At 40.6% G+C, this 57217-nt stretch carries 63 protein-coding genes and 1 other annotated feature; of the genes, 40 read left to right on the forward strand and 23 right to left on the reverse strand.

Features of this window, described 5'->3' with window-relative positions; genetic code table 11:
* Nucleotides 1-28: 28 nt before the first annotated feature.
* Both ABHN01_RS09680 and ABHN01_RS09685 read right to left on the reverse strand, forming a co-directional pair.
* Nucleotides 29-1201 carry a M20 family metallopeptidase gene (locus tag ABHN01_RS09680; protein WP_429875367.1) on the reverse strand — a complete coding sequence of 391 codons (1173 nt, stop codon included), beginning with the start codon at nt 1199-1201 and terminating at the stop codon, nt 29-31.
* A gap of 78 nt (nt 1202-1279) precedes the next feature.
* On the reverse strand, nt 1280-1462 hold the full coding sequence (locus ABHN01_RS09685; protein WP_290399813.1) for a YjzD family protein: 183 nt from the start codon (nt 1460-1462) through the stop codon (nt 1280-1282).
* A 171-nt stretch (nt 1463-1633) separates the two neighbouring features.
* Between ABHN01_RS09685 and ABHN01_RS09690 the strand changes: the two genes are divergently transcribed.
* From ABHN01_RS09690 to ABHN01_RS09705, 4 genes are all read left to right on the forward strand, one after another.
* Nucleotides 1634-2374 carry an alpha/beta hydrolase gene (locus ABHN01_RS09690; RefSeq protein WP_429875368.1) on the forward strand — a complete coding sequence of 247 codons (741 nt, stop codon included), beginning with the start codon at nt 1634-1636 and terminating at the stop codon, nt 2372-2374.
* 115 nt (nt 2375-2489) lie between these two features.
* Nucleotides 2490-3392 carry an NAD-dependent epimerase/dehydratase family protein gene (locus ABHN01_RS09695; protein WP_429875369.1) on the forward strand — a complete coding sequence of 301 codons (903 nt, stop codon included), beginning with the start codon at nt 2490-2492 and terminating at the stop codon, nt 3390-3392.
* A gap of 92 nt (nt 3393-3484) precedes the next feature.
* The gene (locus ABHN01_RS09700; RefSeq protein ID WP_429875370.1) at nt 3485-4471 is read left to right on the forward strand and encodes a BMP family ABC transporter substrate-binding protein; all 987 of its coding nucleotides are present in this window, start codon (nt 3485-3487) and stop codon (nt 4469-4471) included.
* On the forward strand, nt 4468-4644 hold the full coding sequence (locus tag ABHN01_RS09705) for a ComZ family protein (protein ID WP_290399809.1): 177 nt from the start codon (nt 4468-4470) through the stop codon (nt 4642-4644). The genes ABHN01_RS09700 and ABHN01_RS09705 overlap by 4 nt, the downstream gene beginning before the upstream one ends.
* A gap of 30 nt (nt 4645-4674) precedes the next feature.
* On the opposite strand, the gene ABHN01_RS09710 is transcribed toward ABHN01_RS09705, so the two are convergent.
* Nucleotides 4675-4968, reverse strand: a complete 294-nt coding sequence (locus tag ABHN01_RS09710; RefSeq protein ID WP_290399808.1) for a YppG family protein — start codon at nt 4966-4968, stop codon at nt 4675-4677.
* 184 nt (nt 4969-5152) lie between these two features.
* Between ABHN01_RS09710 and ABHN01_RS09715 the strand changes: the two genes are divergently transcribed.
* The 3 genes from ABHN01_RS09715 (at nt 5153) to ABHN01_RS09725 (ending at nt 8376) form a co-directional block, all read left to right on the forward strand.
* Nucleotides 5153-6085, forward strand: coding sequence for a beta-ketoacyl-ACP synthase III (locus ABHN01_RS09715; RefSeq protein ID WP_429875371.1), 933 nt, complete (start codon nt 5153-5155; stop codon nt 6083-6085).
* Nucleotides 6086-6117: 32 nt separating this feature from the next.
* A complete protein-coding gene (gene fabF, locus ABHN01_RS09720) occupies nt 6118-7359 on the forward strand; it encodes a beta-ketoacyl-ACP synthase II (protein WP_429875431.1) in 1242 nt (413 codons plus the stop codon).
* Between the two features lie 270 nt (nt 7360-7629).
* On the forward strand, nt 7630-8376 hold the full coding sequence (locus ABHN01_RS09725; protein ID WP_290399806.1) for a YjbA family protein: 747 nt from the start codon (nt 7630-7632) through the stop codon (nt 8374-8376).
* A 252-nt stretch (nt 8377-8628) separates the two neighbouring features.
* Here the strand turns inward: ABHN01_RS09725 and trpS are convergent, their stop codons facing one another.
* Nucleotides 8629-9618 carry a tryptophan--tRNA ligase gene (trpS, locus tag ABHN01_RS09730; RefSeq protein WP_429875372.1) on the reverse strand — a complete coding sequence of 330 codons (990 nt, stop codon included), beginning with the start codon at nt 9616-9618 and terminating at the stop codon, nt 8629-8631.
* A 64-nt stretch (nt 9619-9682) separates the two neighbouring features.
* Nucleotides 9683-9914 (reverse strand) — a binding site (T-box leader).
* Between the two features lie 28 nt (nt 9915-9942).
* Nucleotides 9943-10311 carry a DUF3899 domain-containing protein gene (locus tag ABHN01_RS09735; RefSeq protein ID WP_429875373.1) on the reverse strand — a complete coding sequence of 123 codons (369 nt, stop codon included), beginning with the start codon at nt 10309-10311 and terminating at the stop codon, nt 9943-9945.
* Nucleotides 10312-10728: 417 nt separating this feature from the next.
* Here ABHN01_RS09735 and ABHN01_RS09740 point away from each other — a divergent pair, with 417 nt between their 5' ends.
* The 6 genes from ABHN01_RS09740 (at nt 10729) to ABHN01_RS09765 (ending at nt 17522) form a co-directional block, all read left to right on the forward strand.
* A complete protein-coding gene (locus tag ABHN01_RS09740) occupies nt 10729-12414 on the forward strand; it encodes a peptide ABC transporter substrate-binding protein (RefSeq protein ID WP_429875374.1) in 1686 nt (561 codons plus the stop codon).
* A 187-nt stretch (nt 12415-12601) separates the two neighbouring features.
* Nucleotides 12602-13531, forward strand: coding sequence for an oligopeptide ABC transporter permease (gene opp3b, locus ABHN01_RS09745; protein ID WP_429875375.1), 930 nt, complete (start codon nt 12602-12604; stop codon nt 13529-13531).
* Nucleotides 13532-13536: 5 nt separating this feature from the next.
* Nucleotides 13537-14550: an oligopeptide ABC transporter permease gene (opp3C, locus tag ABHN01_RS09750; RefSeq protein WP_429875432.1), complete on the forward strand. Its 1014-nt coding sequence runs from the start codon at nt 13537-13539 to the stop codon at nt 14548-14550.
* A gap of 11 nt (nt 14551-14561) precedes the next feature.
* A complete protein-coding gene (locus ABHN01_RS09755) occupies nt 14562-15581 on the forward strand; it encodes an ABC transporter ATP-binding protein (protein WP_429875376.1) in 1020 nt (339 codons plus the stop codon).
* A complete protein-coding gene (locus ABHN01_RS09760) occupies nt 15581-16582 on the forward strand; it encodes an ABC transporter ATP-binding protein (RefSeq protein WP_429875377.1) in 1002 nt (333 codons plus the stop codon). Before ABHN01_RS09755 ends, ABHN01_RS09760 begins: the two co-directional genes overlap by 1 nt.
* 88 nt (nt 16583-16670) lie before the next feature.
* The gene (locus ABHN01_RS09765; RefSeq protein ID WP_429875378.1) at nt 16671-17522 is read left to right on the forward strand and encodes a DegV family protein; all 852 of its coding nucleotides are present in this window, start codon (nt 16671-16673) and stop codon (nt 17520-17522) included.
* A gap of 34 nt (nt 17523-17556) precedes the next feature.
* Here ABHN01_RS09765 and ABHN01_RS09770 read toward each other — a convergent pair whose 3' ends face one another.
* The 3 genes from ABHN01_RS09770 to ABHN01_RS09780 all read right to left on the reverse strand — a co-directional run bounded on the left by ABHN01_RS09770 (nt 17557) and on the right by ABHN01_RS09780 (nt 20265).
* Complete coding sequence (locus tag ABHN01_RS09770; protein WP_429875379.1) at nt 17557-18093, reverse strand: HD domain-containing protein; 537 nt, start codon at nt 18091-18093, stop codon at nt 17557-17559.
* A gap of 156 nt (nt 18094-18249) precedes the next feature.
* Nucleotides 18250-20004 (reverse strand): UbiD family decarboxylase, encoded by a 1755-nt coding sequence (locus ABHN01_RS09775; protein WP_429875380.1) that lies wholly within the window; start codon nt 20002-20004, stop codon nt 18250-18252.
* Nucleotides 20005-20079: 75 nt separating this feature from the next.
* Complete coding sequence (locus ABHN01_RS09780; protein WP_429875381.1) at nt 20080-20265, reverse strand: hypothetical protein; 186 nt, start codon at nt 20263-20265, stop codon at nt 20080-20082.
* 141 nt (nt 20266-20406) lie between these two features.
* Between ABHN01_RS09780 and ABHN01_RS09785 the strand changes: the two genes are divergently transcribed.
* The 3 genes from ABHN01_RS09785 to spxA all read left to right on the forward strand — a co-directional run bounded on the left by ABHN01_RS09785 (nt 20407) and on the right by spxA (nt 21760).
* Nucleotides 20407-20970 (forward strand): GNAT family N-acetyltransferase, encoded by a 564-nt coding sequence (locus tag ABHN01_RS09785; RefSeq protein WP_429875382.1) that lies wholly within the window; start codon nt 20407-20409, stop codon nt 20968-20970.
* 24 nt (nt 20971-20994) lie between these two features.
* Complete coding sequence (locus tag ABHN01_RS09790; RefSeq protein ID WP_290399794.1) at nt 20995-21123, forward strand: hypothetical protein; 129 nt, start codon at nt 20995-20997, stop codon at nt 21121-21123.
* Between the two features lie 241 nt (nt 21124-21364).
* Complete coding sequence (spxA, locus tag ABHN01_RS09795; protein ID WP_429875383.1) at nt 21365-21760, forward strand: transcriptional regulator SpxA; 396 nt, start codon at nt 21365-21367, stop codon at nt 21758-21760.
* A 42-nt stretch (nt 21761-21802) separates the two neighbouring features.
* Here the strand turns inward: spxA and ABHN01_RS09800 are convergent, their stop codons facing one another.
* Entirely contained in the window at nt 21803-22474 is a 672-nt protein-coding gene (locus ABHN01_RS09800) for a TerC family protein (RefSeq protein WP_429875384.1), read from the reverse strand.
* Between the two features lie 272 nt (nt 22475-22746).
* Here ABHN01_RS09800 and mecA point away from each other — a divergent pair, with 272 nt between their 5' ends.
* The 4 genes from mecA (at nt 22747) to pepF (ending at nt 26594) form a co-directional block, all read left to right on the forward strand.
* A complete protein-coding gene (gene mecA, locus ABHN01_RS09805; RefSeq protein WP_429875385.1) occupies nt 22747-23421 on the forward strand; it encodes an adaptor protein MecA in 675 nt (224 codons plus the stop codon).
* A 98-nt stretch (nt 23422-23519) separates the two neighbouring features.
* Nucleotides 23520-24152, forward strand: a complete 633-nt coding sequence (locus tag ABHN01_RS09810) for a competence protein CoiA (protein ID WP_429875386.1) — start codon at nt 23520-23522, stop codon at nt 24150-24152.
* A gap of 200 nt (nt 24153-24352) precedes the next feature.
* Nucleotides 24353-24742 (forward strand): hypothetical protein, encoded by a 390-nt coding sequence (locus ABHN01_RS09815; RefSeq protein WP_429875387.1) that lies wholly within the window; start codon nt 24353-24355, stop codon nt 24740-24742.
* A 34-nt stretch (nt 24743-24776) separates the two neighbouring features.
* Complete coding sequence (pepF, locus tag ABHN01_RS09820) at nt 24777-26594, forward strand: oligoendopeptidase F (RefSeq protein WP_429875388.1); 1818 nt, start codon at nt 24777-24779, stop codon at nt 26592-26594.
* Nucleotides 26595-26899: 305 nt separating this feature from the next.
* Here pepF and ABHN01_RS09825 read toward each other — a convergent pair whose 3' ends face one another.
* The 4 genes from ABHN01_RS09825 to ABHN01_RS09840 form a co-directional block, all read right to left on the reverse strand.
* Complete coding sequence (locus ABHN01_RS09825; RefSeq protein WP_429875389.1) at nt 26900-27805, reverse strand: ClpXP adapter SpxH family protein; 906 nt, start codon at nt 27803-27805, stop codon at nt 26900-26902.
* A complete protein-coding gene (locus ABHN01_RS09830; RefSeq protein WP_425589566.1) occupies nt 27802-28212 on the reverse strand; it encodes a globin in 411 nt (136 codons plus the stop codon). The genes ABHN01_RS09825 and ABHN01_RS09830 overlap by 4 nt, the downstream gene beginning before the upstream one ends.
* A 197-nt stretch (nt 28213-28409) precedes the next feature.
* Complete coding sequence (locus ABHN01_RS09835; protein WP_429875390.1) at nt 28410-29036, reverse strand: lytic transglycosylase domain-containing protein; 627 nt, start codon at nt 29034-29036, stop codon at nt 28410-28412.
* A gap of 57 nt (nt 29037-29093) precedes the next feature.
* Nucleotides 29094-29675 (reverse strand): CYTH domain-containing protein, encoded by a 582-nt coding sequence (locus ABHN01_RS09840; RefSeq protein WP_429875391.1) that lies wholly within the window; start codon nt 29673-29675, stop codon nt 29094-29096.
* 132 nt (nt 29676-29807) lie between these two features.
* On the opposite strand from ABHN01_RS09840, the gene ABHN01_RS09845 reads away from it, so the two are divergent.
* The 4 genes from ABHN01_RS09845 to ABHN01_RS09860 are packed head-to-tail and all read left to right on the forward strand — an operon-like array spanning nt 29808 to nt 32595.
* Nucleotides 29808-30191: a hypothetical protein gene (locus ABHN01_RS09845; RefSeq protein ID WP_429875392.1), complete on the forward strand. Its 384-nt coding sequence runs from the start codon at nt 29808-29810 to the stop codon at nt 30189-30191.
* Nucleotides 30192-30218: 27 nt separating this feature from the next.
* Nucleotides 30219-30860: a GTP pyrophosphokinase gene (locus ABHN01_RS09850; protein WP_290399785.1), complete on the forward strand. Its 642-nt coding sequence runs from the start codon at nt 30219-30221 to the stop codon at nt 30858-30860.
* A gap of 26 nt (nt 30861-30886) precedes the next feature.
* Nucleotides 30887-31681 (forward strand): NAD kinase, encoded by a 795-nt coding sequence (locus tag ABHN01_RS09855; protein WP_290399784.1) that lies wholly within the window; start codon nt 30887-30889, stop codon nt 31679-31681.
* 11 nt (nt 31682-31692) lie between these two features.
* Complete coding sequence (locus ABHN01_RS09860; protein WP_429875393.1) at nt 31693-32595, forward strand: RluA family pseudouridine synthase; 903 nt, start codon at nt 31693-31695, stop codon at nt 32593-32595.
* Between the two features lie 32 nt (nt 32596-32627).
* On the opposite strand, the gene prpE is transcribed toward ABHN01_RS09860, so the two are convergent.
* Together prpE and rodA are read right to left on the reverse strand one after the other, a co-directional pair.
* Nucleotides 32628-33365 (reverse strand): bis(5'-nucleosyl)-tetraphosphatase PrpE, encoded by a 738-nt coding sequence (gene prpE, locus ABHN01_RS09865; protein WP_429875394.1) that lies wholly within the window; start codon nt 33363-33365, stop codon nt 32628-32630.
* Between the two features lie 71 nt (nt 33366-33436).
* Entirely contained in the window at nt 33437-34594 is a 1158-nt protein-coding gene (gene rodA, locus ABHN01_RS09870) for a rod shape-determining protein RodA (RefSeq protein ID WP_429875395.1), read from the reverse strand.
* A gap of 207 nt (nt 34595-34801) precedes the next feature.
* On the opposite strand from rodA, the gene ABHN01_RS09875 reads away from it, so the two are divergent.
* The 10 genes from ABHN01_RS09875 (at nt 34802) to ABHN01_RS09920 (ending at nt 44319) form a co-directional block, all read left to right on the forward strand.
* A complete protein-coding gene (locus tag ABHN01_RS09875) occupies nt 34802-36643 on the forward strand; it encodes a monovalent cation:proton antiporter family protein (protein ID WP_429875396.1) in 1842 nt (613 codons plus the stop codon).
* A 93-nt stretch (nt 36644-36736) separates the two neighbouring features.
* A complete protein-coding gene (locus tag ABHN01_RS09880; protein WP_429875397.1) occupies nt 36737-36883 on the forward strand; it encodes a hypothetical protein in 147 nt (48 codons plus the stop codon).
* Between the two features lie 136 nt (nt 36884-37019).
* Nucleotides 37020-37796, forward strand: coding sequence for an enoyl-ACP reductase FabI (fabI, locus tag ABHN01_RS09885; RefSeq protein WP_429875398.1), 777 nt, complete (start codon nt 37020-37022; stop codon nt 37794-37796).
* Nucleotides 37797-38032: 236 nt separating this feature from the next.
* The gene (locus tag ABHN01_RS09890) at nt 38033-39082 is read left to right on the forward strand and encodes a glycosyltransferase (protein WP_429875399.1); all 1050 of its coding nucleotides are present in this window, start codon (nt 38033-38035) and stop codon (nt 39080-39082) included.
* Between the two features lie 33 nt (nt 39083-39115).
* On the forward strand, nt 39116-40135 hold the full coding sequence (galE, locus tag ABHN01_RS09895; protein WP_429875400.1) for a UDP-glucose 4-epimerase GalE: 1020 nt from the start codon (nt 39116-39118) through the stop codon (nt 40133-40135).
* A 20-nt stretch (nt 40136-40155) separates the two neighbouring features.
* Nucleotides 40156-41142 (forward strand): glycosyltransferase family 2 protein, encoded by a 987-nt coding sequence (locus ABHN01_RS09900; RefSeq protein WP_429875401.1) that lies wholly within the window; start codon nt 40156-40158, stop codon nt 41140-41142.
* A gap of 91 nt (nt 41143-41233) precedes the next feature.
* Nucleotides 41234-41917: a PIG-L deacetylase family protein gene (locus ABHN01_RS09905; protein WP_429875402.1), complete on the forward strand. Its 684-nt coding sequence runs from the start codon at nt 41234-41236 to the stop codon at nt 41915-41917.
* A gap of 38 nt (nt 41918-41955) precedes the next feature.
* Complete coding sequence (locus ABHN01_RS09910; protein ID WP_429875403.1) at nt 41956-42576, forward strand: methyltransferase domain-containing protein; 621 nt, start codon at nt 41956-41958, stop codon at nt 42574-42576.
* Between the two features lie 143 nt (nt 42577-42719).
* Nucleotides 42720-43511 (forward strand): glycosyltransferase family 2 protein, encoded by a 792-nt coding sequence (locus ABHN01_RS09915; protein ID WP_429875404.1) that lies wholly within the window; start codon nt 42720-42722, stop codon nt 43509-43511.
* 16 nt (nt 43512-43527) lie between these two features.
* A complete protein-coding gene (locus ABHN01_RS09920) occupies nt 43528-44319 on the forward strand; it encodes a glycosyltransferase family 2 protein (RefSeq protein ID WP_429875405.1) in 792 nt (263 codons plus the stop codon).
* Between the two features lie 94 nt (nt 44320-44413).
* Here the strand turns inward: ABHN01_RS09920 and ABHN01_RS09925 are convergent, their stop codons facing one another.
* The 5 genes from ABHN01_RS09925 to ABHN01_RS09945 all read right to left on the reverse strand — a co-directional run bounded on the left by ABHN01_RS09925 (nt 44414) and on the right by ABHN01_RS09945 (nt 49846).
* Nucleotides 44414-45370, reverse strand: a complete 957-nt coding sequence (locus ABHN01_RS09925; RefSeq protein ID WP_429875406.1) for a GDP-mannose 4,6-dehydratase — start codon at nt 45368-45370, stop codon at nt 44414-44416.
* Between the two features lie 23 nt (nt 45371-45393).
* On the reverse strand, nt 45394-46683 hold the full coding sequence (locus ABHN01_RS09930; RefSeq protein WP_429875407.1) for a UDP-glucose dehydrogenase family protein: 1290 nt from the start codon (nt 46681-46683) through the stop codon (nt 45394-45396).
* Between the two features lie 107 nt (nt 46684-46790).
* Entirely contained in the window at nt 46791-47753 is a 963-nt protein-coding gene (locus tag ABHN01_RS09935) for a glycosyltransferase (protein ID WP_429875408.1), read from the reverse strand.
* Between the two features lie 50 nt (nt 47754-47803).
* A complete protein-coding gene (locus tag ABHN01_RS09940) occupies nt 47804-48808 on the reverse strand; it encodes a hypothetical protein (RefSeq protein WP_429875409.1) in 1005 nt (334 codons plus the stop codon).
* 12 nt (nt 48809-48820) lie between these two features.
* On the reverse strand, nt 48821-49846 hold the full coding sequence (locus ABHN01_RS09945) for a sugar phosphate nucleotidyltransferase (protein WP_429875410.1): 1026 nt from the start codon (nt 49844-49846) through the stop codon (nt 48821-48823).
* 280 nt (nt 49847-50126) lie between these two features.
* Here ABHN01_RS09945 and ABHN01_RS09950 point away from each other — a divergent pair, with 280 nt between their 5' ends.
* From ABHN01_RS09950 to ABHN01_RS09975, 6 genes are all read left to right on the forward strand, one after another.
* On the forward strand, nt 50127-50708 hold the full coding sequence (locus ABHN01_RS09950; protein WP_429875411.1) for a methyltransferase domain-containing protein: 582 nt from the start codon (nt 50127-50129) through the stop codon (nt 50706-50708).
* 23 nt (nt 50709-50731) lie between these two features.
* Nucleotides 50732-51538, forward strand: a complete 807-nt coding sequence (locus ABHN01_RS09955; protein ID WP_429875412.1) for a glycosyltransferase family 2 protein — start codon at nt 50732-50734, stop codon at nt 51536-51538.
* Between the two features lie 91 nt (nt 51539-51629).
* Entirely contained in the window at nt 51630-52769 is a 1140-nt protein-coding gene (gene glf / locus ABHN01_RS09960; RefSeq protein ID WP_429875413.1) for a UDP-galactopyranose mutase, read from the forward strand.
* A gap of 77 nt (nt 52770-52846) precedes the next feature.
* Complete coding sequence (gene galE, locus ABHN01_RS09965) at nt 52847-53836, forward strand: UDP-glucose 4-epimerase GalE (protein WP_429875414.1); 990 nt, start codon at nt 52847-52849, stop codon at nt 53834-53836.
* A 16-nt stretch (nt 53837-53852) separates the two neighbouring features.
* Complete coding sequence (locus ABHN01_RS09970; protein ID WP_429875415.1) at nt 53853-54563, forward strand: glycosyltransferase; 711 nt, start codon at nt 53853-53855, stop codon at nt 54561-54563.
* A 24-nt stretch (nt 54564-54587) separates the two neighbouring features.
* The gene (locus tag ABHN01_RS09975) at nt 54588-55331 is read left to right on the forward strand and encodes a glycosyltransferase (protein WP_429875416.1); all 744 of its coding nucleotides are present in this window, start codon (nt 54588-54590) and stop codon (nt 55329-55331) included.
* 121 nt (nt 55332-55452) lie between these two features.
* On the opposite strand, the gene ABHN01_RS09980 is transcribed toward ABHN01_RS09975, so the two are convergent.
* The 3 genes from ABHN01_RS09980 to ABHN01_RS09990 all read right to left on the reverse strand — a co-directional run bounded on the left by ABHN01_RS09980 (nt 55453) and on the right by ABHN01_RS09990 (nt 57126).
* The gene (locus ABHN01_RS09980; protein ID WP_429875417.1) at nt 55453-55929 is read right to left on the reverse strand and encodes a hypothetical protein; all 477 of its coding nucleotides are present in this window, start codon (nt 55927-55929) and stop codon (nt 55453-55455) included.
* Nucleotides 55930-56093: 164 nt separating this feature from the next.
* Nucleotides 56094-56237 carry a hypothetical protein gene (locus ABHN01_RS09985; RefSeq protein WP_429875418.1) on the reverse strand — a complete coding sequence of 48 codons (144 nt, stop codon included), beginning with the start codon at nt 56235-56237 and terminating at the stop codon, nt 56094-56096.
* A 34-nt stretch (nt 56238-56271) separates the two neighbouring features.
* Entirely contained in the window at nt 56272-57126 is an 855-nt protein-coding gene (locus ABHN01_RS09990) for a hypothetical protein (protein ID WP_429875419.1), read from the reverse strand.
* Between the last annotated feature and the right edge of the window lie 91 nt (nt 57127-57217).

Below are 57217 nucleotides of genomic sequence, written 5' to 3' on the forward strand. Positions count from 1 at the left end.
TTGTCTACAAGCTGAAAGGACCTGAATATCAGGTCCTTTTTTCGCGGTTTTCGAATTCTTCTTTGACCGCCTTTAGAAGTTTTGGATCTGTCAAAAGATCAAAGCCGGTCAAAGCCAGTGATTTTGCGCCGATCAGCATGCCTTCATAGCCCTGCTCTGAATTTGCCGCAGCACAGAATTCCTTCGTATGGAGATTGTGAAGGCCATCCGTAATCTTAATGTAGGGATGGATGGACGGTACAATCTGGCTCACATTTCCTAAATCAAGCGAGCCATGATCATTTCCTGTTTCAATGTCCTCAAGCGGAATGCCCAGTGATACAAGATTGTTAGTGAATGCATCAGACATGGCTGTGTTTGTCAGAAGATTAGCGTATCCGAGCTCATAATGAGAGAAGTCCCATTCACAGCCTGTTCCCAATGCCGCTCCAGCAGCACAATCCTTCACTCTTCTTACAAGGTCTGGCAACTGTTCAACCGTAGATGCACGAACATAAAATTTAGCCTGTGTCCGATCGGGTATCACATTCGGAACAGTTCCGCCCTGAGTGATCACCCCATGGATCCGGACATTAGGGGTTACTTGCTGTCTTAGTGCATTCACATTGTTAAACAATGAAATCACCGCATCTAAAGCGTTGATTCCCTCATGAGGAGATGCTGCAGCGTGAGCCGACTTTCCCTTAAAATCAAATTGCAAAGCTTCCATTGCCATGCTGGATCCACTTCTCTCATAAGATTTGTATGGATGGCACATGAGTGCAGCGTCTGTTCGGCTGAAATAACCCTTTTCAGCCAAGGCAACCTTAGCTCCGCCAGTCTCTTCTGCAGGGGTACCGTAAACAAGCACTTTGCCTCCGGTTGCGGTGACCACCCGGCTCAGCGCAATCCCGGCAGCCGTACTCATTGTTCCGATCAAATTATGGCCGCACGCATGGCCAATCTCGGGCAGGGCATCATATTCTGCTAAGAAGCTGATGGAAGGTCCGGGTCTTCCACTGTCATACACCGCAATAAATGCCGTTTCCATTCCATCAATGTTCTGCTCGACCACAAAACCGAAAGATGCTAATGTCTCGATGAGTTTATAAGATGACTGATGCTCATCATAGCCGAGCTCCGGATGCTCCCAAATGTATCGGGCGACATCTTTAAAAAGAGTATAATTGCCATCCAGAAAAGCTGTAATGGATTCTTTCATTCAATAACCTCCTGTAAAGTTCCTATTATATATGTATGAAAAAAAGCCCTTCACTGATGTGATGGGCTGCTATCTTGGTTATTCTGCAGTTTCAGCTTCATTAGGAAGCACTGCACCGATAATCAAAATAAATACGGCAAAGACCACGCCGAAGGTTGAAGCTTTTGCGAAGTCGAATGCTCCGCCCTGCATGGAAGCCAGTACGTAAAATGCCATGTTGCTTAAAAGTAATGACCAGATTAATGTCCAGAAATAGCGCATTTAGTTCACCTCAGCTTTGTGTAAACGAGTTCTTCTCATGATATAGTAACAAATAATTAATGTTTTGTCTTTAATTGTTTTAGGAAATCCTGCAAGAATAGGCATATCCCTTCTCCTCTTTCACAGAACGGACATAGAATAAGTAAGAAAACTTTGGATGAGGGGAGAAAAGTGAGTATCGAAGAGAGATCTTTCAGCCTAGATGGACAATGGAATACAATACATCTTCCTGAACAGCCAAACGGTTTTGCTGTCATGATATTCGGAGACTGCAATCATTTTGTTGATAATCATACAAGTTTATGGAAACAGAACAGTGAACGTTTCACGCTCATCCAAACACTGATGAAAATGGGCTACACTGTTTTTTATTCTCATTTATACGGCCGCAATTGGGGAAATCCTGAGGCCGTCAATCTTGCCAGAAGAGTCTATCGCTATGTGTTGAAGTATGAGGTTCTAAATCCTAAAATTCATATTCTTGCTGAAGGGATGGGCTCATTAACGGCCATTGACTTTATCAATGATATGGACGGGTATATCCGCTCAGCCATATTAATTAATCCTTGCTTGGATTTAAAAGGGCATTTTCAGCAAGAGAAGCAGAACAAATTGTTCTTAAAACGAATCCGTAAAGAAATCAGCCAGGCTTACCGAGTTGAAATTGAACAGATCGATGGACTGTTGGAGAAGGAGATGTCCCGTTTCACGTTAAAACGAAATGTGCCGATCAACATCTTTCATGATGCAACCGGTTCGGTGTACCCATTAAAAGTGCACGGAAGGCCGTTTGAAAATTCATGTCTTGAAAAAGGGTTCTACGTAACGCTAACCATACAGATGCCGGGAAAAAGTGCTGAACGGTATACTGCTATCCCTAAATTTTTCAGCCGCTTCGAGTCCATCCTGTAACGTTAGGCTGCAGGTTTTTTTAATTCATAGCATGGCGCTTCCGCTTTTCTTAAGATGCATACTCCGTAAGATGAAAAATACGATATAGAGAAGGAAAAAGAACGGAGGATTGTTCATGAAGCGAGCACTCGTTACAGGAGCAGCAGGCTTTATCGGCTCTCACTTATGCACCAGGCTTTTAGAGGATGAAATAGAAGTCATCGGGATCGATGGGTCTCCAACAACCGAAAAGTTAGACTATATAGGAAGAAATGCAAATTTTGAATTGATCAATGAAAGAATTGAACAAGTAGATTTATCAAAGTTAATGCACAGAGTGGATGTAATCTTTCACCTGGCCTGTGGAATTCAGCCTAATGAACAATGGAAAGATATTGAGGCTAAAGTAAAGGAGCACGTTCATTACTTGAGACTTCTTGCCCAAGCCATAGAGGGCGGGAAAAAGAAATTCGTCTTTTCCTCTTCATATGATGTGTATGGAAAAAAAACTGGCGAAGTGACAGAGAACTCTGCTGCGAATCCTGAAACGATGTATGGCTTGATAAAGCTTACAGAAGAAAATTATATTCGGATGGCAGCTGCTAAAAAGCAGTTCCCATATGTGATCCTCAGATTCCCAACAGTATATGGCCCATGGCAGCCTGAGGAAATGACATTCCAGCAGATCATTAATGCGGATGAAGGGGAGCGCAAAATCAGGACATTAAAAAAAGATTCCGTAACAGAGGATGCCATATACGTCGAAGATGCAGTTCAAGCTTTATGTCTGGCTGCAGAACATGAGAGCAGAAATGTCATCTATAACATCGGAAGCGGAACAAGCGGGGAATGGCGCAAAGGATTAAAGCTTTTATCGGTAAGAGATGATGAAATCCCGCATGAAAAGAGAAACATGGTAGTGCTTGGAGAGAAGGCGGCTAAAGAACTTGGCTTCCGCTCAGGTGTAAAAATAGAAGAGGGATTGGAAAAACAGATCCAGCACAGCAAACAAAGGCTGAAAAATAGGTTCAAGGCTTAAAAAGGGAAAATATGTTTTCCCTTTTTTTATTTATTCTTTATACTATTAAAGGGGATATCCGGCAAGCGAGGAAATGGGAGTGAACGTTTGAAATGCAGATAAAAGTTTTGCTCCTGGCGGCTTGTATACTGTTAGGTCTCACAGGATGCCAAGAAAAATCTTCACAGAATCTTCAAAACACAGGGCTCCTGATTCAGGATACGATCAATGACCAGGGCTGGGGTGACAAAGGATACAAAGGCCTTTTAAAGATTCAGGATACATATGGGAATGAAGTTTTTTATAAAGAGAAAATAGAAACAAAAAGCCAGGTGCTTAAAGCAGTAAAAGGGTTTCAAAAGAAAAAGGTTAATCTCGTGTTTGGGCACGGTCAAATTTATGCGGATATCTTTGACCAGATCAGCGGTGATTATCCCAAGATGCACTTTGTCAGCTTCAATGGTAAAGTCCACGGAGAAAACGTAACTAGCATTCATTTCAACTCATATGGAATGGGTTTTTTCGCTGGAATGGCGGCAGCGAAAATGAGCCGTACCGATCATCTCGGTGTGATTGCAGCCCAGGATTGGCAGCCTGAAATCAACGGTTTTATCGAAGGGGCGAAATATCAAAAGCCGAGGATCAAAGTGGATAAGCATGTGATTCACAGCTGGAGGGATGAGCAAAAGGCAATCAGTTCCTTCCGGAAGATGAAGGCTGCCGGCGCAGATGTTTTTTATCCTGCAGGAGACGGATTTACCATCCCTGTTATAGAGGAAGTAAAAAACAATGCGCTGTACGCCGTTGGTTATGTTTCTGATCAATCCGATCTTGGCCGTGCTACTGTGCTGACAAGTACGGTTCAAAATGTAGAATATGTATATGGATATATCGCTGATCAATTTAATGAAGGCCGTCTGAAATCCGGTAACCTGCAATACGGTTTTAAAGAAAAAGCCATTTCTTTGGGCAGATTCAGCCCGCTAGTGCCTGCATCTTTTGAAAAAAAATTAAAACAGGACATTAATGAGTACAAAAAAACCGGAAAACTCCCCAATGGAAAAATCATGAAGGAACATGTACTGGAGGATGAACAATGAATCAGGAACTCAACATGAAATTTATGCAGATTGCGATGAAGCACCTGCCGGAAGGAAAAGAGCTTTTGGAGAAAAAAGGGATGGAGCTTTCCATGGAAGACATCCAGCCGATGCTGAATCTTCTCCTCAAAGTGATGAATGACGCTTATGAATTGGGTAAACAAGATCAATAATACAGAAAAGGAGCCAACTGGTTGGCTCCTCTACTTTTTCTTAAAGGCGTTCAAAAGCGGAGATACTTGCTGTGCCACTTTAACGGTCTGGTCGATAACAGCCATCAGCTTGTTATAATCAAAGGCTCCGTCGTTCGTCCGGAATGCACTTAACAAAGGATTGGGGCGCTGAAAGGGCTGGCGGTAAGCCATCGGTATAAATGGCGGCGGTTCACTAGGAGGCTGTTCCCTTGTTTGCCGCGGAGGAGGAAAAGGGCTTCTAGCATGCATCATCGGCGGCCTGGACCGCCTAGGTGAAGGATGCCCATAGCGAGGATCATTCACATGTACCACTCCTGTTTTTCAGACTGATTACATCTCTCTCTAGGATATGCCTCAACATTCGGTTGGTATCTTGTCCCGGGAATCTCGGGGACTGGACAAAAAACAAAAAATACCTTACATTGGTACCAGGTCTTAAAAATTGATACTAAGAAATCATATAAAAATAAACCAAAGGGGTAATGACATGAATGCTGGAATAATAGGCTTAGGTGCTTATGTCCCTGAAAAAGTGTTAACAAATTTTGATTTGGAAAAAATGGTAGATACAAGTGATGAATGGATTCGCACACGAACAGGAATAGAAGAGCGCAGGATAGCAGCTGACGATGTTAATACATCTCACATGTCTGAACATGCGGCAAGAGAGGCATTGAAGGACGCCGAATTGAATGCGGAAGACATCGATTTGATTGTCGTTGCGACGGTTACACCGGATAATCCGTTTCCTTCTGTTGCCTGTCTGATCCAGGAACGCCTTGGTGCTGTAAACGCTGTTTCGATGGATATTAGTGCAGCATGCTCCGGATTCATGTATGGAATGGTCATCGCCAAACAATTCATTGAATCGGGCACGTATAAAAATGTGCTTGTCGTAGGTGCTGAAAAACTGTCCAAAATCACAGACTGGAGCGACAGGAACACTGCCGTGCTTTTCGGTGACGGAGCAGGAGCTGCTGTCATGTCCAAAGTATCAGAAGGCAGAGGAATCCTTTCCTTTGAACTCGGTTCTGACGGAAGAGGAGCAAAACACCTTTATCAGGATGAATATCTCTTTATGAATGGCCGGGAAGTCTTTAAATTTGCTGTCCGCCAAATGGGTGAGTCATCAATGAACGTGGTTGAAAAGGCTGGCTTAACCAAAGATGATGTTGATTACCTTATTCCGCATCAAGCCAACATACGGATCATGGAAGCGTCAAGGCAGCGTCTGGAGCTTCCAAAAGAGAAGATGGCGGTTACCGTCAACAAATATGGAAATACTTCATCTGCTTCCATCCCAATGGCTATTTCTGATGCGTTGAAAGATGGTAAGATAAAAGATGATGATCTGTTAGTCCTCGTTGGATTTGGAGGCGGCCTTACATGGGGTGCTGTCGCGCTTCGCTGGGGCAGGTAATAGCTAACTATTCTTCAAAGGAGAGTTGATTGATAATGAAAAGACGCGTAGTAATTACAGGAATGGGAGCCATTTCTCCCCTTGGAAATAGTGTTGAAGAAACTTGGAACCGTATTATTGCAGGTGAATCCGGAGTAGGCCCATTAACCCGCAGGGACGCTGAGAAGTTTCCGGTAAAAGTAGCAGCAGAAGCGACTGAATTCGATCCTCAGGAATTTATGGACCGCAAAGATGCAAGGAAGATGGACCGTTTCACCCAGTTCGCGGTAGCTGCTTCCAAAATGGCAGTAGCTGATGCAAATCTTGACATTACCGATGAGATCGCTCCTCGGGTTGGAGTGTGGATTGGTTCAGGGATTGGCGGAATGGATACGCATGAAGAACAGTTCCGTGTATTTGAGAAAAAAGGCTACAGAAGGGTCAGTCCGTTCTTTGTGCCGATGATGATTCCCGACATGGCTGCCGGCCAGGTTTCCATCATCCTTGGGGCAAAAGGAATGAACTCTTGTACGGTTACCGCCTGTGCATCAGGTGCAAACTCCATTGGCGACGCATTTAAAGTCATCCAGCGCGGAGATGCTGATGCCATGATCTGCGGGGGTACAGAAGCACCGATCACAGATATGGCACTTGCAGGTTTCTGCCAGGCCGGGGCACTTTCCTACAATGAGGATCCTGCAACGGCAAGCCGCCCTTTTGATGCGAACCGCAGCGGTTTTGTCATCGGAGAGGGTGCGGGTATACTTATTCTTGAAGATCTGGAGTTCGCACAAAAACGCGGAGCAAAAATATATGCAGAAATCGTAGGCTACGCGGGCACTGGGGATGCTCATCATATCACCGCACCAGCTCCAGGCGGAGAAGGCGGTGTGAGAGCGATGGCACAGGCGGTAGAGGACAGCGGCCTCTCAAAAGAAGACATCGACTACATCAATGCACATGGAACAAGCACAGACTATAACGATAAGTTTGAAACGATGGCGATTAAAGAAGTATTTGGCGAGCATGCCTACAAAGTGGCAGTCAGCTCTACAAAATCAATGACGGGGCATCTTTTGGGAGCTGCTGGTGGTATTGAAGCCATCTTCTCAGTAAAAGCCATTAATGAAGGAATTATTCCACCTACGATTAACTATGAAACTCCAGATCCAGAGTGTGACCTCGACTACGTTCCTAACGAAGCGAGAAAAGCAGAAGTTAACGCCGTTCTCAGCAACTCTTTAGGATTCGGCGGGCACAACGCAACCCTGATCTTTAAAAAATATAGTGAGTAATAGTACAAAATGATGGTTGTTTTTATCAACCATCATTTTTGTTGAAAGTACAAAATGATGGCTGTTTTTATCAACCATCATTTTTGTGAAAGTACAAAATGACGGCTGGTTTACAGCCACCAGTTCTGTGTATAGTAAAAAACCCCTGGTTGATTTATTAACCAGGGTTTTTGTCCTTGATGAAGGGATAATTATTCCCAGCCCAAAGAATAAATTGGACAACCTATGACTATACTGTTTTTAACAAAACGGTTAAGCGAGGGGTTGCAGATGTTATATTTACGAGATGTTTGGGTGAATTGGTTTGAAGGTGAAGAAAACGGCTATAACGTTTGTGAGTTCCATGAGTGGAGGAAGGATGATTTCATTGAACTGCTGGATCAAGTTCCTATCGTAAAAATCGACTCGTCACTCTTTCATTATATTGAAAATGAACTTAGCGATCTTCCGGATTCTCTTTTAGATGAAGTCCACCAAAAAGCATACGTAAGAAAAAACAACCAGAGAGTGCAGCTTGATCATTGTTTTATTATTACGGATGAGAAGAAAACCATGGTGATCGACACGATGGGCTACCGCATTCCGATCCGTAAAAGCCGTTTGATTCCTAGACAGGAGCAGCTCGTTTATGAAATGGCCGAACAAATGGAGACCGCCACTTATACATTCAAACCGGAAATCAGAGAAAAAGAGCATCATATCCTCTCACCCGAACCCATCATCATGCGAGGGCTCACACGAAAAGAAAGGCAGTTAAAGCAGCTCCTGTTTATGGTACTGGACCAGCTACATACAACGAAAAATGTAGCAGAAGTCAGGTATTGGTATACGGAGTGGATGCCGGAGAACTACATGGCAATCCAGAGGATGGAATTTGAAGAGGCGTGGGAAGCTCTCTATTCTGAAATTAAAGACGGCTGGAGCGATCAGCATTACGCGATCTGTGAACGATTAGTAAAAGGGCAGCCTTATTTCGAGAAAATCTGGGAGCTTGAGAACGGAACACATGTAAACTAAAAATGAGCAGCAAAAGGAGACTCTCGTCATCAAGAGAGTCTCCTTTAGTTTGCATGGTAGGAGGGGAATCCAGGCATAGGGGAGCTGTGAGAATTTTCAGTTAGGATCAATAATCTGGGGTTACGCTCAATTCACATGGGATTTTGCTCAATTATTAAGAGTTAGCTCAATTAAGTCCGATTTTCCCCTCTAAAGTTCACCCAATACAAAAAACCTCCACTTGCAGTGGAGGTTTCACAATGAAATCCCAAATTACACACGCTTTCTTGCCAAGCCCATCGCGCGTTCAGCTTTATTGAGCATTTTGTTGGCTGCCCTGTTCGCTTTTTCAGCACCCTGATCAAGGATCTGGTCCAGTTCATCAGATTCAATGAGACTGTAGTAACGGTCTTGAATGGGTTTTAATCGTTCGACAATCGCTTTGGCTGTGCCTTCTTTAAATTCTCCATAACCTTTACCTTCATATTTGCTCTCTAACTCGGAAATGGATTCTCCCGAGCAAAGAGAGTAGATGGTTAGGAGGTTTGAGATCCCCGGCTTATTCTCTTTATCAAATTTCACAACTCCCTCAGAATCGGTTGTTGCGCGTTTGATCTTTTTCGTGATCGCTGCTTCATCATCCAGTATTGAAATGAAGGCATTGATGTTTGGATCGGACTTGCTCATTTTTTTTACCGGGTCAACAAGGGACATGATTCTTGCTCCCACCTTAGGGATTCGAGGCTCTGGGATCGTGAAGATTTCACGGTATTTCTTATTAAACCGTTCGGCAAGATCTCTTGTCAGTTCAATATGCTGTTTCTGATCGTCTCCTACTGGAACAAGCTCAGTGCCATAAAGCAGGATATCTGCAGCCATAAGCGGCGGATACGTCAACAATCCTGCAGAAACAGCATCTTTTCCTTTGGATTTGTCTTTGAATTGGGTCATTCGCTCGAGTTCGCCGATATAGGAGATACACTGCAAGATCCATCCCATTTTCGCGTGGGCCGGAACATCCGACTGAATGAAAAGGGTAGACTTCTCTGGATCAATACCTACTGCGAGGTACAATGCGGCAAGGCCTCTGATGTTCTTTTTCAGCTGCACCGGATCCTGAGGGACGGTAATCGCATGCTGGTTAACCACACAGAAATAGCAGTGGTTATCCTCCTGATAGTCGACAAAGTGCTGTAATGCTCCTAAATAGTTGCCGAGTGTGATCGTTCCACTCGGCTGTATGCCTGAAAATATCGTTGCCATAAAACATCCTGCTCCTTTACATTTTACTTTGAAAATCAATACAAAAAGGCCCATTCATCCCGTTAAAAGGGACGAATGGACCGCGGTGCCACCCTTAATTATTCATAAAGAATCACTTAGACCCGTACGATCATACGGTGCCCATTCTATCGTGCGGACAAACACGCCTGTTCCTACTGAAAAGTTCAGACAGGAGCTCAAAAGCCCATTCCATGTTCATCCACTGCCTGGTTCCACCAAATCCAGGCTCTCTGAAAGCTTCAAGAACATGTACTTTTCTTTTTCATCGCCGTAAATCATTTAATTAAAAACAGTATATAAAAGTTATGCAAGAATTGCAACAAGACAACTCAGCAGGAACATGAAAAAACCGGATGCGAGAAGCGGAAACACAAGATCGCCGGATATTCGCTCCGAAAGTTCGAAGTTGGAGTGCGCTTCTTGGCTGTCAGCATATTCTGCCGATTTAGAAAAACTTTTTAGTACTTTTCTAAAGGCCCTGGAAAAGAGATCGAAAAATCCTCCTTTAACAACAAACAATGCAAGCCCGATAATAATTAGTGCCAGTGAAACCATGAATAGATTATTGATTAAATGAATGAAATGAACTTTCTTCTCAGATACAAACTCTATGGCAAGGGCGAGCAATATAGATCCCGCGGTCAATAACCAAGTCGAAGGCAAGCGTGACATCAAATTTCTCCTATCTTTAAATACAAGTTGTTTTATACATATTACCATGAAAACCTGGAAGTGAAGCAATACTTTATACCCAGTGACAAATGTTCCTTTTAGGCATTTGGTGTGCTTTTAGTTGCAATTTTGCCGGAAAACAGCAACCGATGTGGGGTAATAAAGGAGGATAGACTTCTGTTTTTTTTGGAAATTAATGTATTAAAAACAGAAAGAAAACGACGGACGAAGCAGGGACTTTATACCTATCTTTTGTTAATAAAACGTAAATATTATGGGCTTTTTGTAAAAGTCGTAAAAAAAAGTATATGCATAATAGTTAGAAAACTTGTATAATACGGTTGTGGGCAAAATGTCTGATAATTCGAGAAGCTTTGGTCCACTAATTAGGTAAACAGAAAAAGGGGAGGTCAATCTATGAAGAAGACAAAGTGGTCGCTACTTCTGACGATCGTGCTCGTATTGAGCGTCTTCCTTTCTGCGTGCAGCGGAAAGAGCGATTCAGATGGCAAAGAGAAAGCCAGCGGCACAACTGATGGTGAAGGTTCAAAAGAAAAGGTTCTTAACCTTTTGGAAACTTCTGAGATCCCGTACCTTGATAATATCATGGCGGATGACTCTGTATCTCTAAACGTTGCAAACAACGTTTACGAAGGTCTTTACACATTAGATGATAAAGATCAGCCTGTACCAGCAGGAATTACTGGTGAGCCTGAAGAAAAAGACGGCGGGAAAACATGGGTATTCAAACTGCGTGATGACGCAGTCTGGAGCAATGGTGAAAAGGTAACGGCAAATGACTATGTATTTGCTTGGAGAAAAGCAGTAGCGAAAGAAACAGCTACTCAATACTCTTTCATCTACCAAGTAGCAGGCATCTTGAATGCTGATAAAATCCTTAACCCTGAAGACAAAATGTACAACAAAACAGATCAGCTTGGTGTTAAAGCGATCGACGATCATACTCTAGAAGTTAAATTCTCTGGTGATACCAGTGCAAAACCATACTTGAAAGCGGTTCTTTCATTCCCTACTTTCTATCCGCAAAACGAAAAATTCGTTAAAGAGCAAGGTAAAGAGTTTGCTCTTGAAGCAGACAAAGCACTTTACAACGGGCCTTACACCCTTACTAAATGGGAGCATGAAAAAGGCTGGGTAATGAAAAAGAATGAAAAGTATTGGGACAAGAAGAACGTTAAAGTTGACACAATCAACACTAACGTAGTTAAAGAAGAAGCTACGCGCATCAACCTGTTTGAAACTGGAAAAGCAGACCGCACTTCCATTTCTGCAGAGTACGTTGACCAATACAAAGACAAGAAAGACATCTTCAGCACAGTTCCTGAATCAACAGTTTTCTTCCTTCGTATGAACCAAAAGAACAAAGCTTTGGCTAATGAAAACATCCGTCATGCTATAGACATGGGCTGGGATAAAAAACAGCTTACTGATGTTCTTTTGAACAACGGTTCAGTACCAGCATTCTTCTTAGTACCTTCCAAATTTGTTAACGGTCCAGACGGAGCTGACTTCCGTGAGAAAAACGGAGATCTTAACAAAGGCGATGCTGCAAAAGCAAAAGAATACTGGGAAAAAGGCTTAAAAGAGCTTGGAACGAAAAAAGTTGATCTTACACTGCTTAACTATGACAGCGATACTGCACAAAAGGATGCTCAATTCATCAAAAACCAACTTGAGAAGAACCTTCCTGGTCTATCTCTAAAAATTAAGCCACAGCCGTTTAAGCAAAAACTTAAACTTGAAGAAAAATTAGATTATGACATTTCTTATGCTGGCTGGGGTCCTGACTATCCAGATCCAATGACTTTCGTAGATATGTTCATTACTGGCGGATCTCACAACGAAATGAACTACTCTAACAAGAAGTATGATGAGCTAATCAAAAAAGCATCAGCTGAAACTGATCTTCAAAAGCGCTGGGATATGATGCAAGAGGCTGAAAAAATCTTGATCGAAGAAGATGCAGCGATCAGCCCAATGTACCAACGCGGATTGGCGTTCATCACAAAATCTAACATCAAAAACATCCACAACCACTCATTTGGTGGAGATTACAGCTACAAACACTGGGATGTTCAGTAAAAATTTGGTTAAATAGCTATACGCGGAGAGTATATGTCAGTAAGCCATATACTCTCCTTTTAACTGCAAAAGTCCCACAAGTTGAAATTTGTCGAAAATTCAAATAAAACTATTGTAGGATATTGTCAACTTGAATATTATAGAGATATAGGCATTTTGTAGGGGTTTATTTTTAGGAGGTGCAATAGTGGTTCGTTTCGTACTCAAACGTATGCTATACATGCTGATCACACTATTTATCATTACTTCATTTACATTTTTCTTAATGAAGCTGCTGCCGGGTTCTCCGTTTAACAACGAAGAAAAGCTGACGGATGCACAAAAATTTATTTTGAATGAAAAGTACGGGCTTAATGATCCTGTGCCTGTGCAGTACTTTAACTATATGGGGAATCTTCTTAAAGGAGACATGGGTGTTTCATTCCAATATGATAATCGCCCGGTGTCCACAATGATTGCTGAACGTATAGGGCCTTCTGCTGTTTTAGGTATTGAAGCTACAATATTTGGAACAATTATTGGTCTGATTTTAGGTATCGTCGCTGCCTTAAGACATAATACTGCAGCCGATTATGTGTCGTCTTTATTTGCAGTACTCGGAATATCGATCCCTTCCTTTGTATTTGCCGGTCTATTGCAATATTACGTGGGAGTTAAGCTGGATTGGCTGCCGGTAGCCCTTTGGGATGGTCCGAAATATCATGTTCTGCCAGCACTTTCGTTATCTGTTTTTGTTATAGCAACTGTTGCCAGGTTCATGAGAACGGAAATGCTAGAAGTGTTGGGACAAGATTATATTACAACTGCTAAATCCAAGGGTTTATCAAAATTAGTCGTTATCTATAAACATTCGGTAAGAAATGCGCTGATCCCGGTTGTTACCATTTTGGGGCCGCTGGCGATCAACCTGATTACCGGGACACTGATCATTGAAAAAATCTTTGCAGTCCCAGGACTCGGGTTTCAGTTTGTGGGATCCATCACACTGAATGACTATCCGGTTATCATGGCTACCACCATTTTTTACAGTGTTTGTTTTATCGTTGTTATTTTAATTGTTGACATTTTGTACGGAATTATTGACCCGAGAATAAGGGTTGCAGGAGGCAAGGGGTAATGAGCATGCGAGAAAAACAACTAAACAATGACTTGTTCCAGCCTGCGGTCATCTCTATGGAAGCTTCTGAAAAAATTACAGAGGAAAGCACTTCTTTCTGGCAGGATGCCAGAAGACGCCTATTTGAGAACAAAGGATCGGTTGCTGGTTTAATAATCATCGCCGTGATCCTGTTGTTCGCTTTTCTTGGTCCTGTTTTGAGCCAGTATGGTTTTGATGATCAGGATGTAAGCCGTGCGAATTTGCCGCCGCGTATTCCGGTTCTAGAAAAAGTCGGTTTTTTAGGCATTGACGGAGTAGATATCCGAGGCGTAAATCAATATGAAATGAAGAACCAGAAAGATAACTATTACTGGTTTGGAACTGATGCATTGGGAAGAGATCAATTTGTAAGGGTTTGGAAAGGAACTCAAATCTCTTTATATATCGCATTTTTAGCTGCAGCAATTGATATGGTTATCGGTGTTGCATATGGAGCGATTTCTGGTTACAGGGGCGGACGGACAGATAATATCATGCAAAGGATTATTGAAATTGTAATCGGAATCCCGAACTTGATTGTTATTATCCTGTTTATTTTAATATTGGAACCAGGTATTCTATCTATTACTATTTCACTTGTTATAACAGGCTGGACCACGATGGCTCGTATTGTCCGCGGTCAAATATTAAAGCTGAAAAACCAGGAGTTTGTAATGGCATCGCAAACATTAGGTGCAAAAAGCTCAAGAATTTTGACAAAGCACATGTTCCCCAATATTTTGGGTTCAATTATCATTACATCCATGTTTACCATTCCGAATGCTATTTTCTTTGAAGCATTTCTGAGTTTTATCGGATTAGGGATTGCTCCGCCGACAGCTTCTCTAGGATCATTGGTAAACGAAGGGTTTAAATCACTGCAAATCTATCCTCACCTAGTATTATATCCGGCTGTAATCATTTCATTGATCATGATCAGCTTCAACCTATTGGGTGACGGACTGCGTGATGCACTAGATCCTAAGATGCGTAAATAGGGGGAGAAAAGATGAAAAATATACTTGAACTTAATAATGTCAATGTCTCCTTTCATACGTTTGCTGGAGAAGTTAAAGCCGTCCGCGGGGTAAGCCTGCACCTTGAAAAAGGCGAATCTCTTGCGATTGTAGGAGAGTCCGGCTCTGGCAAGTCGGTTACTTCAAAAGCTATTATGCGATTGCTGCCTGAAAAAACGAGTGAAATTAAAGAAGGAGAAATCCTTTTTGAAGGAAGAGATCTTACTAAGCTTTCTAACCGTGAGATGGAAAAAATCCGCGGTTCTGAAATCTCAATGATTTTCCAAGATCCGATGACTTCCCTAAATCCTACGATGACTGTTGGAAAGCAAATCATGGAAGGTCTTCGTAAACATCAGAACTTATCTAAGAACGAAGCGAAAGAAAGAGCGATCAATCTATTAAAGCTAGTAGGTATTCCAAATCCAGAAATTCGAATAGGAGAATATCCTCACCAATTCTCTGGTGGGATGAGACAGCGTGTTGTTATCGCTATCGCACTTGCGTGTAACCCTAAAGTATTGATCGCGGATGAGCCCACTACCGCACTTGACGTTACAATTCAAGCTCAGATTCTTGATTTGATGAGAGATCTTCAGCAAAAAACTGGAACCGCGATTATACTTATCACCCATGACCTTGGTGTCGTAGCCAACCTTTCTCAAAGGGTAGCGGTGATGTACGGTGGTACGATTGTTGAAACAGGAACAACGGATGAAGTGTTTTACAATCCTAAACATCCATATACATGGGGATTGCTTTCTTCCATGCCGAAATTAAACACGAACGATAAAGAATTGCTGGCGATCCCTGGTACGCCTCCAAACTTGCTTAACCCGCCGAAGGGCTGCCCATTTGCAGCTCGCTGCCCTTATGCTATGCAGGTTTGTGTGGACCATATGCCGGATGCCTCAGACGTTACCTCAACGCATAAAGCGGCTTGCTGGCTGCTGGATGAGCGAGCGCCTAAAGTAGAACCGCCTGAAGCTGCATTAGTAGGAGGTGCCCGTTAATGGCAGTTGTAGAAAGAGAAAAGCTATTAGAAGTAAAGAACCTGAAAAAGCACTTTAATGTTGGCAAGAATGCTGTGCTGAAAGCAGTAGACGATGTTAGCTTTGATATATATAAAGGTGAAACACTCGGGCTTGTTGGAGAATCTGGCTGCGGGAAATCAACGACTGGAAGAACGATTATCCGCCTATACGAAGCTACAGCGGGCAACGTTTCATACGAGGGTGTTGATGTTCACGGAAAGAAATCCAAAAAAGAACTGAAATCGTTTAACCGCAAAATGCAAATGATATTCCAGGATCCCTATGCATCCTTAAATCCAAGGATGACGATCAAAGATATTATTGCCGAGGGAATAGATATTCACGGCCTCGCGAAGAACGATAAGGAGCGTATGGAGCGAGTATATGAACTTCTAGAAACCGTGGGTCTTAACCGTGCTCATGCCAGCCGCTATCCTCATGAATTCTCAGGCGGACAGCGCCAGCGTATTGGTATCGCCCGTGCACTTGCTGTAGACCCTGATTTCATCATTGCTGACGAACCGATTTCAGCCTTGGACGTATCCATCCAGGCACAGGTGGTTAACCTAATGATGAAACTTCAAAAAGAACGCGGGCTGACTTATTTATTTATTGCCCACGATCTTTCCATGGTAAAGCATATTTCCGACCGTGTAGGCGTGATGTACCTTGGAAACATTGTCGAGCTTGCTGAAAGTGACGAGCTTTACGAAGAGCCTCTTCACCCTTATACGCAAGCGCTTCTATCAGCGATTCCAGTTCCGGATCCTGAAGTAGAGCGCAGCCGGGAACGTATTATCCTTGAGGGGGATATTCCCAGCCCGATCAGCCCTCCAAGCGGCTGCCGTTTCCGAACGCGCTGCCCGCATGCCATGGATGTTTGTGCCAGCGCCGTTCCAAAGTGGCAGGAAGCTAGAGAAGGCCACTGGGTTGCATGCCATCTTTATGACAATGATTTGAACAATGAGAACAAACATTAGGTGTTAACGCGATCTCCTGTATATCAGGGGGTCGTTTTATGTTATCTTTAAAAGGGGTTATAAGGATTATTTGAAACGAGGTAATGGAATGAATATCACTTTAATTCTGGATAGTGCAAGCGACTACTGCGTAGAGCATCATACATTATCCGTTCCTTTTGTCATCGTTCCGCTTAATATTACGTTCAAAGATGACCTTTATTTAGATGGTGTTGATATTAGCATGGATGAATTTTATGAGCGGATGGCAAAAGAAGAAAGTCTTCCAAAAACAAGCCAGCCATCTCCTCAGGCTTTTTATGATGTTTTTCTTTCTGAGCTTGACAAAGGAAACGAGCTGATTTATCTAGGGCTTTCATCGAATCTGAGCGGTACTGTTCAAAGCGCTGGAATTGCGAAAGGGATGCTGGATGAAACGGTTCAGAATAAAGTTCATATTATTGATACAGGAACGGCTTCTGCAGGAATTCACGTTTTGCTGAAGGAAGCAGAGAAGCTTGTGCAGGAAGGCAAGAATGCTGTCGAAATAGTGGCGAGCATCAATGAGAAAAAACAATCGATACTGGGTTATGTATTACTTGAAACTTTGGAGAATGTCAAAAAGGGCGGCAGGATTTCTGCGGTCCAGGGAGCCATTGCTGAATTTCTAAATATAAAACCTCTTCTTTCCGTTCAAAATGGGATTGTTGAAACGGTTGGAAAGTACAGAGGGAAGAAAAAAGGATTAAATAAGCTGATGGAGCTTCTTCATGATTGGAAGCAAAAGCATCCTGAAAAGGAGCTTTTTATCATTCATAGTCTTCCGTCCAAAGAGGACGTCATCAAGGAGTTTGGTGATCTGTTTTCGTTTCATGCGTTTAAATCAATTTCTTTTACCCGTTTTGGAAGTACGATTGGGACGTACGCCAGCGAAAATGCCATTGGTTTTATCTTCCATTAACAGTATATACGAAAACACTCCGTATGGATATCATCTATACGGAGTGTTTTAGATTTTTTGTCTCATAATGAGCATCCACCAATCGGTCCAGTTTTTTAATTCGGTTTAAGGCCGTTCTTTGGTCAAGCTTACGATAATGGTGCAATCCGCCAGGCTCTTCATCCGCTTCATCCGCAAGTGCGACTACACGCTGAAGGGGTAATAGCTGAAGATGCCCTTCGGGTAAATACGAATCCGTATGAAGGAGAATGGCAAGAGCGATCTCTTTTGCTTTTTTAGGATCTTCTCCAAGCTCAATGAGTAGTTTATGTGCTCTTTCAGCACCTTTAATCGCATGAATGTCATTTTCCTTATAGAGGGAGTAATCCCACTGGCCGTTTGTATACCAGGTGTAATGGCCGATGTCATGAAGAAGTGCTGCTTTTGTAGCCAGGTCGGGGTTGACACCATGCTCATTAGCGAGTGAAAACGCGTGGTATGCAGTTGAAATCGCATGAACAAGTCCAGAACGTTCCAAATACTTTTGAGCAGATGGATGAAGGAAAAGATCGGTTAGTTTTACGTTTCTCATTTGATTCTCTCCTTTCTGCAATAGTCTCCAGCCATCGGCTAGGAGAAAATGCTAAAAATGTATATTGTTAAATACTATACCACCGTTTCACGTCTTAATCAATGAAATAGTTTTAAAATCTAACAAAAAAAAAGCTCAAGTGAGCCTTTTTTTTATTTAAAAATAGTCGTTCCACCGTCTGGAAACCAATTGGGCAATATCTTCCCTGGTTTCCACTGTTTCGGGATAAAAAGGTTTCATCCTCGCATCTATGATGATGGGTCCGCTGTATTTAATCTTGTTGCGTACTACTTCATGTTTGGCGTAGAGGTCATAAGCCGGATCGAAACGGGTAAACGTTGTCCATAAGAATTGTGACTGTGTTGCAGCGATGGAGGCATCGTCCACTAAAAATACGAGCTGCCAGTTGTTAAGCTGCTCTTCTCCTGTTCGAAGGAGTCTTTCACCAAACTCTGGATCCTCGTCAAATGCCGGGCCAGATACACATAAACAGCCTCCGCAATACGCCTGAACGTCATTAATGCCTGGAATCGTTCCGCCTTCATACAAACGTTTCAATTCTCGTACTGGCTCTCCAAGACCTGTCATGATGGCTTTGCTGCCGGTATTGAATTTCCGGCCGGTATAATCAAGCGTATCCATCGATGTATCGTGAAGGATCAACAGATCACGTTCAGGAAGGAATCTTTCCAACACGGCTTCAAGAAGCTGAGAGAAGTCCTGAAGATCAACTTCTTTGTTAGTTACCATGAGGAACTTGGTTAACGTAAGCTGTCCCTCACCCATAATTCTAAAAGCGTGTGCGAGGCCTTCCTTATAATACGATTCACGTACTACAGCTCCTGCAAGCGCATGGAAACCGGTCTCTGCATAAGTCCACAGCTGTTTCACCCCGTTCATGACTACTGGAAAGAGCGGGCTCATGAGTCGCTGAAGGTATTCACCGATAAAATAGTCTTCCTGTTTTGGTTTACCTACCACCGTTGCGGGATAGATGGCGTCTTTGCGTTTCCACATGCGATTCACGTTGAAAACAGGGAAATCGTGTGCCCATGAATAATATCCGTAATGGTCGCCAAACGGGCCCTCAGGTTCTCGGATGTGGGGCGGGACAAATCCTCCAAACGCAAACTCGGCTTCCGCGATCAGCGGGTGGGGATGACCCGGTGCTTGTGTAAGGTTCAGCTTGTCTCCCATGAGCATGGAAGAAAACATAAGCTCAGGCACTGCTTCAGGAAGAGGCGCAATGGCGCTGATCACTAGAGCAGGCGGTCCGCCAAGGAATAATGTCACAGGAAGGTTTTCATTCTTTTGTTCGGCGGCATAATGGTGGAAGCCGCCTCCCTTGTGGATTTGCCAGTGAATACCCGTTTTTTTCTCTTCTTTGATCTCGATACGATACATACCAAGATTATGCTCGTGTTTATCTGGATGCTCGGTGTAGACGAGCGGAAGCGTCACAAACGGGTTGCTGTCCAGGTGCCAGCCGGTCAGGGCAGGGAGCTTCTTCATGTTTACATCAGACGTGAACGATTCCATGATCGGAGCTTTTGAAGGTTTGATGTTTCTTGTTCCGATCTTAAGGACGTCTTTAATCATCCCTTTTTTGCCCCACAACTTCCCAGGAGATGGAGGGAGAAGGTCATCGATGGAATCGACCAGCTGTTTGACCAGAGCTTCTGGTTTGGGGCCAAAGGCAAGTTCAACCCGGCGGATCGTACCAAACAGATTGGTCACAACGGGTATATCGCTTCCTTTCACATTTGTAAAGAGAAGGGCAGGCCCCTGTTCATCAATAATTCTTCGATGAATTTCCGGGATCTCGAGGTAAGGGTCGACCTCGGCGTTTATCTCAATGATTTCATTTTCTTTTCGTAACTGTTCAATAAATGATCGCAAATTAATATGCATGAATCTCCACCTCAAGTATGTATGTTCTTTTTTTATCTTCACAAAAAAACAACTTCTCGTAAAGCCAGAAGTTGTTTACTGGTGTCTTCTTTGTACGTTTTTCCAATTGGACTGAAAAGATTTTGAGCGTTCTACGAATTTAAATACTGATTTGCCGCCGAAAACTTTAAGCGAGAACCAATGGGATATGATTCCCATAAAAGCAGTCAGCCCAATGATGAAAATAGCGAGCAGCAGTAAATCACGGAAAAACTGCACCATCTTATCCCTCCGGTGAAAAGGCATACATTTCCTCTCTCTATTGTATAAGATGTTTATCCCTTTGGAAAGAGGGAAAACTAAAACGATTTCTTTTACTTACTCTATAACTAAATAACTACAGTTAGGAGCTGGCATGACTCTATGAATTGGTATGATAAATTAAACCAGTACTTTCCCGTTGAGGAAATGAAATCACAGGAACATATGGAACTCCTTTTAGAAGATAAAGGAGACATTTATCATAAAGATGAAGGTCCACACCATGTTTTGATGTATGTGGAGCTAGATGATTTTATTTTTATTGATTATTTGTTTGTTTCAAAAGAATCCCGCGGTCAGGGGTTAGGGAAGAAACTGCTTCAAAAACTGAAGGAAAAAGGAAAACCCATCATCTTGGAAGTGGAACCGGTTGATTATGAAGACTCGGATACTGAAAAACGGCAGCGGTTCTATCGGCGTGAAGGGTTTAAGCATGCCTCTAAAATCGGTTACCGAAGGAGATCACTGGCTACGGATAAAGTGAACGTGATGGAGATTCTGTATTGGGCGCCAAAGGGAGAAAGTGAAGAAAGTATTTATGAAAACATGAAAAAGACGTATAATGAAATACATACGTACAAAGATAAAGAATTGTACGGCAGAGCTTATCAGGATGTAGCCGATGTGCTCACCTTTCAGCACGATAAAGACGCCATAACCGAGTAATTTCTATGGCAAGGAGGTATCTGCATGAAAGCCAAAGATAAGAAAAAACAAAGCAAGCGCGAATTATTGAAAGAGATGCTCAAAAAGAATTTAAAAGGCTTATCTACGGTTCCTAAAAAAGGACCTGCATCTCAAGTCAAATCCATTGCATAAAGCAAGTATAGGATGAAAAGTTTTTTCATCCTATTTCTTTTTATGTTTTATGAAACTTTTTTCTGGGTAAAACGTCTATATAAATGAGAGCACACGTTATGAAGTTGTGTTGTACAAGTTTTATTATATTTTTGTGAAGACCTTTTTTGTTTAAAGAAAATGTAGTATAATAAAAAATATGATTTAATAACTATTTTAAAGTAGGGGTTAAATCAGTAGGATGGGGAAGGAGAAGATCCATATGGTTACTTTATTTACTTCGCCGAGTTGTACATCTTGTCGTAAGGCAAAAGCGTGGTTAAAAGATAACGACATTTCATACCAAGAAAGAAATATTTTTTCAGAGCCTTTGAGTATAGAGGAAGTTAAACAAATCCTTCGAATGACGGAGGATGGGACGGATGAAATCATTTCTACCCGTTCAAAAACATTTCAGGAATTAAACCTGAATGTTGAGAGCATGCCTCTTCAGGATCTTTATCAGCTTATTGCTGACAATCCTGGACTTTTAAGACGGCCGATTATCATGGATGAAAAACGACTCCAGGTAGGCTACAATGAAGATGAAATCAGAAGGTTTTTACCTAGAAAAGTCCGTACGTATCAATTGCTCGAAGCACAGCGTATGGTTAATTAAAAAAGCTTCTACAGATTAAGTTCTGTAGAAGCTTTTTTTATCTTACCGTTTTGGTTTACGTGAATGGATGTAATTGGACAAAAGACCGGCCAATATAACTCCCGTCACAACAAGGGTGGTCAGACCAGCCTCTAAGTTCGGGTTTTTGTGAAAGAAGGGCTGAAGCTCTTTTTCTGATGTGAGCATTTCGCCAGCGGTGTAGGCCAAAATGCCAGCACCAAAATAGATAAGAAGCGGGAAATGCTCCATAAGAAGAAGGATCGCCTTGCTGCCCCATATAATAATCGGAACGGATATAATGAGTCCCATAATCACAAGATGGACCGATCCTTTTGAAGCACCGGCAACAGCCAGTACATTATCAAGACCCATTGCGATGTCGGCGACAACAATGGTGCGGATCGCAGAAAATAAGGTCATCCCTGGTTTAATATTGTTATCGTTTTCCTCATGTACAATCAACTGAAAGGCGATATAGATCAAAAGCGCTCCTCCAGCCACATAAAGAAAAGGGATCTTCAGCAAATAGACAACCAGGATGGTTAAGATGATCCTGATGAAGATGGCGAGGCCAGTTCCAATAAAAATCGCTTTATTCCTCTGATGTTCAGGCAAGTTGCGGCTCGCGAGAGCAATAACGATTGCGTTATCTCCACCAAGAAGAACGTCGATGGCGATGATCTGCATGAGGGCCAGGACAAAATCTGTATCCACGAAAGAAAAACCCCTTTCAAGTGCTAAACAAAACGATGTATGTTAAAATGTACAAAACTTCTTTCAAATAAAGACCATTTATTCTTAAAAAAAGGGCCGAAAATGGTCAGCATTTTTATTTCCAACTTTGATGTTTTGTCATAGAATAGAAGTACAAGAATGAGCCAGCTATGGATTGAATTTTCTTTTTTTAGGAAAAAGTGACAATACATCATACCCAGGGGAAATTATCCCTTCATAGGTTACAATACGGTTAGAAGGGAGAGAACGAAATGGAAATAGAAAGAGTCAATGAATTTACAATTAAATTTTTTATAACGTATAGAGATATTGAAGACAGGGGTTTTGACCGTGAAGAAATCTGGTCTAATCGTGAGCGGGGGGAAGAACTGTTCTGGGAAATGATGGATGAAGCACATCAGCAGGAACAATTTCCTTTAGAAGGCCCATTGTGGATTCAGGTGCAAGCCTTGGATAAAGGGCTAGAAATTATCGTAACAAGAGCTCAAATGTCAAAAGACGGCACCAAGCTTGAGCTTCCTCTTGGAGATGAAAAGATCGATCTTCCTGTTGATAAGAACATTGAGAATTTGTTTGATCAGCAGTTTACTGCGGATGATCAAGAGGAAATAGAAGATATCGAGCTTGCAGACGAAGACTACTTGTCCTTTCTGTTAGTTTTCAGTGATTTTGAAGATATGATCATGCTGTCACACAATATTGACAGTTCATTATTCGCGAATTCCCTTTACCACTTTGATAATAAATATTACTTGTATGTTACGTTCAATCCTGAAACAACGGACCGTGAGCAGGATGACTTATTGTCTCAACTGCTTGAGTATGGCTCAGATTCAGATGCATCCATTCATCGAATTCAAGAGTACGGGAAAGAGATTATTGCTGAGCGGGCGCTGGAAGACATTTCAGCTCACTTTACATTGTAAGAATGCACCGATTTCAAACTTGGAATCGGTGTTTTTATTTGAGACTCCTTGTAAAAAGGATTTATTTACCATAAAATAAGAAAAAAAGAGGTGATGCTATGCTTGTTGCCCATTTGATAACGGGTAAAAGAATCAACCTTCTTGCGGGGTATACGAGAGAAAAACTGAAGTCTATACAAAATGAAAGCGGTTTTTATTGTCCTCACTGCAAAGAAAAAGTTCGAATAAAGGCAGGAAATTTGAAGATCTGGCATTTTTCCCACCTCCCCGGTTTATCGAACTGTATCCTGTCGAGCGGAGAATCCATTTACCACCTTCTTGGCAAAAAGCTTCTGTACGAACAGGCCATTAAAGAATTTCCAGATACACTTCTGGAACCCTTTTTCTCGGAAATCTCCCAGCGCCCCGATTTATTCATCCCGCCCGACGGTTCCATCGAATTTCAATGTTCCACTATTCCGGCTCCGGTTTTTATTGATCGCTGTAAAGGCTACATCAACTGCGGGCTGACACCTGTCTGGATCTTAAGTAAAAAAAGGCTGAAAAGACTAACGCCTCCACGTTTCAAATCCATTCGTTTGATTGGCTGGCCGCACGGACCGACTCGTCACGTCATCCATTGCCCTCTCTTTTATATTTCTGTCCTGATGAAGCCAAAGTTTACAATCTTTCCTCTATTGTTCCCGTTACATCCACACGTGTGTATGGAAAGCTTCATTCTATTCCTCTGAGCGACTATTCTTTTAAAACAGGTTTTCACCATCTTCCCCCAAATAAGAACGGTGCATTATTTCAGGCTAAATCCTGGCTGCATAGGAAAAAACAGTGGAGGCTCCATGCCTTCAAACAAGACCATCAGACATATCACCGTTTAAAAATCCTCTTCCTCAAACATCGTTCCGCTATCGCTTATTTCCCTTCTGAAGCAGGGATGCCGGTTCCCTATGCTTATACCCTGCATGAACCTTCCTTTGTCTGGCAGTCCTACGTACTCCTTTCCTCGGTTGTACCTGTTCCAATTGGAGAACTTGTTACGTTTTCGGATGTTTTTAACCATTTTAAATGGTTGGTCTCAAAAAGGCTCATAACACCAAGGCAGTTGCCTCTCATTCAGGGTGTGCATTATTCATTTGCTATCATGCAATATCTTGAACTCCTTTGTTTTTATGGAGTGATGAAGCGAGTTGGAAAAAAAGATTTTGTTAAGCTGAAGGATCCCGTATTTCCAAATACCATGGACAAGGCAATCGCCAATGATTTTATTTTGATGGAGGCAGGGCTAAAACATGGTGTGAATATTCTGTTTTCTGGTAAAATGTAGGTATGCACAAAATTTAAGCAGGAGGTGCCGCTGCATGGCTCAAACAAAATCAAAATCTCTTCCGAAACGGGAAGAATTACCACAGCAGGATACATGGGATCTTGAAGCCATTTACGAAACGAACGACAAGTGGGAAGAAGAATTTAATGAAATAAAAGGATTGTTGCCTGAATTGAAGAAGTTTCAAGGAAAACTTGGTGTATCAGCAGATACGCTGTATCATTTTTTTCAAAAACAGGACGAGCTCACAAAAAAGCTTGGGAAGCTCTATACATACGCCCATATGAGGTACGATCAAGACACAACGAATTCATATTATCAAGGATTGAATGACCGTGCATCCAATCTCGCAACACAGGTTAGCAGTTCACTATCGTTTGCGGTTCCTGAAATTTTGTCTTTGCCGGAAGAGGTCATTCAAGGGTACGTAAAAGAATATAAAGATCTGCATTTATATCAGCATGCCCTGGATGAGATCAATCGCCAGCGGCCGCATGTGCTTTCTAAAGAGGAAGAAGCTCTCCTTGCTGATGTCAGTGAAGTAACAGCAAGTGCCAGCACAACATTCGGAATGCTGAACAATGCGGACCTTAAATTTCCTGAAATTAAAGATGAGAACGGGGAGGAAATTGAAGTTACACACGGCAGGTATATACGCTTCTTAGAAAGCAGTGACAGGCGTGTGAGGGAAGGTGCGTTCAAAGCGGTATATGGAACGTATGATACATTTAAAAACACGTTTGCAAGCACACTGGCAGGCACGGTGAAAAAAGATAATTTCTTTGCCAGAACAAGAAAATTTGAGTCTGCCCGGGAAGCTGCTCTACACAGCAATAATATCTCCGAAGAAGTATATGAAAATCTGGTCAAAACTGTAAATGATCATCTTCATCTGCTGCACCGTTATGTGGACATCCGAAAGCGTGCTTTAAATGTGGATGAGCTTCATATGTACGATCTATATACACCGCTTGTGCAGGATGTGAAGATGGAAGTACCATACGGGGAAGCGAAAAAACTTGTGCTTGAAAGCTTGGAACCGATGTGCGAAGAATATGTGAATATTGTAAAAGAAGGTTTCGAAAAACGCTGGATTGATGTGCATGAAAATGCAGGGAAACGAAGCGGAGCATATTCGTCTGGTGCTTATGGCACGATGCCATATATCTTGCTGAACTGGCAGGATAATGTGAATAACCTTTTCACATTGACACATGAGATCGGGCACTCGGTTCACAGCTATTATACGAGAGAATATCAGCCTTATCCTTACGCTGATTATTCCATCTTTGTAGCTGAAGTAGCGTCCACGTGCAATGAAGCATTATTGAATCATTATATGCTGAACAAAACTAAGGACAAGCAGGAAAAGCTGTATCTGTTGAACCATCACTTGGAAGGCTTCAGGGGAACGGTATTCCGTCAGACCATGTTTGCCGAATTCGAACAGGCAATCCATGTAAAAGCAGCGAACGGGGAGCCGTTAACACCAGAACTTCTCACCAAGATTTATTACGACCTAAACGTTAAATATTTTGGTGAAAATGTGGTCATCGACAAAGAGATCGGCCTGGAATGGTCAAGAATTCCACATTTCTATTATAATTTCTATGTGTATCAATACGCAACAGGCTTCAGTGCGGCCGCTTCCCTTTCTAAACAGATCTTGGAAGAAGGAGAGAGTGCGGTTTCCCGTTACATCGAATTCCTGAAAGCTGGAAGTTCTGATTATCCGATCGAAGTACTGAAAAAAGCGGGTGTTGATATGACGACCTCTAAGCCAGTTGAGGATGCGCTAAAAGTCTTTGAAGAAATATTGGATGAGATGGAAAGTTTATTATTTGAAAAATAAAATGAAAAGAGCTCTTTATCGGCAGACCCGGTAAAGAGCTCTTTTAATTGTGGAAAGGTCTTTTCAATTTATTTCGGTAGTTGATACACAATAAAAAAAGAAAGATGGAAAGAAAAAGCAGAGGAACGGAAAGTGCGAGAGAGATCATTTTTAACAGTGACAGAAGAAAAAAATAAAAACAGCCGGCAATAAACAACAAAGACAGTGTAAAAAAGAATAAAAACATGGAGTCCCTCCTTGTCTCCATTGTATTCAAGGAAGTCCAGAGCTATTCAATAAAAAGACGAACCTTAGGGAAAGGTTCATCAGCCCGTTTGTGATGTATTGTATCTCCAGAATGTACCGTGTTTAACCGGAACACGTTCAACCACTTGTTGAAGAACAAGTTTCTTCATGGCTTTTTCAATTTCGCTCGGTGCCATGTTGTACACGACGGAAAGTTCTTTCGTAGCCACAAACCGATAAATTCTCATAAACTCCTCAAGCGGTGGAGGGGACTTGGGTTCTGGATGAAACCCGAGCATCTCACCAATGATTTCTACATAAATTGAATATTGGTAGCTCCCGGCAATTTTTATCCCGTCTTCTTCAGCTTTATCATTAAATATGATGAGGGTAGGAATCTCGTCAATTTCCATCTCATTTGCAAATTTCCTATCACACTGGAGGGCTTTTATCGCTGATTGTGAATGCATATCCTTAATGAATTCATAAGCGTCTAACCCAGCGTTTTTTGCGATTTCAAAGAGTGCTTCCTCTTTAGAGATATTCTGCTTTTGCAAAAACAATTGCTCTCTCAGTTTGCGCAAAAACTTGTTTCCTGACTGCTTTCCTTGCAGTTCAGCTGCTTTTATGGCCAGGAATACAAGGTAGGGAGCCAGGATCGGATCTTCGAACCAAAGATCACCGTCACAGCTCATACCCGTCCGATTTGCGATTTTATCCCAACGGTCTGCGATGCGTTCAGCGGACTGCTGGCCTTTCCGTCTAAAAGAATTTAGGGATTCCAATCTCCCGCCAATGATGTGCCTTAATGTGAAATATTGTCCATACTCAACCTGAAGCTTCTTTAAAATAGGTTCCAATGCCCAGCATTCCGGGCATAATGGGTCAATGACAGAGTATAATTCCAAGGGCTTATGACAGCTGGAAGCACTTAGATTACCCTTGTGCTTCGCTTCATAAGGATATTCGGCTTCAAAAGGTGTCAAGAGTTATTCTCCTTTCCATGGCTATCATCGGACGTATTTACCATATGATAAGCGGTCATGGTTAGACGGCTGGTGATAAAATCCCTCAGAGGTCCTTCAAGGGAAACAGAATCCATTGCTTTCCCCATACATTCAAGCCAAGCTTTTGCATGGCGTTCTGTGATTGGAAATGGCATGTGCCGTGCTCTAAGCATAGGATGCCCATGTTCCATCGTATATAATGATGGACCGCCAAGAAACTGAGTAAGAAATTGAATCTGCTTACGGGCAGTTTCAGATAGATCATCAGGAAAAAGGGGGGCCAGGACTTCGTTCTGTTTAACATGGTGGTAAAAATTTGTCACCATTTTTGTAAGAACCTCTTCTCCGCCCAGATGTTCATATGGGGTCATATCCATTTCATTCATGGTGAAAACTCCTTCAACATTTTTCACAAAATCGGTTGCAGAACTGGGATTTGGGTGACCGATGATCACATAAAAAATCCTCAGGGTTAAATGGTGCCGGACTTGATAACCCTATTGTAGCAAGGGTATAGCAGGATTAGCAAACAATAGGATTGCCGAAGGAGCCCATGAAAAAACCGCCCCAATCGAAAGGGCGGTCAAGCATTCATTGTCTGGTAAGATTCCATCACTTTATTCACATAGTTTTGAGTTTCTTCAAAAGGCGGGATCCCTCCATATTTGGCCACATTTCCCGGACCGGCATTATAAGCAGCCAGTGCGAGTTTTTCATCCCCATCGTAACGTTCAAGCAGCTGTTTTATGTATTTAACTCCGCCTTCAATATTATCTTCGGGATTATAAGGGTTCTGTACGCCTAATGATTTTGCCGTTGCAGGCATTAGCTGCATCAATCCCATAGCACCAGCAGGGCTTTTACTCAAAGGATTAAAACCGGATTCCTGCTGAATGACTGACCGGATGAGGCCAGCATTTACGCCATATTTAGAGCTCATTCTCTCGATGATAGAATCGATATCTTTCGGAGCGGATGAGATGGAATGATGGTGCTCTAATGACTGGGTGTTTGGAACAGCCGGCATAGCCGGTGTGCTGATCGCCGGCATGACGTGAGCTGCAGCAGGCTGATCAAACCCAGCCGCTTCACTTAATTGCTGCAGGATCATAGCGAAGGGTGATGATCCATGAGTGGGCGCTGTTCCATTAACATTAAGCTGTTGAAGGGCTTGGATTTCCATCAGCCATTTCATTGTATCTATTTTCATTTTGTTCTCTCCTCAATCTATATGTATAATCATATCAAATGAGGAAGAATTAAACAATTAAAGTTCGCTGCTTTTTGCTTCAAAGAACCGCTGGATTTTATTAAGTGTCTTTCTTTCGGGTATTCCTTTCTCCTGTAAAAAACGGTGGAAATCTGCTTCTCCCTGTTTTCGTTCCTTTGCTTCGTATTCAAGTTCATAATCGGTAATGGAAAGGTATTGATTTTCATCAAGGACAAGAATCCCGCCAGCCGTTTCTGTTTCCGCTCGTTTCGTTGTCAGTGTCCCAAGGTAATGGACGTTTTGTGGTTCGATACCTAGGCCCGAAAGTATGGAATAGATTTGCCCTTCCACAAATTTTTCTCCATTCATGAATGCCTTGTACTCTGTTTCGCTGAGGTTTTGATGGGTTTCCAGCAGTCCTTCCGGATGCGGCTGTTTTAACGTTAAAACAAAGGAACCTTGTTTTTCGCGGATTCGGAGTGCACCGAGGTGCTGTTTAAGTAAAAAATCAGGGGTGTCGAAGTAATGGTTGGTCTGGGTGGCAAAAGATTGTTCTCTTAGTGAAAGCTCATTGGATAACCGAAAGAATTCATCAGGTGTCAGCATATTTTTAAACTCTATTTCAATTTCTTGCTGCATATCAAGCACTCCTTCATCGTATGTATTGCTAGAAACCCATTATGACACAGCCTTATTTGATTCTCAAATGACAAACTGACTCAATAATTATGTTAAACTAAAGAGTAGAATAATTGTTTTAGGAGGTACAGCATGGCAATCAGACACAACGTAAGTCAAGCAGTTACAGGAGAACAACTAACGCTCAGCATAGAGGAGGGACAAGGCTTTTCTGAATGGAAAGACGGCAGCAGGATGCTTGTTGATTCAGATCAGCTTTCATTTATCTATGTTATGGAGTCAGAGGACGACCTCGTTTATATCGGTCTGCCTGAGCCGGTTTGGGGTCAATTAAATGAAGCATTGGTGAATGAACTTCCCGTTGTTTTAAAAAAGGCTGAGGAGGACACTTTTTTCGAGCTGTCTTCCCTGCATGCTGAACTGTCTTATCTGCTCGAAAATATTAAAGACAACAGCAATTATGGTGACGATATGCTTAAAGCTGTAGATCGATCATTTACAGTGAACAGCAAGTAAAGTATTTAGAGGAAGGTGGATGAGGCAATGGATTGGGAGACCCTTCTCGCCCCCTACAAACAAGCAGTAGATGAATTAAAAGTAAAATTCAGAGGAATCCGGGAACAATTTCAGAAGACCACGAAGCAATCACCGATTGAATTTGTCACAGGAAGGGTAAAGCCTATTAACTCTATTTTGAACAAAGCCTCGCAAAAGAATATTCCGTTTGAAAAAATAGAAGAAGAGATTCAGGATATTGCCGGATTGCGCATCATGTGCCAGTTTACGGATGATATTAAGAAAGTCATCGATATGCTTAGAAACCGCAAAGACTTCGAAATTGTTGAGGAGCGGGATTATATTACTAACAAAAAGCCCAGCGGTTACAGATCCTATCATCTGGTCATCCGTTATCCCGTACAGACTCTAGAAGGTGAGAAGCCCTTACTGGCTGAAGTTCAGATCCGTACATTGGCGATGAATTTCTGGGCGACCATTGAGCATTCTTTAAATTATAAATATCATGGACGAATCCCGAAAGATATCCAGCTCCGTCTTCAGCGGGCAGCAGAAGCCGCAAGCCGCCTGGACGAAGAGATGGCTGAGATCAGAGGAGAAGTTCAGGAGGCTCAAATCGTGTTCTCTGAAAGAACAGATGCTGGAAAAGGCTCCAATCCTTCTACATAATTTCTTCAGAAGCAGGTGATCCATACGTGAAATTTGCCATTATTTCAAAAGGCGACCAAAAATCAAACACGCTGAAACAAAAAATAAAAACCTATCTGCAGGAATTCGAGCTGCAATACAATGAAACAGAACCGGATATTGTCATTACCGTTGGCGGTGATGGCACCTTGCTGCATGCATTCCACCATTATGTCCATCGGATCGATCAGACGGCATTTGTAGGGATTCATACCGGCCATCTGGGCTTTTTCGCCGATTGGGTACCTGACGAAGTGGAAAAGCTAGTGATTCATATTGCAAAGACTCCATACCAGATTGTAGAATATCCGCTTCTTGAAGTGACCGTCCGCTATTTGGATGATGTCGATGAAAAAAGCTATCTTGCTCTAAATGAATGTACAGTAAAAAGCGGGGAAGGTTCTCTCGTGATGGATGTGGAGATCAAAGGCGACCTGTTTGAAACGTTCCGGGGGGACGGCCTCTGTATTTCAACTCCTTCAGGAAGTACGGCCTATAACAAGGCACTTGGAGGGGCGATCATTCATCCATCTCTCCCTTCCATTCAGCTCTCAGAGATGGCATCCATCAATAACAGGGTATTCCGTACCATCGGTTCTCCCCTGGTGCTTCCTCAGCATCATACATGCATGCTGAAGCCTGTGAACGATGTAGATTTTCACATCACGATCGACCATTTGTTTCTGCTGCAAAAGAAAGTGAAATCGATACAGTGCAGGGTAGCGGAGGAAAAGATCCGGTTTGCCCGATTCCGCCCTTTCCCATTCTGGAAAAGGGTGAAGGAAGCGTTCGTTACTGATTAACAGGAGAAATTATGACTGCATTTACCATAACATGGACCGTTAAAGAAGACGAAGCTGGTCTGCTTCGTGAGTTTTTGCGGGTCCATAAAAAGATTTCAAAAAGTGCACTCGCTGATATTAAGTTTACAGGCGGGGAGCTTCTCGTAAATGGAGAGCCTTCTACTGTCAGAAAACATGTGCGCACCGGGGACGAGGTTGAAGTCCGGTTTCCGCCCGAGGAAGTTAGTTCCCATATGGACCCCGTCCCCATGCCCCTTGATATTCTTTATGAGGATGAGCATCTTCTCATCGTAAACAAACCAGCAGGACTTCCAACCATTCCTTCGCGTTATCAAACAAAAGGCTCTCTGGCCCAGGGAGTTCTTTCTTATTATGAACAGGAGGGAGTTCACAGCACCTTTCATGCTGTGAATCGTCTGGATAAAGATACATCAGGCCTTCTCATGATCGCGAAACATCGTTTTGCACATTCCCTTTTTTCTCAGCAGCAGAAGGTGAAGGCGATCAATCGAACGTACCTGGCTGGATTGAAAGGTCTTTTTAAGAGTCTCAGCGGGACAGTGGACGCCCCTATCGGCAGGAATGAAGATAGTTTGGTGGAAAGAATGGTCACGGAACAGGGACAAAAAGCAGTGACCCATTATTCGGTGGTTAAAGAGATTGAGGGAAATACCCTCGTTTCTCTTCAGCTCGAAACGGGAAGAACCCATCAGATCCGAGTCCACATGTCACATATCGGCCATCCTCTGCTGGGGGATGATCTCTATGGCGGACCGATCGATCTGATCGCCCGTCAGGCACTTCACAGTTGGAAAGTATCTTTTTTTCATCCCTTTGAAGAGAAGCTGATGAACGTAGATGCACCGCTTCCGCAAGATTTGCAGCAGCTTTTCGGAAATATGAGAGAACAATAAAAAAGCCCTTTTGATGGGCTTTTTTTTTATACCTATGTAAAACTCCTGAATTTTTCCTCTACAAACCTCATAGAAGAAGGAACAGACACTGTTTGTCTTTCAGGGTACCTAAGGGCGGTCAGGCGATTGCCAAATACACAGCCTGTATCAATGTTGATGGTCCCGTTGATTTCTCTCGGTTCTAAAACAGGAGTGTGGCCGTACACGATATAAGCCTGTCCGTGATATTCGCTGGACCAATCTTTTCTGACTGGTGTTCCATCCGGATTCGTTTTCCCCGTAATATCGCCATAAAGGACAAAGCTTTCGACTTTCTTTCCGCTCTTGCCAATTAGATCTTCCCTGATCCCTGCATGGGCAACCACGAGCTGGCCATGGTCGAGTAAAAGGTACAGGGGCGAGCTTTCATAGAGCTCCATAAAATTTTTTTTAACGCTATTAAATTCATCGGCTGGGAGTTCCTTCAACTCTGCAACTGTTGTTTCGAGGCCATGCATAATCTTAACGTTACGCCCCAAGAAATACCGGTACAGCTTATTGCAATGGTTTCCTGGAACATACAAACCTTGTTTGTCTTTACATAGCTGATAAACATGTTCCATAACTTTGATTGAACGGGGTCCTCTGTCGGTGAGATCACCGACAAACACAAGTTTCCGATTGTCTTCATGTACTGGCCGATCATTTTTCCAGGCGTATCCCAGCTTTTGGGTGAGTTGATAATATTCATCCCAGCAGCCATGGATGTCGCCGATGATATCATAGTTCATGCTCTTCACCTCGATTATCTGTACTTACTATAACCAGGAAAGAAAAGAAAAACACCTGCATCACAGGTGTTTTACTCAAACATATATTTTCTTGTTCTCGAACGGACATTAAGGACTAAACCAAAGGCAATCATTTGGGCAAGAACTGAACTTCCTCCGTAACTGATAAACGGGAGCGGGATACCTGTGATCGGCATGACCTGGATGTTCATACCAATATTTTGGAAAACCTGAAACGTGATCATCCCGATAACACCGGCACATAAGTAACTACCAAATGCTTCGTTGCTTTCTAGCGCTGTATTGATCATTCGATAGATCATTAGGAAGAATAGAGAGATCAGCACACTCGTACCGATAAAGCCCCATTCTTCTCCAACGATGGAAAAGATAAAATCTGTCTGTGCTTCAGGCAGATACACAGAACCATGGGTGAATCCTTTACCGAAGAGCTGACCTGAACCGATGGCCATTAAGGCATTTCGGATGTGGTACCCTTCGTCTTTGTGGCCGTATGGATCAAGCCATGCGTAAAAACGTTCAAGCTGATATTCATCCAGAATGTGATCCAGGAAAAATTGCGGGAATGTAAAGTAGATCCAAACCAGCAAGGTGATAAACAGGACTCCAATTAATATAATCACAGAAATGATCCGCCAGCGGATGCCGGATACCAGCATCAGACTTAATGTAAGGGCGATGAAGACCAGGCTTGTACCAAGATCGGGCTGCATCAGGATCAGCAGCATCGGAGGCGCCACTATCAGCGCAATCTTTCCGATCAGCAACAAATCTTCATGCAGCGTTCTCACGATGTATTTTTCGTTATGGGTGGCGATGGTATTGCTGATTGTGATAATCAAAGCGACCTTCATCAGCTCAGAGGGCTGGAGAGCAAAGGGGCCGAAGCGAAACCAAGCTCTTGCACCGTTAATGTTCGGAACGAGTGATTCAGGAGCTATTACAATCCCGATTAAGAGCAGGATGCCGAAACCGTACAGATACCATGATAGTTTTCTAAACTGGTCAAAGTCCAGGACCATTACACCTACAATGGCAAAAGCACCAATCACATACCACATGAGCTGTTTGATAACGAAATTGGAATCATACTGTGCGATTTCCTGTGCACTGTATATAGCCATACAGCTGATGCATATCATAAGAAACAGTAAAAATATTAAATTATAATCAATTTGCTGCAGCGGGGACTGCCTGTTATTTTCCATCTCATTCATACTCCTTATCTCGGATAACATGTTCTATCTTACCGAAAAATGAGAGGTTTGCATACTGAAAAGGTGGACATTAATTTGACAATTGCTTTACTTCTTTTTTATAGTGGACGAAATTATGTGGTGCATAATGATATATAAGGAGTTTTTATCGAATACATCTTGGGTAAATAAGTACTTACTGAAAAAAAGGAGGTAACTATGGGAGGCCATGCTTCTATTTCATCACTCGTCATCGTCATTTTAACAGCATTCTTTATCCCAATTCTGCTCAACAAATTTAAGATCAGGTTTTTACCCGTTGTGGTAGCCGAGATCATTGCCGGCATCATCATCGGTAAAAGTGGATTTGATATTGTTCATGCAGGAACATGGCTAGATATTCTTTCTGTGCTCGGCTTTATCTTTTTAATGTTTTTAAGCGGGCTTGAAATTGACTTTTCGGTCTTTGCAGCGAGTAGCGATAAGAAACAACTGCCGAATGGCAAAACAGAACCGAATCGGCTGGCTGTCTCTACTATTATTTTTGCTCTGATTTTTGTTATCTCATTTGTTTTGTCCATCGTCTTTGTTTGGACCGGTTTTACAGATAATGCGTTCTTTATGACACTGATCATCTCGACAATATCCTTAGGTGTTGTTGTACCTACTTTAAAGGAAGAGGAATTGTCAAAGACTGCCATTGGGCAGATTATTCTTTTGATCGCTGTTATCGCAGATCTTGTCACCATGATCCTGCTTGCTGTCTTTGTTTCTTTGCAATCCGGGGACAGCGGACAGATGTGGCTGCTTCTCATCCTGTTTGGTGCCGGAATCATTCTGTATTTTATCGGAAACTACATGCGCCATCATACTTTTCTTGAAACGCTCTCCAAAGGAACCGTGCAGATCGATACCCGTGCAGTATTTACGCTGATCATCGTGCTTGTTGGTGTATCTGAATCTGTTGGTGCAGAAAACATTTTGGGAGCGTTTCTGGCGGGAGTCTTGGTCTCTCTTCTTTCCCCGAACCAGCATATGGTCCATAAGCTGGATTCCTTTGGCTACGGATTTTTAATTCCGATCTTTTTTGTCATGGTCGGGGTTGACCTCGATCTCGTGTCTGTCATAAAGGACCCAAAAGTATTCGTCTTAATTCCGCTGCTGTTGTTGGGTCTCCTGGTTTCTAAATTCGTTCCTATTTTAGTGTTAAGAAAATGGTTTGACTGGAAGACCGTCATGGCATCAGGATTTTTATTAACATCGACCTTATCCCTTGTCATCGCAGCAGCCAAAATTGGAGAACGGATCAAGGTGATTGATGCAACGACATCATCCGCTTTAATCTTAACGGCAGTCATCAGCTGTATTATTACTCCGGTGTTTTTTAAAAAGCTGCTGCCCCGCAAGAGTATCGAAAATGGAAAAGAAAAACTGGCGATTATCGGTGCAAACCAGTTCACGCTTCCTGTGTCGAAAGAACTTGATAATGGACGTTATGAAAAGAAGGTCTATCACACAAGACAAGATGAAAAAGATCCGAAGCAGCTGGAGTCCTTTGAGATCATTGAGCTGGAGGATTATTCTGCAGATACGCTGAAAAACAGCGGTGCTTTTGATTCAGATATCTTGATCGTTGCAACAGGAGATGACGGTGTGAACGAGTCGATTGCACAAGAAGCAAAAGGTTATGGGATTAAACGCATTATTACCCGAATTGAGGATCCAGTGAAAAGGGAAGAATTGACCGATCATAATATTGAAGTGTATTCAGCCTTTTTCAGTTCACAGGTCCTTCTGAAGATGATGATTGAAAATCCGTCGGTCGCGAGTTTTCTGTCACACAAAGACAACTCTCTCTATGAGATTTCAGTGAAGAATATGGATTATCATAAAACAGCACTTCGAAATTTCCCTCATTTTGGAGATGCCATTATTGTAAGGATCTTCAGAGGCAAAGATTCCATTGTCCCGCATGGCGATACAGAGATTTTATTCGGTGATAAGCTCATTGCGACGGGAAGCGGGGAACATATTAAAGAGTTAAAACATGTATTAAGGTAAAAGAAGACGCACGGTAGGCTATATGAAATAGCTGGCCTGTGCGTCTTTTTCTACGAAAATCTGTCCATACTAATAGGAAAGGAGTGATTTAAAATGGCCTTGCCGATCGTTAGATGCCCCCAGTGCCACAGAGAAGAAGAGATCGACGCTGTTCTTACGGCCCAGTCCAACCAGAACGTCATTTTTAACTGTCCCGGCTGCGGTTATGAAGCCCGAGATATTGAAACGAGCAAAGGGTGAAAAAGATAGAGAGTTCTAGTATTTCCTTTCTTATAAAATCTGTTATACTTATATTAGGACTAGGTACTAATAACAATTGCTAATATGGTCCAAATGAAAAATACATCCTGCCATATTAATAAGGAGGAACTACAAAATGAATCTATCACTCGAAAACCGTACATATGTCATTATGGGTGTTGCCAACAAACGCAGCATCGCCTGGGGAATTGCACAATCCTTATCCAAAGCGGGAGCAAGACTGATCTTCACATATGCTGGAGAACGTTTGGAGAAGAACGTAAGAGATCTTGCTGAAACGCTCGAAAGAAAGGATTCTCTTGTCCTGCCGTGTGACATCACAAATGATGATGAAATCAAATCAACCTTTGAACGTATTAAAGCTGAAGTCGGTGTGATCCATGGCCTTGCCCATTGTATTGCTTTTGCGAATACAGATGAGCTGAAGGGTGAATATCTCAATACGACGAGAGATGGGTTCCTGCTCGCGCATAACATCTCCTCTTATTCACTCACAGCGGTTGCGAAAGAAGCACGTGGCCTTATGACAGAAGGCGGAAGCATCGTGACACTAACCTATCTTGGAGGAGAACGAGTCCTTCAGAACTACAATGTAATGGGTGTCGCGAAAGCTTCACTCGATGCCAGTGTGAAGTATCTCGCAAGTGACCTTGGGAAAGATAACATCCGTGTAAACGCAATCTCTGCGGGACCAATCCGTACACTAGCTGCAAAAGGCATTGGTGACTTCAACAGCATCCTTAAGCAGATTGAAGAAAAAGCACCGCTTCGCCGTACGACAACGCCTGAAGAAGTAGGCGACACAGCCCTCTTTTTGATGAGTGACCTCTCACGCGGAATCACTGGTGAGACCATTCATGTCGATAGCGGCTATAGTATTCTAGGGAACTAATCCCTTTAATATTTTAATTTTTTTAATCGGTACAGATACCGAAAAAACCTTCTACATTCGTGTTAATTATGAATCCGCCAGCCAGTATATTGGCTGGTTTTTTTTTTGCAGTGATGCTCTTTAAATGATGAGTATGAAAAATGGTATTGTGACTTATTTATTAAAAAGGTTTCTTGACAGCGAAATTCAGAAAAAGCTGCATAAATAACAGGGGACAAGCGGACAGCATAAAGTGATTGTATGAAAATGCATCTGGAAAGAGGGATGGTTTTGTTGAAGAGAATGAGATGTGTATTATGCTAGTATCTGTTGTAATGCCTGTTTATAATGGTGAAGTTTATTTAAGGGAATCTGTTGATAGTGTCCTAAATCAAACCTATAAACATTTCGAATTAATCGTTGTAAACGATGGATCCATAGACCGTACGAAAGATATTTTGAATTCATTGAATGATGATCGAATAAAGATTATGCATCTTGAAAACAACGGTGGAGCCGCAAATGCATTAAATATTGGCATTAAAGAAGCGAAAGGGGAGTGGATCGCTATTCAGGATGCTGATGACATCTGTTTACCGAACAAGTTAGAGGAACAGATACGTTATATCCGTGAACATAAGGATGTAACCGCTGTAGGTTCTCTTATAGAATGTATTTCTGGTCATGCTGAAGTTTCTAGGAGAAATCTGCAAATAGAAGCCACCAGAAATCATCTATCTTCTAAAGAGCAAATAAACGCTTATCGTTTCTATTTAAACCCTTTTTGCCACGGATCCGTTTTATTTTCTAAATCAATCTTTGATCAAATAGGCGGCTATGACCTTCAATATAAAATATGTTATGACTATGATTTATGGTTAAGGATGCTTGAGAGAACCTCTATTCATAAAATACCCATTGTGTTGTATCAGTATCGTGTCCATTCTGATTCGATCAGCCGGAACAATCAGGAAACGTTGAATGAAGATTGGCTAGTAGCATCTAAACATATAAAAAAACGATTACAGGATAAGCATAAAAGAGAGCCAAGTTTTATAGTATTTGGCATAGAAGAGGCGTGCGAGGATTTTAAACAAGTCAGTTCAATTAACAGGATAGATGTATCAGGATATTTTTATAAAGATTTTGACGATGATGATATGTTACAGCTTTATAAAGAGAGGTACATCGATGGGATTATTTTTTTGGAAGATATTAGCCTGATAAGCTTGTTTTATAAACTGCAGGAAAAAGGGCTAGAGCTGAATAAAAACCTGTTTAAAATTTGGGCAGGATATTATAAATAACACTCGTAATCGTTTTGGATTGGAGGCAGCAGCATGGCCATTTTAGTTACGGGAGGCGCAGGTTATATTGGCACCCATACGTGTGTAGAGCTGTTAAAAAAAGGCTATGACATTGTCGTGTTAGATAATTTGTCTAATAGTAAAAGAGAATCAGTCAACCGAGTAATGGAGATCGCCTGCAGAAATTTTAAATTTGAGCATGTGGATCTTGTAGAGAAAAAGGAACTTGAAAGAGTCTTTACTGAGTATAAGATTGAAGCTGTCGTTCACTTTGCCGGATTAAAAGCAGTTGGGGAGTCAGTGGAAAAGCCTCTTGATTATTATCGAAATAATGTAATGGGTACGATTGTTCTTTGTGAGGCAATGCAGCAGTTTGGTGTTAAAAATATGGTGATTAGTTCTTCTGCCGCAGTCTATGGTACAACCCAACAAATGCCAATAGCAGAAGATGCACCGCTTGGTCCCAACAACCCGTATGGCCGGACGAAGCTGATGATCGAAGAAATACTTCGAGATCTGTATGTTTCAGATAATGAATGGAGCATTGCTCTCATGCGATATTTCAATCCCGTTGGAGCACATGAAAGCGGCCGGATTGGGGAGGATCTGAACGGAATACCTAACAACTTAACACCGTATATCTTACAGGTCGCTATCGGGAGATTGAAGGAAGTTAACATCTTTGGAAATGATTATCCTACCAAAGATGGTACAGGAGTAAGGGATTATATCCATATTACTGACCTTGCAAAAGGACACCTAAAGGGGCTAGATAAAGTGTTGGCAGGCAGTGGTATAGAAGCTTATAACCTTGGGACTGGAAAAGGGTATAGTGTGATGGAAATGATTGCAGCGTTTGAAAAAGTAACAGGACAAAAGATACCTTACAAAGTGGTGGACCGCCGGCCAGGAGACGTTGCTGTTAGTTATGCAGACCCTGCTAAAGCCAGGAGAGTACTCGGTTGGGAAGCACAAAAGGGTCTTGATGAAATGTGTGCTGATGCTTGGAAATGGCAGAAGAACAATCTTTATGGCTTCACTAATAAAAAATGACCAGATAAAGGGGAGTATGAATGTTTGTTTCAGTTGTAATGGCTGTTTACAATGCTGAAGACTATGTTGAAGAGGCTATTAAAAGTATCTTAAATCAGACATATCATCAAATAGAGCTAATTATTGTTAATGATGCATCTACTGATCGGACCCATGAAATTCTTGAGTCAATAAAAGATTCCAAGGTGAAAATTATACACTTAGATAAAAATCAGGGAGCTGCGCATTGCCTAAATTTAGGAATTAAGCAAGCTAACGGCAGTTGGATTGCGATTCAAGATGCTGATGATCTCAGTCTTCCAAATCGCATTGAAGAACAGGTAAAATATGTTACAAAAAATCCCGGGATAGCAGCGGTAGGATCGTTTATTCATTGTATACATGGAAAAGAAATCATCTCAAAAGAATTATTATTAATGGAAGAGGAAGGATATAATGCCTCCAGTGAACATTTAAAAGAACATCGTTTTTTTTCCAGTTTTATATGCCATGGTTCCGTTATGTTTTCAAAATCCGTTTTTGATCAATTGGGCGGGTATAATCCGGCCTATAAAATCGCTTATGATTATGACCTTTGGATGCGTATGCTTGAAATACTACCGTTTCATAAACTGCCTAAAGTATTATATGAATACCGAATACACCAGGATTCACTTAGTCGATTAAAAAGGCAGGACACGGTTAATGAAGTATGGCTGATTTCCAGTAAAAATATTCAAAAAAACTTGGCTGATCGTTTAAACCGTAAACCCCATTTTGTTATCATCGGTGACCGCTGGACATGTAAAGAATTCAAAAATGTTGCGTGCACCGAGAATTCTCTCTCAGTCTATGATTTGTACTATAAAAATAATAGGAGTTTAAGTTCTAAAATTTATAAACTTTATTGCACAGGGAAGGTTGATGCAGTAATTTTTCTCAACAGTTATAAATTATTAGGAATTTATGAGCAGTTAAAACAGCAGGGATTGATTTTTAACGAGAATTTGTTCAGGATCATGGTGTAATGTATAACTCTGTGGATTTTTGCCTATACATCCCCTTAATTTTCTGAATAGATTAAACTAATACAACTTATTTAGATTTCGGGGGTGCACGATGCTTAACAGTGGGAAGGAACGGATATTAATTATAGCGCCACACTCCGATGATGAAGTATTGGGTTGTGGAGGATTGATTGAGAGAGCATGCAGGTTTGGGAACCAAGTAAAAGTTGTCATTGCTGCACTTGGAGAAACAACATTCATTCATTCCGGAATGAAAGTGACTGCAGATATTAGAAAAAAGGAACTGTCCCATGCATTGTCGTTTCTGGGTTGTGGAGATTATGAAGTAATGTTTGAAGATAAAGAAGGATTCCTGGACACAGTTCCGCAAAAACAACTGGTCTCAATAATTGATAATATCTTAGCGAGCTTTAGACCTTCAATGGTGTTCATTCCATATCCGAGTTTTCATCAGGATCATAAGGCACTTTTTCATGCCTGCATGGCCAGCTTAAGGCCACAGCCGCGTCATAATTATAAGTTGATTGCTATGTATGAATATCCTTTAATCGTCTGGCAGTATCCTCGAATGGAAAATGCAGGTGAGCTTTTCTTAGACCTTGGTGAAAAAATAGATATGAAAGTAGAAGCCATGAAGATGCATGTTTCCCAGATACGTGACACCGAACATCTTATCTCACCAGAAAGCATTAAGAAATGGGCAGCAAAAAGAGGGATGGAGAACGGGTGTCAATATGCTGAGAAATATTATATATTACGTGCACTTCTTTTCTAAGATTCTTTCAGGGAAAAAAAGTCATTAAGGAGGACCTTTTGCTGAATAACCATTCAATTAGACCCAAAAGCAGAAATTTTGGATTTGACCGCGGAAAACCGATTGATAGATTTTACATCGAGACCTTTTTAGAGAATAACCGTGAAGTGATAAAAGGCCATGTTCTTGAAGTAGGAGACAATTATTACACGAAGGCTTATGGAACGAACGTGTCAAAAAGCGATGTACTAAACCTCATACCTTCACCTGAAGCAACCATAGTAGGTGACTTGGCAACGGGAGAAAAAATACCTCATGAGGTTTTTGACTGTATTATACTAACCCAGGTCATTCATGTCATATATGACATTAAAATGGCATTAAAACATACAATAAAAGCGTTAAAACCAGGAGGGACATTGCTGTTAACGACTACTGGTATAAGCTCCAGCTGCCGAACAGATTTTCATGGTGATTATTGGAGATTTACTGATACTTCATTAAGGATGATGTTGAATGAACTCGTTGATGAAGAAAAGATAGAGATCGATGTATTTGGCAATGTAGCTGTAGCAAAGGCATTTCTTGATGGATTGGCCATTCACGAGATCCCAGAAGCCATATTGGGGATTAAGGATGACCATTTCCAGGTGCTTCTTACTGCAAAGGTAAAAAAATAATGGATGAAAAAGAGCAAATGATGAATTGCTCTTTTTTAATTTATATAAACGTAAGTACAATCAGGATTTGATGAAAGGCATATAAAATAACAAGGAATATTTTTATTTACAGATATTATAAATTTTAAGAGGTGTTTAAGTAGTTGGATAAAGAAGTCACCATTTTAATACCTTCATTTAATTCAGGACTATATTTAAGAGATGCCTTACAGAGTGTGTTTAATCAAACGTATCCATATTGGAAAATTATTTTAGTGGATGACGCATCAACAGATGATAGCTTGTCCCATGCTGCAGATCTGCTCGAAGATCAAAGAATTACACTTATCAAGAATGAAAAAAACGAAGGCCAATCCATGTCACAAAATTTGGGGCTTGAAAGAATAAATACAGAATTCTTTATGCAATTGGATGCCGATGATTGGCTTCCAGAAAACACACTGGAATTATTAGTGGATAAAACGGAAAAATTACCTGAAGATGTAGCATTGATTGTTGGCGATGTTATAGAAGTGACTGAAATGAGAAATAGAAAAAGGTACAGATATGTTTCTAATGAATGGGACGGTAGCAAGCAGGATAAATACGACCTGTTGCTTTCAAACTACATTCCTTGGCCAAAGTTTTACCGTACATCCTTGATAAAGAAGATGGGTGGTTGGGCAGTTAATGATCCGTTTAATGGCAGGCATGCAGAAGATCTTCGTATGTTTTTACGGTTAATAGAAGAATACCGTTTTTTCTATATACCGAAAATCATTTTATACTATAGAATTCATGCAGGGAATTCCACCCATCAAAAAGACGTTTACAAAGAGGCAGTAGAGTGGATCGTTCGCGATGCTCTTCACCGGTGGGGAAATGAATATGAACCGGTATTTAAGACCATTAGGGGCGGTTGGAGAGTAGTTAAAAAGTTAAAGCGGATTAAATAAGAAGGGATGGTGAATAATGGACGAAAAAGTAACGGTTTTAATCCCCTCATATAACCCTGGCAAGTATTTAAGAAATGCAGTAGAGAGTGTAATTAACCAAACGTATCAAGGCTGGAAAATGGTAATCGTGGACGATGCATCGATGGATGATAGTTTATCGACGATACAAGACTTTCTTTCCGATCCCCGTATATTACTAATAAAAAACAAAAAAAATTTAGGCCAGTCAAAAACCCAAAACGCTGGTTTAGAGCTAATAGATACGCCATTTACCATAATGCTGGATAGTGATGACTGGTTTTTTTCAAACACACTTGAAATTCTGATTCATGAGGCAGAAAAATTGCCCGATGATGTAGCATTGATCTGTGGAAAAAAAACAATCGTAATAGAAAACGATGATGGTGAAGTGTTATATAAGATACTGGATATAAAGGGTCGCTCTTTTGACGATCCTTATGAATTCTTGTTGGAAAATTTCATTCCTTATCCCCGATTTTACCGGACATCCGCCTTAAAAAAAGTAGGAGGCTGGCCAACAGATGATCCATTTGAAGGACGCTATCTTGAGGACAGGCGCATGGATGTCCTTTTGATTAATGAATATAAAATTTTATGGATTGATAAGATGCTTTATAATTATCGAAAACATATCAACAACGTAACCGTTAATAAGAAGGCTATCTTAAACGAGATGATTAAATGGAATATTCATTATGCATTGAATAAATGGGGGAATAAGTTTGAGCCCGAGTTTTCAATAAATAAAAACGGGTGGGTTGAATTGAGCTCACTTATCCCTAAGTAACAACTTTGCTTAGACATCTTTTCCAAACCGTATAAAAAAATTGCCTTATTCAGTTCGTTTTAGAACGATCTGAATAAGGCAGTCTTCTTTCTTATTATGGTTGAAAACAGGATTTATAAACATTTATAGTTCTTAGTAATCCTTCTTCGAGGCTTACCTCGGGTACCCAATCAAGAATTTTTTTTGCTTTGTCAATATTCGGCCGTCTTTGTTTCGGGTCATCTTGTGGCAGTGGCAGAAATACAATTTCACTGGGGGATTTTGTAAGTTCTTTAATTAATTTAGCTAAATTTAAAACGGTAATTTCATTTGGATTTCCTATATTTATTATTTCTCCGTTTGCGGCATCATTTTTCATCATTAACATAATGGCACGGATGGTATCTTCCACAAAGCAAAATGACCTTGACTGTGAGCCATCTCCATATACAGTTATTTCCTCTCCCTTTAGTGCCTGGTTTACAAAATTAGAAATCACACGTCCATCGTCATTTCGCAAACCAGCAGAATAAGTGTTAAATATCCTGGCAATTTTGACTTTCACGCCGAAGAGGCTGTGGTATAAATAGCAAAATACTTCCCCAAGACGTTTGCCTTCGTCATAGCATGCCCTGGGTCCCCACGTATTGACATTGCCCCTGTAATCCTCTGTTTGGGGATGGATTTCCGGGTCTCCGTAAACTTCACTTGTGCTTAAATATACCATTTTGGCATTATTAATTTTCGTAAGTTCTAACATGTTTTTTGTACCGATCGTATTGATTTCAATGGTTTCAAAAGGAAAGTGCTGATAGTATTTAGGAGAAGCGGGAGAAGCAAGATGATAAATTTCCCTGACGCTTGTTAGTTCCTTTAGTTGAAAGAGGTCATTTGAGCAAACATCGAGTTTTATAAAGCTGAAGTTTGGATGAGCATTTAGCTTTTCAATATTCTGCATTCTGCCGGTAGAAAGGTTATCCATTCCTATAATTTGGCCGCCTTCGGCTAAAAGGGTTTCTGCCAGTTGATATCCGAGGAAACCGGCCACCCCGGTAATAATGATTTTCTTCAATCCACCTATCACCTCTCGAGTGATTATTTGTAACCTATTCCTTCATAAATATAGCCAATAGATCTCATCTCTCCTGCATTGAGCATATTTCTACCGTCAAATATTACAGGGGATTTCATTTTATTTTTTATAACTGCCCAATCTATTGTTCTATAATGGGGCCAGTCAGTACAGATTAATACAGCATCTGCTTGTATCATTGTTTCTTCTACAGAATCTTGTTGACAAACGATATCAGCTAGATTGTAAGGAAGTTTGGCTACAGGATCGTGTATTTCTATAATGGCTCCTTCATTTATTAAGCTCAGTATGATCTTCAAGGATGGCGACTGTCGTATATCGTCGGTTTGTGACTTAAAGGAAAGTCCCAATACAGCTATTTTTTTTGCTGACAAGCCGTTTAATCTTTTTTTTACTTTTTTAATGAAGTAGTCCGGCTGGTTCTCATTAATATCATGGACTTTCTCCAGGATGGAAAGATCTGTACCATTTTTTTTTGCTGTATCGATCAAAGCCAGCACATCTTTTGGAAAACATGATCCTCCATAACCGATACCAGCTTCTAAAAATAATGGGCCAATCCTGGAATCCAGTCCAACCCCTTTGGCCACATCCTGGACATTAATATCGAGTTTGTCACATAGTTTGGCGATTTCATTAATGAATGAAATTTTAGTTGCCAAAAATGAGTTAGCCGTATACTTTATTAATTCAGCAGCACTGGGGGTAGTAACAATAAATGGTGAGTCTATTCCCATATAGAGTTCTTGAAGGGTTGAGGTTGCTTGTTCATTTTCACTTCCAACAATAATGCGGTCTGGATAAAGGGCATCCTTTAAAGCACTGCCTTCTCTTAAAAACTCCGGATTTGATAATACGTCAAATGGGACGGGATCTTTTTTTGTTTTTTCGATCCACTGCTTAACTTGTTTAGAGGTGCCAGCCGGCACAGTACTTTTGATGACGATTATTTTGTATTCAATCAGATTGGATCCGATAAATTCAGATGCTTCTCGTAAAAAGTTTAAATTGGCACTTCCATCTTGATTTTGCGGAGTACCGACACAGATGAAAATAACGTGATTATCTTTTATAGCTCTTTGATGATCAATTTCAAACGAAATTTTGCCAGTACATAAATGTTTAGTTAATAGCGTATCTAAACCAGGTTCGTAAAAAAACAGTTTTCCGTTCTGCATATCATTTATTTTCTTTCCATCAACATCGATCAATGTTACCGAATGTCCCAATTCAGCAAATAGTAAACCGGTTGTTGTTCCTACATAACCTGCCCCTATGATTAAAACATTCAATGAAACACCCCCGTTAAATTCTTGTTATTTTAAAATATGAATTTAAACAATAAAAGGAAACGGCTGAAGTTAAAATTAAACACTGTGCGTGTGTTGAAATTTTGTGTTTAGCCTCTATACTTTTTAAAAACATGCCGGCTAGCACTAAAGGGGTTAATAATCTCAGATTGGACTAAATAATTATTTTTATAAAAATTTCGTATTTTATCGCTTATCAATCGGCCATTATCAAAGTAATCATAACTCCAGGGCATGTTTGATAAGTACTGATGGCCATGCTCTTCTAATGATCTCTGATATTCATTGAGTAACTTCATCCCTTGAACAGTGGTTTCATTGTTTATTAAATTTAAGGTGTCAGTGATATAAGGCAATCCGGAAAAATGAAAAAATCGTAAAGGTTGGTCATTTGCCTTATAGTTATCGCTTGTTTTAGTAATATTTCTTTCAAATAGATTCCAATATGCAACATTGTATCCCGGGTGTTTTAAATTCTTCACTTTATCAAAAAAAATAGGAACAAGATCCATCCACTTTTGTTCATTGAATAACCCTCTTGGAGGGTCGGTATAACAATAATGATTGAGCCGATCACACCACCAATCCAAAAAAACCTGAGATTCTGAGGATCGTTTAAGTGCTAAAAAACCAGTATTGAAGTTTCCGGAGTTCAAGAGCGCGAATTCTCCATATAAATAGGTGAAATCATGAAGAGGATATAAAAGATGAGGTGTTAAAACGATAGAATGTGAGCGAAGGGCTTCATCAACTTCCCGAAGAGGACCAAATACCTGGGTATCTGCATCAAGGTAAACAATATGATCTTGACTTGGATATTTTTGAAAAAGGAATTGAAATAGCTGACCTTTGCAAAAACCGGCTGTTTCATATCGGCTGTACTTAAATATCGTTTGTTCAAAATGAAGAAATCCCATGTCTTTCGCCAAAACGACTTCATCAAAAAGGTCTAATCCTTCTACAGAATCAGGATGATGTTTTTCGACTAAACAGACAACCATTTTAGAATCCGGAATATGCTTTTTAATAGATTGTGCTAATGCCTTGGCCATAGCCAGGTGATTCATGCAAACAATAGTACAAAATATCAATGGTTTCTCACCTACTTTTTTCGTATTTTTAACCGCTTAATGGCTTTATTGGTTAGTGAATAGGGATTTGTAGTATATGCCTCTAATTTAGAATTATTTTTAAATACTAACCGTGATCTTTCATCTATCCGCTCACCATGATTGAAAAAATGATAACTCCATTCAAAATGAGTAGGATAAAGGGTTTCATATTCCTCCAATAAAGCAATGTATTGATAAACAATTTTATATATAGCCGGATTATCTGGAAGGTTTTCCCGGAGAAAATGTAAGGTTGAAAAATGAAAAAATCGGAAAGGGTCGCTGTTTGCAAAGTATAAGTTATCATTCATGGTGATGTTTCGCTGGTTTATATTCCAAAACGCCACATTATAACCGTCATGTTTCAGAACATAAATCTTATCAAACAATATTAAGGCTGCTGTTAGCCATCTCTGATCGGTAAACAGTCCCTGTTCCGCATCATTAAAAGCATAGTGTTCAAGTCTTGCTGTCCACCAATCCAACATGGCTTCTGCTTCCGTTGAACGCTTAACCCCAATGTACCCACCGTTAATGATTCCGACTCTAAGAATCAAAATTTCTGCATTTTCACCCCAAATGGTGTGTGTATTTTTTGGCGGTTCATTATAATGGGGAGTTAATACAATGGAATGAGTTTCAAAGGCAGCAAATACTTCATCAAAACGGGAAAACACCTGAATGTCTGAATCAATATAACTAAAAAATTCCTCATCTTTATATTTATGATAGACATATTTCATAAGTTGTCCTTTACAGGCACATGCCGCTTCATATTGATTATATTTAAAAATAGTGGTTTCAAAGTTTATAAAGCCTATGTCTTTTGCCAATACCACTTCATAAAAATCCTGGTCGTCCATTAAATGGGCAGGCAAGCTTTTTTCGAGTAAACAAATAACCAATTTACTTTCCGGCATATGATTTTTAAGTGAATTTGCCAATACCTTTGCCTTTGCCAAATGATTTAAACAAACTGATGTACAAAAAATCATATTTTACACACCTTACTTAGAAATTATTTTAGTATCGTCAAAAAAAATGCATTCTATGGAAGCACTCTCAAGATGGAGTTTCTCGATTTTTGTTCCTTTACCGAAAATACTGTGGGTAATTAGAGAAGAGACATCACTTACATGGACATTTTCAAGAATGATACTATCTTGAATCCTGCAGTGATCGATAACGGCACCTTCTGAAACAGATACATATGGCCCTATGATCGAATTGGTTAACACACAGTTTTTATCAATATAAACGGGCGGGATCAACTTGCAGTTTTTGATAATGGTTGTAGGGTCTGTAATCACCTCTGATCGATTCATGGAATCTAAAACCCAGCTGTTGGCTTCTAACCATCGTTCTATTGTGCCTACATCTGAATATTCTTTATTTGTTATTTGGTAAGAGATATTATATTGATGATTAATTAACCATTGAATAGCGTCGGTAATTTCGTATTCTCCCCTTGAGGAAGGTTGTATATGGTTAATCGCAGTCAGCACATTGGAGTCAAACGCATAAGCTCCAATAATTGCAAGATTGGATGCTGGATTTTTTGGTTTTTCTTCTACTTTGATGATCTGGTTGTTCACTACATGGGCGATTCCATACTCACTAGGGTTAGATACCTCAGTAATCATAACTGCACCGTTTATTGAGCTGGACAGGACAGCATCTTTGAGTGTTAACAGCGATTCATTGATTAGGTTATCTCCTAATAAAAGAATAAATGGTTCGGTCTTCAAAAAATCCGACGCTTGCCTTACAGCATCTCCTATACCTTTTGCTATCGGCTGATATATAAGTGTAATTGAAGTATTGTCGGCTGGCCGATTATCTAAATAGTCACAAATATCTTTTTGTAATGGGTTTAATACTATGCCGATTTCGTTTATACCAATTTTTTCCAGGCTTTCAATACAGTATTCGAGTAATGGCTTGTTGGCTACTGGTATTAAAGTTTTTGCCCTTGCTAGTGAAAAAGGCCGAAGTCTTGTACCCTTTCCGGCTACTAATATTAATCCTTTCAATAAAAAAACACCACCAGACTGGTTAAATTATCAATGTATCTATCAACAAAATATATGTTAAATTATGCATTTATACTGAAAAACGTGACATAAATAGGTGATGTCCTCAGGTCTTTAAAAATCTATTTTATGGCCCAACCAAATTGCAGCTATTTGAATAATTTGAGAGTAAACAAGGGTTTTTATTTGAGGTGAGGGCAAATATATGTATTCGAAAGAGTTCTTTAAAAGCAAAAGGGAAGATTCATTATCATCCGCAAAGGGGGTTATCCCCATTGTAATGGAACTAATCCAGCCAAAATCAGTAATGGATGTTGGATGTGGAACCGGGACTTGGTTAACGGTTTTTAAGAAAAAATATAGAATTAGAGATATTCTTGGCGTTGATGGTGACTATATGGATCGGAGACAGCTGGATATTCCGAGAAGAAAGTTCTTGCCTTACAATTTGGAGAAACTTCTTGATGTAGGAAGAACATTTGATTTGGTCATGTCACTCGAGGTGGCGGAACATCTCCCTGAACATTGCGCTGAAACCTTTGTGCAATCCCTGGTAAACCATGGATCAGTTATCTTGTTTTCAGCAGCTATACCCGATCAGGGCGGTGATCACCATGTTAACGAACAGTGGCCGGACTATTGGATTGAAAAATTTAAAAAACATGATTATCTCGTCATAGACTGTATACGGGATAAGGTGTGGAACAGTGATACAGTTGGATGGTGGTATGCTCAAAATATGTTTTTATTTGTAAAAAGCGAATATTTATTTAACCACCCGGTTCTATTGTCTTTGTATAAAGATTCAGACCCGGTATCTTTTAATAAAGTACACCCCAATAACCGGTTGTCATCATTATGAAAATCAAAAAAATGGAGAGGGCTATGGAAAATTATGATGTTACCGTTTTGATTCCTTCCTATAATCCTGGGAAATTTTTAAAGGATGCATTGGAGAGTGTGTTTTGCCAAACGTATAAGAAATGGAAGGTTGTCTTGGTGGACGATGCCTCGACCGATCAAAGTCTTGCTTCTGTCGAAGAATACTTAAAAGATCCCAGGGTGACACTCATTCGTTTGAAGGAGAATGTAGGGCAATCCAAAGCTCAAAACGAGGGTCTTGCTGTTATAGATACTCCTTTTATTATGAAACTGGATTCGGATGATTGGTTTTTCTCAGATACTATTGAAAAATTGAGAAATGAAGCAGAAAGGGTGTCAGATCATGTCGCGCTAATTTGGGGCAATAAAACAGATGTATACGAAGACAGAGAAGGGAATAAGCTATTGGAAGTCCCGCGGATCGGTGGTCGATCCTATTGTGATAAGTATAAATTTTTATTATCTAACGATGTACCATTTCCCCGATTTTACAGAACGTCTGCTCTAAAACAAGTGGGTGGATGGCCGACCGATGATCCATGGGAAGGGCGCCATCTTGAAGATAAACGGATGGATGCACTGCTTATTGAACATTTTGAAATTCACTGGGTTGATGAGATGCTTTACAATTACAGGCAGCATGCAAACAATGCTACCAGAAAAATAGATCTTTATAATGAAGTTTTTGAATGGCATATCTACGATACTTTAAAAAAATGGGGTGACTTGTATAGCCCTGTTTTTAGAACATATTGCGGCTGGAAACAGCTGGCACAGCTTATTCCAAAACAAAATCCTGATCCTGTTTAAAACACAGGATTTTTTTATTTTCTTGGAAAATACATAGGAATCTCCTTAAGTGCATACATAATGCATATAATCCCATTTCGGGGAGGGAAAGATGAACTTCGATTATTTAGTCGTTGGAGCGGGTTTCTCAGGCAGTGTAATTGCTGAACGAATTTCCAGTCTATTGGGCAAAAGGGTTTTAATTGTCGAACAAAGGAATCATATTGCAGGCAATGCCTATGATTATTTTGATGAAAATGGTGTCCTCGTTCATAAATTTGGTCCGCATATTTTTCACACTAATTCCAAGAAAGTGTGGGATTATCTTTCAGACTTTACGGAATGGATTCCTTATTATCACAGAGTGCTTGGAATGATTGACGGAGAAATGGCCCCAATCCCATTTAACCTCAACTCCCTGTATAAACTATTTCCTTCAAAGAATGCGGAAGCAATAGAAGTTGCTCTTTTGAAACAATATAAGTTTGGGGAAAAGATTACTATTCAACAGCTTCAAAATAACAAAAGTAAACAGCTGCAAACTTTCGCAGCTTATATTTACGAAAAGGTATTTCATGGTTATACGGTAAAACAATGGGGATTAAGGCCCGAAGAGCTGGATGCGTCCGTAACAGGGCGGGTACCCATTTTCATCTCCAGAGACAATCGGTACTTTCAAGATAAATATCAAGCCATTCCAAAGCATGGATATACTGAAATGTTTAGGAGAATGCTTAACAGCCCAAACATAAAATTATTGTTAAATACGGACTACAAAGAAATCATTGCAGATGTTCATTATAACAAACTGATTTTTACAGGTCCCATCGATATGTATTTTGACTATAAATTTGGCCGATTGCCATACAGAAGCTTACGGTTCGAATTTGAATTCCACAATAAAGAGGAATATCAAGAAGTTGGCCAGATCAATTACCCAAATGAATTTGAATTCACGCGTATTACGGAATTTAAAAAATTAACGCACCAACAGAACATCACGGGAACGACGATTGCAAGAGAATATCCGGAAGTTTATAAAAAAGGCTTTAATGAACCGTATTATCCGGTTCCCAAAAAAGAATACAGAGAGCAATACATGTTATATGAAACTGAAGCGCAAACCATAAAAGACAAAGTGATATTTGCCGGAAGATTGGCAGAATACAAGTATTATAATATGGATCAAATTGTAGCCAGGGCGCTGCACTTGTTCGAAAAAGAAATTAAAGCGGAAAAGGATTCTGTATAAAGTGGACGTCTGAAATAATCTATTTATTGAAACCCTCTCTATTAGCTAATGCCATAGAGGAGAATAGGGGAGTTGCCATGATTCTTGTGACAGGCGGGGCCGGATACATTGGGAGTCACGTAGTCAAAGCCTTAATCATGAAAAATTATCAGGTTATCGTAATTGATAATTTGTCAACAGGCAATCAGGAAGCGATAGATTCTAAAGCAATATTTGTAAAAGGGGATGTAAGAAATCCTAAAGACTTAGAAAAGATCTTTTCAAAGTATTCTGTTCGTGCAGTTATGCATTTTGCAGCAAATGCTTACGTAGGAGAGTCGGTTGAAAAACCTGCAAAATATTATAGCAACAACGTCAATGGAATGATATCCCTGTTGAAAATGATGTTGCAATATCATGTTAAGAACATCGTTTTCTCCTCTTCATGTGCAGTTTATGGGAAACCACCGTGCAAGATCATAAATGAAAATACACCTGCAGTGCCCATTAATCCCTATGGTTGGACCAAATTAATCGGTGAGCAGCTTTTAAAAGACTTTTCATCATCCTATTCACTAAAATATATTGCTCTGCGGTATTTTAATGTGGCAGGTGCCATTGGCTCGGGAGAATTGGGAGAGGACCATACACCTGAAACCCATTTGATTCCAAATATATTAAAACATTTACTAGGCGAGACGAAAAAAATTTTTGTGTTCGGCAATGATTATGAAACAAAAGACGGAACCTGCATTAGAGATTATATCCATGTTACAGACTTAGGCAATGCCCACCTTCTTGCACTTGAAGCACTGCTGGATAACAGGGTAGCCAACAGAATTTATAACGTAGGAAATGAAAAAGGAATAAGCGTGAATGAAATCATAAAAATGTGCGAAACGATCACCGGCAGGAAAGCAGCTGTGGAATATGCAAAAAGGCGTGAGGGAGATCCTCCCGCACTCATCGCCAGTGCAGCATTATTGAAAAAAGAGTTTAACTGGAAGGCTCAGTTTGACCTGAAAGATATGATTGAATCCGCATGGCAGTGGTTTTTACATCATCCAACAGGGTATAAAAAAATCTGAATAGAAAGGGGATTATATGATATCTGTCATTACCTGTACAATTAGGGACTCCTGCATGGAAAATATTTTTGAAAATTACAAGAATCAAAATTACGATCAAAAAGAATTAATCATTGTACTGAATCAAGATAGTATGTGTTTACAAAAATGGAGTGAAAAAGCAAAGAATTATGAGAATGTGTCTGTTTATCAAGTCCCGCAGCATACCTCTTTAGGTAAATGCATCAATTTTGCTGTGGGACACGCAAAATATGATATTATTGCAAACTTTGAGGATGATGATTATTATGCACCAGCCTATCTGCAAGATTCTCTTTCTAAATTGAAATTTACGAAAGCGGACGTGATAGGAAAGACGTCGGTATATATTTACTTGAAAAATAAACAAGTATTGGCTGTATTCAATCCAGGCAATGAAAATCAATATGTCAATGATCAAACCAGCTTTGCAAAGCAATATTTGCAGGGAGGAACGTTAGTATTTTATAAAGCAGTTTTGGACCAAGTAAGGTTTCCGGATCAGATTAAAGAAGTAGACCGGATTTTTTGCCGAGACTGTGTGAAGGCGGGGTTTGGGGTCTACTCAGCAGCAAAAGAAAATTTCACATACGTAAGGGAAGATGATCAAGAACAGCATACATGGAAGGTGCCGGTGGATGTTATTTTAAGTATAAGCCAATTTATTACAAAGACAGATGATTTCAAACGGTTTGTATCGAAGCATTGACTCATAGGAATAGAGGAGGCTTGTATGGTTTCCGTCATCACTTGCACAATTAGGGATAGTTGTATGGAAGAGGTTTTCCTTAATTTTGATCGTCAGCAAGATGTTGAAAAAGAATTAATCATCATTTTAAATAAAGATAGTATGGATGCCGAGAAATGGAAAAAAAGAGCCGTTGATACTGCTACTAACATTTCTATCTACCAATTACCATCAAATACTACGCTGGGAGAATGTTTAAACTTTGGTGTAGAAAAAGCAAAGTTCAGCCATATCGCTAAATTTGATGATGATGATTACTATTCGCCTTATTACTTGTTGGATTCACTTCAATCTTTAAGAAATTCTCAAGCATCAGTCGTGGGAAAAACCTCTATTTTTATGTATTTTAAAGATCAAAGCCTGCTTACCGAATTTAATCCGAATAAGTTTGGGGGGGCCATTGCGAAAAACGAGGAGACATACAATAATCATTTATTAATGGGAGGGACGCTGGTTTTTAAGAAAGAAGTTTTTAATACTGTAAAATTCAGTTCCACTAATATTGCTGAGGATGCAGCTTTTTGTAAATCATGTATACAGAATGGAATTCCTCTGTACTCAGCAACTAAAGATAATTATGTTTATTTAAGAAGCTATGAACCAGATAGCCATACATGGAGAATTAAAAATGACACGATTTTGAAATTCTGTAGAGAGATAGCTAAAACCGATGACTTCCGGCCTTATATTACTAAAAAACCTATTTCTGATGAAAATCAGGATGGCTGACAGCCTGTATTTGAATTATTCATTTTTTATATTGTCCAACAATAAGCGCACTCTTTAAGATAGTCTCAACTTATTAAAAAAAATCAGGCTTTTTAGGCCTGATTTTTTACGAAATAACCTATTACGTGAATAGTTGGATCGCAGTAATTTGACGGCAATCAATGATGATAGGATATCCGTCTAAGATGAAAGTCGCACAGCAAGTTTTATGATCGAAACATGCGAATGTTAACTCGTCATTAAAGAAGTCTTCTCCGCCTTTTAGCACGAGTTGTACTAATGAACCAGGTGTTAGCTTTTTGATCTGATCACACGCACAACCTTTACACTGGTTATGGGAAGAGGAGCTTTCTTCTTTTCTTTTGCGTTTGTGTACAACGAAGCTTGAGCTTGAGCTGGAACTAGAGCTTGAGCTAGAACTAGAGCTTGAGCTGGAACTAGAGCTAGAGCTTTCATGTTTTTTTCTTTTCTTGCAGCTGAAGCTAGAACTAGAACTAGAGCTTTCATGTTTTTTTCTTTTCTTGCGTACAAAGCTGAAGCTAGAACTAGAACTTTCTTCGTTGCAGCCGCACCCTTGTTTTTTAAATAAAGAACTCATTAAATTTTCCTCCTTAATTGTCTTTCATTCTCCTGATAAATCAGGGGGTAATATAATATATTGATGTTTTTAAAATTTGCATAGATAAGTACCTACTTGTACAAAAATTAGGTTTTTCTACTAGAAAAATAAAAAAAAGAAGGAGAAATCCTTCTTTTTTAGTGCTATTTATTAGGCTTCCACGTTACCTTTCCACATGTTTTGCAGTCTTTTTTCTTTTTAACTGGTTCAAACAGATTGCTTGTTCCTTTTTTTGATTTTTCCTGCTGGCGTTCGCGATACATTTTACGATATTGATATTTGTCCATTCCACACACACCCTTTCAGTAATTTGATTCTATACTATTCTTTGCTGTGCTTAGTGGTATAGGTATTTGGCTGAAACGGATTTATCTTTGAAGATTTGGCTTGTTTCTCTTTAAATGGATTAATAGTTGACGCTGGAGTTTGAGCACTTTTGAATGGGCTGATGGCCGGGGCGTTATGGGAATTTCGTGCCACTGCTGCCGGCTTGCTTCGGACAGGTATTAGCTTTTTAGGAGCGTTGAAGGTGTCAGGCACCCGCCATTTAGTACCGGCTGTCGATGATTCCTCTATTTCCTTATGCTTTAAGAATTGAAGCTCGGCAAACATTGGATTGATTGATTTTAAGATGTGGCTCACAACTGTCTGATATTCTCCGGTTGAGATGGAAGCGAGGGATGAAAACTGGTGGGAAATCCCGATCTGCAGGATAAGATAGACCACCCATTCGGGAATGCTTTCTTTTTCTCTCCATCGAAAAGAAAAAGAATAGTGATCTGCTTTTCTTTTGCATATGATGCTTTTGTGGATAAGATTTTGAACCGCTTGTTCTCCCTTTTCAGAAGGGGTGATGTAGAGAGGATTGGAATTTTTTGTCTGTATGATAATCGGTACAGGCTGATCTGAAGTGCAATCAACCGTAATGGTTGCTGTTTTGTCACCATATATTCTCTCATCTATTGTAACATCTGTGTGATGGAGGAGTTGTTTTACCGTTCCAAGTTGATTTTGATCAAATCCGTTAATCTCAAATTGCATCCCGTACATCGCCGGATCGATTTCATGATAGTTTTCATTCCAGTTCAATCCCCAGTATTTTAATAAGGGAACGATATGATGGAAAAAATTGATGTCCATCTGTCCGATCTGTTTGCCGTCAAATTTAAGAATCATGTTGTCTACCCCCTTGAGTGCCGGAAAATTAGGCATTCATACTTGTGTCATAACCTACTGTATATCCATAGTATGTATGGAATCTTCAGAT

The sequence above is a fragment of the Fictibacillus sp. NRS-1165 genome (genome assembly GCF_050468105.1).
Taxonomy (GTDB): domain Bacteria; phylum Bacillota; class Bacilli; order Bacillales; family Fictibacillaceae; genus Fictibacillus_C; species Fictibacillus_C terrinigri.

Bases quoted from the DNA above. Each gene is read 5' to 3' on its own strand.
- ABHN01_RS09680 (WP_429875367.1), bottom strand. From the start codon at position 1,201: ATGAAAGAATCCATTACAGCTTTTCTGGATGGCAATTATACTCTTTTT.
- ABHN01_RS09685 (WP_290399813.1), bottom strand. From the start codon at position 1,462: ATGCGCTATTTCTGGACATTAATCTGGTCATTACTTTTAAGCAACATG.
- ABHN01_RS09695 (WP_429875369.1), top strand. From the start codon at position 2,490: ATGAAGCGAGCACTCGTTACAGGAGCAGCAGGCTTTATCGGCTCTCAC.
- ABHN01_RS09700 (WP_429875370.1), top strand. From the start codon at position 3,485: ATGCAGATAAAAGTTTTGCTCCTGGCGGCTTGTATACTGTTAGGTCTC.
- ABHN01_RS09705 (WP_290399809.1), top strand. From the start codon at position 4,468: ATGAATCAGGAACTCAACATGAAATTTATGCAGATTGCGATGAAGCAC.
- ABHN01_RS09715 (WP_429875371.1), top strand. From the start codon at position 5,153: ATGAATGCTGGAATAATAGGCTTAGGTGCTTATGTCCCTGAAAAAGTG.
- ABHN01_RS09725 (WP_290399806.1), top strand. From the start codon at position 7,630: ATGTTATATTTACGAGATGTTTGGGTGAATTGGTTTGAAGGTGAAGAA.
- trpS (WP_429875372.1), bottom strand. From the start codon at position 9,618: ATGGCAACGATATTTTCAGGCATACAGCCGAGTGGAACGATCACACTC.
- ABHN01_RS09735 (WP_429875373.1), bottom strand. From the start codon at position 10,311: ATGTCACGCTTGCCTTCGACTTGGTTATTGACCGCGGGATCTATATTG.
- ABHN01_RS09740 (WP_429875374.1), top strand. From the start codon at position 10,729: ATGAAGAAGACAAAGTGGTCGCTACTTCTGACGATCGTGCTCGTATTG.
- opp3C (WP_429875432.1), top strand. From the start codon at position 13,537: ATGCGAGAAAAACAACTAAACAATGACTTGTTCCAGCCTGCGGTCATC.
- ABHN01_RS09755 (WP_429875376.1), top strand. From the start codon at position 14,562: ATGAAAAATATACTTGAACTTAATAATGTCAATGTCTCCTTTCATACG.
- ABHN01_RS09760 (WP_429875377.1), top strand. From the start codon at position 15,581: ATGGCAGTTGTAGAAAGAGAAAAGCTATTAGAAGTAAAGAACCTGAAA.
- ABHN01_RS09765 (WP_429875378.1), top strand. From the start codon at position 16,671: ATGAATATCACTTTAATTCTGGATAGTGCAAGCGACTACTGCGTAGAG.
- ABHN01_RS09770 (WP_429875379.1), bottom strand. From the start codon at position 18,093: ATGAGAAACGTAAAACTAACCGATCTTTTCCTTCATCCATCTGCTCAA.
- ABHN01_RS09775 (WP_429875380.1), bottom strand. From the start codon at position 20,004: ATGCATATTAATTTGCGATCATTTATTGAACAGTTACGAAAAGAAAAT.
- ABHN01_RS09780 (WP_429875381.1), bottom strand. From the start codon at position 20,265: ATGGTGCAGTTTTTCCGTGATTTACTGCTGCTCGCTATTTTCATCATT.
- ABHN01_RS09785 (WP_429875382.1), top strand. From the start codon at position 20,407: ATGAATTGGTATGATAAATTAAACCAGTACTTTCCCGTTGAGGAAATG.
- ABHN01_RS09790 (WP_290399794.1), top strand. From the start codon at position 20,995: ATGAAAGCCAAAGATAAGAAAAAACAAAGCAAGCGCGAATTATTGAAA.
- spxA (WP_429875383.1), top strand. From the start codon at position 21,365: ATGGTTACTTTATTTACTTCGCCGAGTTGTACATCTTGTCGTAAGGCA.
- mecA (WP_429875385.1), top strand. From the start codon at position 22,747: ATGGAAATAGAAAGAGTCAATGAATTTACAATTAAATTTTTTATAACG.
- ABHN01_RS09810 (WP_429875386.1), top strand. From the start codon at position 23,520: ATGCTTGTTGCCCATTTGATAACGGGTAAAAGAATCAACCTTCTTGCG.
- ABHN01_RS09815 (WP_429875387.1), top strand. From the start codon at position 24,353: ATGCCGGTTCCCTATGCTTATACCCTGCATGAACCTTCCTTTGTCTGG.
- pepF (WP_429875388.1), top strand. From the start codon at position 24,777: ATGGCTCAAACAAAATCAAAATCTCTTCCGAAACGGGAAGAATTACCA.
- ABHN01_RS09830 (WP_425589566.1), bottom strand. From the start codon at position 28,212: ATGAATGAAATGGATATGACCCCATATGAACATCTGGGCGGAGAAGAG.
- ABHN01_RS09835 (WP_429875390.1), bottom strand. From the start codon at position 29,036: ATGAAAATAGATACAATGAAATGGCTGATGGAAATCCAAGCCCTTCAA.
- ABHN01_RS09840 (WP_429875391.1), bottom strand. From the start codon at position 29,675: ATGCAGCAAGAAATTGAAATAGAGTTTAAAAATATGCTGACACCTGAT.
- ABHN01_RS09845 (WP_429875392.1), top strand. From the start codon at position 29,808: ATGGCAATCAGACACAACGTAAGTCAAGCAGTTACAGGAGAACAACTA.
- ABHN01_RS09850 (WP_290399785.1), top strand. From the start codon at position 30,219: ATGGATTGGGAGACCCTTCTCGCCCCCTACAAACAAGCAGTAGATGAA.
- ABHN01_RS09860 (WP_429875393.1), top strand. From the start codon at position 31,693: ATGACTGCATTTACCATAACATGGACCGTTAAAGAAGACGAAGCTGGT.
- prpE (WP_429875394.1), bottom strand. From the start codon at position 33,365: ATGAACTATGATATCATCGGCGACATCCATGGCTGCTGGGATGAATAT.
- rodA (WP_429875395.1), bottom strand. From the start codon at position 34,594: ATGGAAAATAACAGGCAGTCCCCGCTGCAGCAAATTGATTATAATTTA.
- ABHN01_RS09875 (WP_429875396.1), top strand. From the start codon at position 34,802: ATGGGAGGCCATGCTTCTATTTCATCACTCGTCATCGTCATTTTAACA.
- ABHN01_RS09880 (WP_429875397.1), top strand. From the start codon at position 36,737: ATGGCCTTGCCGATCGTTAGATGCCCCCAGTGCCACAGAGAAGAAGAG.
- fabI (WP_429875398.1), top strand. From the start codon at position 37,020: ATGAATCTATCACTCGAAAACCGTACATATGTCATTATGGGTGTTGCC.
- galE (WP_429875400.1), top strand. From the start codon at position 39,116: ATGGCCATTTTAGTTACGGGAGGCGCAGGTTATATTGGCACCCATACG.
- ABHN01_RS09900 (WP_429875401.1), top strand. From the start codon at position 40,156: ATGTTTGTTTCAGTTGTAATGGCTGTTTACAATGCTGAAGACTATGTT.
- ABHN01_RS09905 (WP_429875402.1), top strand. From the start codon at position 41,234: ATGCTTAACAGTGGGAAGGAACGGATATTAATTATAGCGCCACACTCC.
- ABHN01_RS09920 (WP_429875405.1), top strand. From the start codon at position 43,528: ATGGACGAAAAAGTAACGGTTTTAATCCCCTCATATAACCCTGGCAAG.
- ABHN01_RS09935 (WP_429875408.1), bottom strand. From the start codon at position 47,753: ATGGCCAAGGCATTAGCACAATCTATTAAAAAGCATATTCCGGATTCT.
- ABHN01_RS09940 (WP_429875409.1), bottom strand. From the start codon at position 48,808: ATGATTTTTTGTACATCAGTTTGTTTAAATCATTTGGCAAAGGCAAAG.
- ABHN01_RS09950 (WP_429875411.1), top strand. From the start codon at position 50,127: ATGGAACTAATCCAGCCAAAATCAGTAATGGATGTTGGATGTGGAACC.
- ABHN01_RS09955 (WP_429875412.1), top strand. From the start codon at position 50,732: ATGGAAAATTATGATGTTACCGTTTTGATTCCTTCCTATAATCCTGGG.
- glf (WP_429875413.1), top strand. From the start codon at position 51,630: ATGAACTTCGATTATTTAGTCGTTGGAGCGGGTTTCTCAGGCAGTGTA.
- galE (WP_429875414.1), top strand. From the start codon at position 52,847: ATGATTCTTGTGACAGGCGGGGCCGGATACATTGGGAGTCACGTAGTC.
- ABHN01_RS09970 (WP_429875415.1), top strand. From the start codon at position 53,853: ATGATATCTGTCATTACCTGTACAATTAGGGACTCCTGCATGGAAAAT.
- ABHN01_RS09975 (WP_429875416.1), top strand. From the start codon at position 54,588: ATGGTTTCCGTCATCACTTGCACAATTAGGGATAGTTGTATGGAAGAG.
- ABHN01_RS09980 (WP_429875417.1), bottom strand. From the start codon at position 55,929: ATGAGTTCTTTATTTAAAAAACAAGGGTGCGGCTGCAACGAAGAAAGT.
- ABHN01_RS09985 (WP_429875418.1), bottom strand. From the start codon at position 56,237: ATGGACAAATATCAATATCGTAAAATGTATCGCGAACGCCAGCAGGAA.
- ABHN01_RS09990 (WP_429875419.1), bottom strand. From the start codon at position 57,126: ATGATTCTTAAATTTGACGGCAAACAGATCGGACAGATGGACATCAAT.